Origin of the sequence: Stutzerimonas sp. S1 (genome assembly GCF_025966695.1) — a bacterium.
Lineage (GTDB): Bacteria > Pseudomonadota > Gammaproteobacteria > Pseudomonadales > Pseudomonadaceae > Stutzerimonas.
In genome coordinates this window covers 295,084-350,821 of record NZ_JAOEIY010000004.1, presented here as the reverse complement: position 1 = coordinate 350,821, position 55,738 = coordinate 295,084, and the positions used below count along the sequence as shown (strand labels likewise).

Annotated in this window: 53 protein-coding genes (2 of these 53 running past the window's edge); 40 read left to right on the top strand and 13 right to left on the bottom strand. The window is 61.0% G+C overall.

Translation table 11 applies throughout. From position 1 onward, the window contains the following. The 4 genes from N8H22_RS10895 to N8H22_RS10880 form a co-directional block, all read left to right on the top strand. On the top strand, window positions 1-1,001 hold the 3' portion of the coding sequence (locus N8H22_RS10895) for a glycosyltransferase family 1 protein (protein WP_264590522.1). It extends 115 nt beyond the left edge of the window; only the last 1,001 of its 1,116 coding nucleotides appear in the window; the start codon falls outside the window, past its left edge; its stop codon occupies window positions 999-1,001. Then, complete coding sequence (locus N8H22_RS10890) at window positions 994-1,755, top strand: polysaccharide deacetylase family protein (protein WP_264590521.1); 762 nt, start codon at window positions 994-996, stop codon at window positions 1,753-1,755. Before N8H22_RS10895 ends, N8H22_RS10890 begins: the two co-directional genes overlap by 8 nt. Further along, the gene (locus N8H22_RS10885; protein WP_264590520.1) at window positions 1,752-2,750 is read left to right on the top strand and encodes a lysylphosphatidylglycerol synthase transmembrane domain-containing protein; all 999 of its coding nucleotides are present in this window, start codon (window positions 1,752-1,754) and stop codon (window positions 2,748-2,750) included. The genes N8H22_RS10890 and N8H22_RS10885 overlap by 4 nt, the downstream gene beginning before the upstream one ends. 91 nt (window positions 2,751-2,841) lie before the next feature. After that, on the top strand, window positions 2,842-3,033 hold the full coding sequence (locus tag N8H22_RS10880) for a CsbD family protein (protein ID WP_264590519.1): 192 nt from the start codon (window positions 2,842-2,844) through the stop codon (window positions 3,031-3,033). Between the two features lie 69 nt (window positions 3,034-3,102). Here the strand turns inward: N8H22_RS10880 and fdxA are convergent, their stop codons facing one another. Together fdxA and mutS are read right to left on the bottom strand one after the other, a co-directional pair. After that, window positions 3,103-3,426 (bottom strand): ferredoxin FdxA, encoded by a 324-nt coding sequence (gene fdxA, locus N8H22_RS10875; protein WP_264590518.1) that lies wholly within the window; start codon window positions 3,424-3,426, stop codon window positions 3,103-3,105. Between the two features lie 132 nt (window positions 3,427-3,558). After that, on the bottom strand, window positions 3,559-6,138 hold the full coding sequence (gene mutS / locus N8H22_RS10870) for a DNA mismatch repair protein MutS (RefSeq protein ID WP_264590640.1): 2,580 nt from the start codon (window positions 6,136-6,138) through the stop codon (window positions 3,559-3,561). Between the two features lie 309 nt (window positions 6,139-6,447). Between mutS and N8H22_RS10865 the strand changes: the two genes are divergently transcribed. From N8H22_RS10865 to recX, 3 genes are all read left to right on the top strand, one after another. Further along, complete coding sequence (locus N8H22_RS10865) at window positions 6,448-6,945, top strand: CinA family protein (protein ID WP_264590517.1); 498 nt, start codon at window positions 6,448-6,450, stop codon at window positions 6,943-6,945. Window positions 6,946-7,029: 84 nt separating this feature from the next. Further along, window positions 7,030-8,082 (top strand): recombinase RecA, encoded by a 1,053-nt coding sequence (gene recA / locus N8H22_RS10860; RefSeq protein WP_264590516.1) that lies wholly within the window; start codon window positions 7,030-7,032, stop codon window positions 8,080-8,082. A 5-nt stretch (window positions 8,083-8,087) separates the two neighbouring features. Next, a complete protein-coding gene (gene recX / locus N8H22_RS10855; RefSeq protein WP_264590515.1) occupies window positions 8,088-8,549 on the top strand; it encodes a recombination regulator RecX in 462 nt (153 codons plus the stop codon). Window positions 8,550-8,651: 102 nt separating this feature from the next. Here recX and N8H22_RS10850 read toward each other — a convergent pair whose 3' ends face one another. Beyond that, on the bottom strand, window positions 8,652-9,743 hold the full coding sequence (locus N8H22_RS10850; RefSeq protein WP_264590514.1) for an LOG family protein: 1,092 nt from the start codon (window positions 9,741-9,743) through the stop codon (window positions 8,652-8,654). Between the two features lie 127 nt (window positions 9,744-9,870). After that, complete coding sequence (locus N8H22_RS10845; protein WP_264590513.1) at window positions 9,871-11,280, bottom strand: MBL fold metallo-hydrolase; 1,410 nt, start codon at window positions 11,278-11,280, stop codon at window positions 9,871-9,873. 130 nt (window positions 11,281-11,410) lie between these two features. On the opposite strand from N8H22_RS10845, the gene N8H22_RS10840 reads away from it, so the two are divergent. Continuing rightward, a complete protein-coding gene (locus N8H22_RS10840) occupies window positions 11,411-13,816 on the top strand; it encodes a xylulose 5-phosphate 3-epimerase (protein WP_264590512.1) in 2,406 nt (801 codons plus the stop codon). Window positions 13,817-13,871: 55 nt separating this feature from the next. Here the strand turns inward: N8H22_RS10840 and N8H22_RS10835 are convergent, their stop codons facing one another. Beyond that, on the bottom strand, window positions 13,872-14,270 hold the full coding sequence (locus N8H22_RS10835; protein ID WP_264590511.1) for a quorum-sensing-regulated virulence factor family protein: 399 nt from the start codon (window positions 14,268-14,270) through the stop codon (window positions 13,872-13,874). A 125-nt stretch (window positions 14,271-14,395) separates the two neighbouring features. Between N8H22_RS10835 and N8H22_RS10830 the strand changes: the two genes are divergently transcribed. Next, complete coding sequence (locus N8H22_RS10830; protein WP_264590510.1) at window positions 14,396-15,112, top strand: tRNA-uridine aminocarboxypropyltransferase; 717 nt, start codon at window positions 14,396-14,398, stop codon at window positions 15,110-15,112. Here the strand turns inward: N8H22_RS10830 and N8H22_RS10825 are convergent. Next, window positions 15,109-16,014: a DMT family transporter gene (locus N8H22_RS10825; RefSeq protein ID WP_264590509.1), complete on the bottom strand. Its 906-nt coding sequence runs from the start codon at window positions 16,012-16,014 to the stop codon at window positions 15,109-15,111. The genes N8H22_RS10830 and N8H22_RS10825 overlap by 4 nt on opposite strands. Window positions 16,015-16,260: 246 nt before the next feature. Here N8H22_RS10825 and erdR point away from each other — a divergent pair, with 246 nt between their 5' ends. Continuing rightward, window positions 16,261-16,911, top strand: a complete 651-nt coding sequence (erdR, locus tag N8H22_RS10820) for a response regulator transcription factor ErdR (RefSeq protein WP_264590508.1) — start codon at window positions 16,261-16,263, stop codon at window positions 16,909-16,911. Between the two features lie 27 nt (window positions 16,912-16,938). On the opposite strand, the gene N8H22_RS10815 is transcribed toward erdR, so the two are convergent. After that, complete coding sequence (locus N8H22_RS10815) at window positions 16,939-17,865, bottom strand: LysR family transcriptional regulator (protein WP_264590507.1); 927 nt, start codon at window positions 17,863-17,865, stop codon at window positions 16,939-16,941. Between the two features lie 117 nt (window positions 17,866-17,982). On the opposite strand from N8H22_RS10815, the gene fpr reads away from it, so the two are divergent. Beyond that, on the top strand, window positions 17,983-18,759 hold the full coding sequence (gene fpr / locus N8H22_RS10810) for a ferredoxin-NADP reductase (RefSeq protein WP_264590506.1): 777 nt from the start codon (window positions 17,983-17,985) through the stop codon (window positions 18,757-18,759). Between the two features lie 54 nt (window positions 18,760-18,813). On the opposite strand, the gene N8H22_RS10805 is transcribed toward fpr, so the two are convergent. Both N8H22_RS10805 and N8H22_RS10800 read right to left on the bottom strand, forming a co-directional pair. Then, a complete protein-coding gene (locus N8H22_RS10805; RefSeq protein WP_264590505.1) occupies window positions 18,814-19,302 on the bottom strand; it encodes a YchJ family protein in 489 nt (162 codons plus the stop codon). A 2-nt stretch (window positions 19,303-19,304) separates the two neighbouring features. After that, window positions 19,305-19,796, bottom strand: a complete 492-nt coding sequence (locus N8H22_RS10800; RefSeq protein WP_264590504.1) for a DUF6231 family protein — start codon at window positions 19,794-19,796, stop codon at window positions 19,305-19,307. Between the two features lie 166 nt (window positions 19,797-19,962). Here N8H22_RS10800 and N8H22_RS10795 point away from each other — a divergent pair, with 166 nt between their 5' ends. Next, a complete protein-coding gene (locus N8H22_RS10795; RefSeq protein WP_264590503.1) occupies window positions 19,963-20,553 on the top strand; it encodes an OmpA family protein in 591 nt (196 codons plus the stop codon). A gap of 76 nt (window positions 20,554-20,629) precedes the next feature. Here N8H22_RS10795 and N8H22_RS10790 read toward each other — a convergent pair whose 3' ends face one another. Next, window positions 20,630-21,094: a CopD family protein gene (locus N8H22_RS10790; RefSeq protein ID WP_264590502.1), complete on the bottom strand. Its 465-nt coding sequence runs from the start codon at window positions 21,092-21,094 to the stop codon at window positions 20,630-20,632. 85 nt (window positions 21,095-21,179) lie between these two features. Here N8H22_RS10790 and dinG point away from each other — a divergent pair, with 85 nt between their 5' ends. From dinG to pdxH, 4 genes are all read left to right on the top strand, one after another. After that, the gene (dinG, locus tag N8H22_RS10785) at window positions 21,180-23,324 is read left to right on the top strand and encodes an ATP-dependent DNA helicase DinG (RefSeq protein WP_264590501.1); all 2,145 of its coding nucleotides are present in this window, start codon (window positions 21,180-21,182) and stop codon (window positions 23,322-23,324) included. A gap of 123 nt (window positions 23,325-23,447) precedes the next feature. Continuing rightward, on the top strand, window positions 23,448-24,596 hold the full coding sequence (locus N8H22_RS10780) for a serine hydrolase domain-containing protein (protein WP_264590639.1): 1,149 nt from the start codon (window positions 23,448-23,450) through the stop codon (window positions 24,594-24,596). A gap of 135 nt (window positions 24,597-24,731) precedes the next feature. Next, complete coding sequence (locus tag N8H22_RS10775) at window positions 24,732-25,373, top strand: OmpA family protein (RefSeq protein ID WP_264590500.1); 642 nt, start codon at window positions 24,732-24,734, stop codon at window positions 25,371-25,373. A gap of 205 nt (window positions 25,374-25,578) precedes the next feature. Continuing rightward, complete coding sequence (pdxH, locus tag N8H22_RS10770) at window positions 25,579-26,226, top strand: pyridoxamine 5'-phosphate oxidase (RefSeq protein WP_264590499.1); 648 nt, start codon at window positions 25,579-25,581, stop codon at window positions 26,224-26,226. 33 nt (window positions 26,227-26,259) lie between these two features. On the opposite strand, the gene N8H22_RS10765 is transcribed toward pdxH, so the two are convergent. Further along, on the bottom strand, window positions 26,260-26,514 hold the full coding sequence (locus N8H22_RS10765) for a hypothetical protein (RefSeq protein ID WP_264590498.1): 255 nt from the start codon (window positions 26,512-26,514) through the stop codon (window positions 26,260-26,262). A gap of 167 nt (window positions 26,515-26,681) precedes the next feature. Between N8H22_RS10765 and N8H22_RS10760 the strand changes: the two genes are divergently transcribed. The 7 genes from N8H22_RS10760 to N8H22_RS10730 all read left to right on the top strand — a co-directional run bounded on the left by N8H22_RS10760 (window position 26,682) and on the right by N8H22_RS10730 (window position 33,084). Beyond that, window positions 26,682-27,143: a hypothetical protein gene (locus tag N8H22_RS10760; RefSeq protein ID WP_264590497.1), complete on the top strand. Its 462-nt coding sequence runs from the start codon at window positions 26,682-26,684 to the stop codon at window positions 27,141-27,143. 230 nt (window positions 27,144-27,373) lie between these two features. After that, the gene (locus N8H22_RS10755) at window positions 27,374-30,166 is read left to right on the top strand and encodes a monovalent cation/H+ antiporter subunit A (protein WP_264590496.1); all 2,793 of its coding nucleotides are present in this window, start codon (window positions 27,374-27,376) and stop codon (window positions 30,164-30,166) included. After that, on the top strand, window positions 30,166-30,495 hold the full coding sequence (locus tag N8H22_RS10750; RefSeq protein WP_264590495.1) for a Na+/H+ antiporter subunit C: 330 nt from the start codon (window positions 30,166-30,168) through the stop codon (window positions 30,493-30,495). The genes N8H22_RS10755 and N8H22_RS10750 overlap by 1 nt, the downstream gene beginning before the upstream one ends. Continuing rightward, window positions 30,492-31,994, top strand: a complete 1,503-nt coding sequence (locus N8H22_RS10745) for a monovalent cation/H+ antiporter subunit D (RefSeq protein ID WP_264590494.1) — start codon at window positions 30,492-30,494, stop codon at window positions 31,992-31,994. Before N8H22_RS10750 ends, N8H22_RS10745 begins: the two co-directional genes overlap by 4 nt. Next, a complete protein-coding gene (locus N8H22_RS10740) occupies window positions 31,991-32,491 on the top strand; it encodes a Na+/H+ antiporter subunit E (protein WP_264590493.1) in 501 nt (166 codons plus the stop codon). Before N8H22_RS10745 ends, N8H22_RS10740 begins: the two co-directional genes overlap by 4 nt. Continuing rightward, a complete protein-coding gene (locus N8H22_RS10735) occupies window positions 32,476-32,745 on the top strand; it encodes a K+/H+ antiporter subunit F (protein ID WP_264590492.1) in 270 nt (89 codons plus the stop codon). The genes N8H22_RS10740 and N8H22_RS10735 overlap by 16 nt, the downstream gene beginning before the upstream one ends. Before the next feature lie 9 nt (window positions 32,746-32,754). Continuing rightward, on the top strand, window positions 32,755-33,084 hold the full coding sequence (locus N8H22_RS10730; protein WP_264590491.1) for a Na+/H+ antiporter subunit G: 330 nt from the start codon (window positions 32,755-32,757) through the stop codon (window positions 33,082-33,084). 58 nt (window positions 33,085-33,142) lie between these two features. On the opposite strand, the gene N8H22_RS10725 is transcribed toward N8H22_RS10730, so the two are convergent. Together N8H22_RS10725 and map are read right to left on the bottom strand one after the other, a co-directional pair. After that, window positions 33,143-35,845: a [protein-PII] uridylyltransferase gene (locus tag N8H22_RS10725; RefSeq protein WP_264590490.1), complete on the bottom strand. Its 2,703-nt coding sequence runs from the start codon at window positions 35,843-35,845 to the stop codon at window positions 33,143-33,145. Window positions 35,846-35,884: 39 nt separating this feature from the next. Continuing rightward, window positions 35,885-36,667, bottom strand: coding sequence for a type I methionyl aminopeptidase (map, locus tag N8H22_RS10720; protein ID WP_264590489.1), 783 nt, complete (start codon window positions 36,665-36,667; stop codon window positions 35,885-35,887). A gap of 296 nt (window positions 36,668-36,963) precedes the next feature. Here map and rpsB point away from each other — a divergent pair, with 296 nt between their 5' ends. The 17 genes from rpsB to N8H22_RS10635 all read left to right on the top strand — a co-directional run. Further along, entirely contained in the window at window positions 36,964-37,707 is a 744-nt protein-coding gene (rpsB, locus tag N8H22_RS10715; protein WP_264590488.1) for a 30S ribosomal protein S2, read from the top strand. A gap of 124 nt (window positions 37,708-37,831) precedes the next feature. Next, the gene (tsf, locus tag N8H22_RS10710) at window positions 37,832-38,695 is read left to right on the top strand and encodes a translation elongation factor Ts (RefSeq protein WP_264590487.1); all 864 of its coding nucleotides are present in this window, start codon (window positions 37,832-37,834) and stop codon (window positions 38,693-38,695) included. Window positions 38,696-38,893: 198 nt separating this feature from the next. Then, window positions 38,894-39,637 (top strand): UMP kinase, encoded by a 744-nt coding sequence (gene pyrH / locus N8H22_RS10705; protein ID WP_264590486.1) that lies wholly within the window; start codon window positions 38,894-38,896, stop codon window positions 39,635-39,637. Continuing rightward, on the top strand, window positions 39,634-40,191 hold the full coding sequence (gene frr / locus N8H22_RS10700) for a ribosome recycling factor (protein WP_264590485.1): 558 nt from the start codon (window positions 39,634-39,636) through the stop codon (window positions 40,189-40,191). The genes pyrH and frr overlap by 4 nt, the downstream gene beginning before the upstream one ends. Window positions 40,192-40,341: 150 nt before the next feature. Beyond that, window positions 40,342-41,103 carry a polyprenyl diphosphate synthase gene (uppS, locus tag N8H22_RS10695; RefSeq protein WP_264590484.1) on the top strand — a complete coding sequence of 254 codons (762 nt, stop codon included), beginning with the start codon at window positions 40,342-40,344 and terminating at the stop codon, window positions 41,101-41,103. Next, window positions 41,097-41,912, top strand: coding sequence for a phosphatidate cytidylyltransferase (locus N8H22_RS10690; RefSeq protein ID WP_264590483.1), 816 nt, complete (start codon window positions 41,097-41,099; stop codon window positions 41,910-41,912). The genes uppS and N8H22_RS10690 overlap by 7 nt, the downstream gene beginning before the upstream one ends. After that, window positions 41,909-43,099, top strand: a complete 1,191-nt coding sequence (gene ispC / locus N8H22_RS10685) for a 1-deoxy-D-xylulose-5-phosphate reductoisomerase (protein ID WP_264590482.1) — start codon at window positions 41,909-41,911, stop codon at window positions 43,097-43,099. Before N8H22_RS10690 ends, ispC begins: the two co-directional genes overlap by 4 nt. A gap of 16 nt (window positions 43,100-43,115) precedes the next feature. Further along, window positions 43,116-44,468 carry an RIP metalloprotease RseP gene (gene rseP / locus N8H22_RS10680; protein WP_264590638.1) on the top strand — a complete coding sequence of 451 codons (1,353 nt, stop codon included), beginning with the start codon at window positions 43,116-43,118 and terminating at the stop codon, window positions 44,466-44,468. Between the two features lie 66 nt (window positions 44,469-44,534). After that, window positions 44,535-46,865, top strand: coding sequence for an outer membrane protein assembly factor BamA (gene bamA / locus N8H22_RS10675; protein ID WP_264590481.1), 2,331 nt, complete (start codon window positions 44,535-44,537; stop codon window positions 46,863-46,865). A 48-nt stretch (window positions 46,866-46,913) separates the two neighbouring features. Further along, a complete protein-coding gene (locus N8H22_RS10670) occupies window positions 46,914-47,417 on the top strand; it encodes an OmpH family outer membrane protein (RefSeq protein ID WP_264590480.1) in 504 nt (167 codons plus the stop codon). A gap of 1 nt (window position 47,418) precedes the next feature. Beyond that, a complete protein-coding gene (gene lpxD / locus N8H22_RS10665; protein ID WP_264590479.1) occupies window positions 47,419-48,477 on the top strand; it encodes a UDP-3-O-(3-hydroxymyristoyl)glucosamine N-acyltransferase in 1,059 nt (352 codons plus the stop codon). Between the two features lie 100 nt (window positions 48,478-48,577). Continuing rightward, window positions 48,578-49,018 carry a 3-hydroxyacyl-ACP dehydratase FabZ gene (gene fabZ, locus N8H22_RS10660; RefSeq protein ID WP_264590637.1) on the top strand — a complete coding sequence of 147 codons (441 nt, stop codon included), beginning with the start codon at window positions 48,578-48,580 and terminating at the stop codon, window positions 49,016-49,018. After that, window positions 49,015-49,791, top strand: coding sequence for an acyl-ACP--UDP-N-acetylglucosamine O-acyltransferase (lpxA, locus tag N8H22_RS10655; RefSeq protein WP_264590478.1), 777 nt, complete (start codon window positions 49,015-49,017; stop codon window positions 49,789-49,791). The genes fabZ and lpxA overlap by 4 nt, the downstream gene beginning before the upstream one ends. Window position 49,792: 1 nt before the next feature. Further along, window positions 49,793-50,926, top strand: coding sequence for a lipid-A-disaccharide synthase (gene lpxB / locus N8H22_RS10650; RefSeq protein ID WP_264590477.1), 1,134 nt, complete (start codon window positions 49,793-49,795; stop codon window positions 50,924-50,926). After that, complete coding sequence (gene rnhB, locus N8H22_RS10645; RefSeq protein WP_264590476.1) at window positions 50,926-51,567, top strand: ribonuclease HII; 642 nt, start codon at window positions 50,926-50,928, stop codon at window positions 51,565-51,567. The genes lpxB and rnhB overlap by 1 nt, the downstream gene beginning before the upstream one ends. Before the next feature lie 107 nt (window positions 51,568-51,674). After that, window positions 51,675-55,196, top strand: a complete 3,522-nt coding sequence (gene dnaE, locus N8H22_RS10640) for a DNA polymerase III subunit alpha (protein ID WP_264590475.1) — start codon at window positions 51,675-51,677, stop codon at window positions 55,194-55,196. Window positions 55,197-55,383: 187 nt separating this feature from the next. Next, window positions 55,384-55,738: the 5' end (the start) of an acetyl-CoA carboxylase carboxyltransferase subunit alpha gene (locus N8H22_RS10635; RefSeq protein WP_264590474.1), read on the top strand. 596 nt of this gene lie beyond the right edge of the window; 355 of the gene's 951 nt are visible here — the first part of the coding sequence; the start codon lies at window positions 55,384-55,386; the stop codon falls past the right edge of the window.

Sequence of the window (55,738 nt, the reverse complement as noted above, 5' to 3'; positions counted from 1 at the left end):
TGGTGCCCGGTAGCTGCTACCAGAACAACGCCGGTATCTACGAAGTGCCGGCACCCGCCCTGCCGTTCGGCAAGGGTTATCGCTTTCCCATCCGCCGTGGGCCCTGGCGCAACCTGCTGCGTTCCTTGCGCCCCGACCTGATCGAGGTCGGCGACCCCTACATGACCGCCTGGGCCGCGCTGGATGCCGGGCGCCGGCTGGATATTCCGGTGATCGGTTTCTATCACTCCGATCTGCCGTTGCTGGTCAGCAACCGTATCGGTGGTTGGCTGGGCACCAACATGAACGGCTACGTGTCGCGCCTCTACGGCAGTTTCGACCGGGTGCTGGCGCCCAGCCAGGTGATGGCGGACAAGCTGCTGGCGCTGAAGGTGCGTAATGTTTTCGTGCAACCGCTGGGCGTGGATCTTGAGACGTTCCACCCGACGCGGCGTGACGCAAACCTGCGGCGGGAGCTCGGACTGGCTGACGAAACCCGCCTGCTGATCTTTGCCGGACGTGGTTCGCGGGAGAAGAACCTGCACGTCCTGTTGGACACGGCGCGCATCCTCGGCCGCCCGTATCACCTGCTGCTGGTCGGCTCGAGCATGCCGCACCGGGTACCGGAGAACGTCACGGTGATCGACCGCTTCTGTCGTGCCGATGAAGTGGCGCGACTGCTGGCCAGCAGCGATGTGCTGCTGCACGCGGGCAATCAGGAAACCTTCGGCCTGGTTGCGCTGGAGGCGATGGCCAGCGGCATTCCGGTGGTCGCCGCGCGTGCAGGCGCCTTGCCGGAACTGGTGCCGTTCCATACCGGCCGGCTGTGCAAGCCGCTGGACGCGCGCTCGATGGCGCTGACGGTGCAGGAGCTGTTTGAGGGCGACCCGCACCGGCTTGGTCTGCAGGCACGCCAGCATGTCGAGGCCCATTACGCCTGGGATGCGGTGGTCGCCGGGTTGCTCGCGCATTACCACGCCGTACTCGGCACGGCTGACCTGCCGGTGGCCGTGCATGGCTGAACGGGCGCTGATGCTGGTGCTGCACGACGTCGCGCCGGAAACCTGGCCCGACTATCGCCCCTTCGTCGAGGCGGTAGATGCACTGGGGACAGTCCCGATTACCTGGCTGGTGGTGCCGGACTTTCATCGGCGCAATCCGCTGCAGGCGCATCCGTGGTTTTGTCAGCTGCTGGACACGCGGTTGGCGCGGGGTGATGAGCTGGTGCTGCACGGCTACTGTCACGCCGACGAGGCGCCGCCTCCACGTACGCCGCGGGACTGGTTCATGCGCCGGATCTATACCCACGAAGGGGAGTTCTACGCCCTGGAGGAGGCCGAGGCGCGCCGGCGACTAGCGCAGGGCATGCAGCTGTTCGCGCAACACGGCTGGCCGCTGCACGGTTTCGTCGCGCCGGCCTGGCTGATGAGTGCCGGCACGCGCCGGGCCTTGCGGGATAGCGGACTGACCTACACCAGCGATCCCCGGCAGTTCTATCTGTTGCCGGACTACGCGCCGATCGAGGCGCCTGGCCTGGTCTGGAGCGCGCGCAACGCCTGGCGGCGGGGGCTGTCACGGGTGTTCTGCGAACATCAGCTGCGCCAGCGACGCGAATCGGCGTTGCTGCGCCTGGGCCTGCATCCGGTGGACATGCGTCACGAGTTCTCGCGGCGCTACTGGCTGGAACTGTTGCAGCGCTTGTTGAAAGAGGGGCGACAGCCAGTCAGCAAGATTGAATGGTTGCGGCAGTACCTGTCATCGAGCCGGGCGGCATGAACCGGCGCTGGTGGCTGTTGTTTGGCGCGCTGCTCGCGGCGGCGCTGGTTCCGTTGCTGCTGGGCGGGACCGGGTTGTTCGAGCGCCTGCTGCGCTTCCCGCTGACGCTGCTGCTGGGCATGCTCGGGATGATTCTCGCGGGCTGGTACCTCAATGCCTGGCGCCTGCGCTTGCTGGTGGGGCGGCGCAGGCTAGGACAGCGCCGCGCCTTCGGCATCGTGGTGGCCACCGAATTCGCTATTTGCGCGACGCCGGGAGGGGCGGGTGGACCGCTGACGGCGATGGCGTTGTTGATGCGTCAGGGGGTAACGCCAGCACGGGGCACGGCCACCTATGCGGTGGAGCAGCTCAGCGATCTGCTGTTCTTCGCCTGCGCGCTGGTCGGCGTGCTGATCTATGCCATGACGCACGCGTTGAATGCTTACATCGCCAGCCTGCTGGGCTTCAGCGCGGCGCTGCTGCTGGGCGTGCTGGTGCTGCTGGCGCTGCTCGGACGTTTTCATCGCCAGGTGTTCCGCTTCAATGGCTGGCTGGTCGAGCGGCTGGGCATGAAGGCACGACGCCGACGGCGCTGGGCGCGCAAGGTGCTCGGATTTCGCAATGCGTTGCTCGATTGCTTTCGCCTGCCGCGGCGGGTGCTATTGGGTGTATTCGTGCTGACTACGCTGCATTGGCTGCTGCGCTACAGCGTGCTGTATCTGACGCTGCGCGGACTGGAAAGCGAGATCGCCTGGGCCTGGACCTTCCTGGTGCAGCTGCTGGCGTTGACGGCCGGTCAGCTCAGCCTGCTGCCTGGAGGTGCCGGAAGCGCCGAGCTGGCTTCGGCCGCGCTGTTGACGCCGATGGTGGGCAAGTCCACTACGGCGGCGGCGATTCTCATCTGGCGCTTCGTGACCTACTACTTCTATCTGATCGTCGGTGCGCCGGTGTTCCTGCAACTGGCCGGACGGCCGCTGCTTAATCGGCTGCTGCGTGCACGCAAGGCCACGGCCTGAGCAGTGCCGAGCGTTCCGATGGCCGGGGGAAACTATCGGGATGCCGGTTCAGTCCACTGTTAGCCATTCATGAATCAGAAGAGAGGTCGCCATGAGCAGTGCCGAAGACAAGATCAAAGGCAACACCAACGAAGCCGTCGGCAAGATCAAGCAGGGCATCGGCGAGGCCACCGATAATCCGCGTTTGAAAGACGAAGGGCAGCGTCAGGAGGTGAAAGGCGACGTCCAGCAGGTCAAGGGTGATGTCAAGGATGCGCTGAAGAAGGGCATCGACCGGGCTTGAACTCACGCGTGGGTGTCAGCCCTAATGAAAAATGCCCGCATTCGCGGGCATTTTTCATTGCAGCGCCGATTAGCGCTCGAGGTACTGCAGCTTGTCTTTCACGCCATCCCACTCTTCGGCGTCCGGCAGCGCATCCTTCTTCTCGGTGATGTTCGGCCACACTTCGGCGAGATCGGCGTTCAGCTCAATGTATTCCTGTTGATCCTCGGGCACCTCGTCTTCGGAGAAGATCGCCTGGGCCGGGCACTCTGGCTCGCAGAGGGCGCAATCGATGCACTCATCCGGGTGAATCACCAGGAAATTCGGGCCTTCATAGAAGCAGTCCACCGGGCAGACTTCCACGCAATCGGTGTATTTGCACTTGATGCAGTTGTCGGTGACGACGAAGGTCATTTCTAGCTATCTCCTCAGGCGTATCAGGCTGGCGTTGGCAGACGCCCCTGTGCGGCAGTCAGCTATGGCGGCATCAGGCAAATGCCGTCATATCCAAAAAATTGCGCGCGATTCTATCAGCTTATCCGCGCGTCAGACTCGTGATTTAAGGCTGTATAGCAGTTCGAGCGCCTGCCGCGGTGACAAATCATCGGGATTGATGCGGCCCAATTCCTCGATCACCGGATGCGGCAAACTGGCGAACAGGTCGTTCTGCACCGGCGGTACCGGCTGACCGGGCGTTATTCTCGGTGCTTCGTGGGGCAGGCTGGTGGTTTCCAGCCGCGACAGATGGTCGCGTGCGCGCTGGATGACCTCGCCCGGCACGCCGGCCAGTTGCGCCACCGCCAGGCCGTAGCTCTGGCTCGCCGGCCCGGGCAGCACATGGTGCAGGAAGACGATGCGCTCGTTGTGCTCGGTGGCCGAGAGGTGCACGTTGGCCACCACCGGCTCGCTTTCCGGCAGCACGGTCAGCTCGAAGTAGTGGGTGGCGAACAGGGTGAAGGCGCGCAGCTTGGCGAGGTGCTCGGCTGCCGCCCAGGCCAGCGAGAGACCGTCGAAGGTGCTGGTGCCGCGACCGACCTCGTCCATCAGTACCAAGCTGCGATCACTGGCGTTGTGCAGGATATTCGCGGTTTCGCTCATTTCCACCATGAAGGTGGAACGCCCGCCGGCGAGGTCGTCCGAGGAGCCGATGCGGGTGAAAATGCGGTCGACCAGCGACAGCTCGCAGGCCGCGGCGGGAACGAAGCTGCCGATCTGTGCCAGCAGCACGATCAGCGCGGTCTGGCGCATGTAGGTCGACTTACCGCCCATGTTCGGTCCGGTGATGACCAGCATGCGGGTGGCATCGTCGAGGCCCAGGTCGTTGGCGACGAAGGGCGTCTCCAATACCTGCTCGACCACCGGATGGCGGCCCTGCTCGATGCGCATGCAGGGCTGCTCGACGAAGCGCGGGCGGTTCAGGTCGAGGTTCAGCGCGCGCTCAGCGAGGTTGCTCAGCACGTCCAGCTCGGCCAGCGCGGCGGCGCTTTCCTGCAGCGGTGCGAGATGGCTGATGAGCAGTTCCAGCAGTTCGTCGTAGAGCAGCTTTTCGCGGGCGAGGGCGCGGCTCTTGGCCGACAGCGCCTTGTCCTCGAACTCCTTCAGCTCGGGCGTGATGAAGCGCTCGGCGCCCTTGAGGGTTTGCCGGCGGATGTAGTCGGCCGGCGCGGATTCGGCCTGTTTGCTCGGCAGCTCGATGAAGTAGCCGTGCACGCGGTTGTAGCCGACCTTGAGGTTGGCCAGCCCGGTGCGCGCTTTCTCGCGGGTTTCCAGGTCCATCAGGTACTGGCCGGCGTTTTCGGAGAGCGACTGCAGCTCGTCCAGCTCGGCGTCGTAGCCGGTCTTGAGTACGCCACCGTCGCGGATCACCGCCGGCGGGTTGTCGATGATGGCGCGCGCCAGCAGTTCGGCCAGCTCCGGGTAGGTGCTGATGCTTTTCGCCAGTTCCAGCAGATGCGGTGCCGCCAGGTCCTGCATGCCGGCCTGGAGCTGCGGTAGCGCAGCGAGCGCGTCGCGCAGGCGCGCCAGATCACGCGGACGGGCGTTGCGCAGGCCGATACGGGCGAGGATGCGTTCCAGGTCGCCGATGTCCTTGAGTTGCGGCTGCAGCTGTTCGAAACGGTAATGCTCGAGCAGGCAGGTGATCGAGTCCTGACGCGCCTCGAGAGTCTCGCGGTTGCGCAGCGGGCGATTCAGCCAGCGGGTCAGCAGGCGCGAGCCCATGGCGGTCTGGCAGCGGTCCATCACCGATTGCAGGGTGTTGTCGCGGCCGCCAGCCAGGTTGACGTCCAGCTCCAGGTTGCGCCGGCTGGCACCGTCGAGGATCACCGTGTCGTCGAGGCGCTCGTGACGCAGGCTGCGTAGGTGGGGCAGGGCGGTGCGCTGGGTTTCCTTGGCGTAGGCCAGCAGGCAGCCGGCGGCGCCGATGGCCAGGGTCAGGTTCTCGCAGCCGAAGCCCTTGAGGTCCTGGGTGGAGAATTGCTGGCAGAGGCTCTTGAACGCCGAGTCGCGATCGAAATCCCATGGCGCGCGACGGCGCACACCGCGGCGTTTCTCCAGCGGCAGGCCCTGCGGCCAATCGTCGGGAATCAGCAATTCCGCCGGGCTCAGGCGCTCCAGTTCCGCGAGCAGGGTCTCCCAGCCCTTGAGTTCCTGCACGCTGAAGCGGCCGCTGGCGATGTCCAGCACCGACAGGCCGAACAGCTTCTCGTCGCCGACCACCGCCGCCAGCAGGTTGTCGCGGCGCTCGTCGAGCAGCGCTTCGTCGCTCACCGTGCCGGGCGTGATGATGCGCACCACCTGGCGCTCCACCGGCCCCTTGCTGGTCGCCGGGTCGCCGATCTGCTCACAGATCACCACCGATTCGCCGAGCTTGACCAGCCGCGCCAGGTAGCCCTCGGCAGAGTGGAACGGAATGCCGGCCATGGGGATTGCCGTGCCCGCGGACTGGCCGCGCGCGGTCAGGGTGATGTCGAGCAGGGCGGCGGCCTTCTTGGCGTCGTCGTAGAACAGCTCGTAGAAGTCGCCCATGCGATAGAACATCAGCTGGTCAGGGTGCTCGCGCTTGAGCTTCCAGTACTGCTGCATCATTGGGGTGTGCGCGGAGAGGTCGGAGGTCTGCTTGGTCATCAGCTGATTGAGGCGTGGCTCGTTGAGGATGAGGTCGACGCTGCCCTGCCGGACGCAGAACACCATGTCGGTGCGCAGGCTGGAACCGCGACCTGAAAAGCCGGCAAGGTTAGCACGGGCGGTCGGCGTGCTGCAGGCACCGGTCATGGGGACTTACGGCGACCCTGGGCTGCGTGGTCATCACAGGCACTGCCGGACGTTACGGTTGAGTTGCCCACCATGCGACGGAAATCGGCTGGCGACGGGCTGAATCGCAACACGCAGCTGGTGTAGGGTAGCCATTTCCTTCTACTGCTGCGGGGAAAGCTGATGGATCTGACTGAACTGGCGACGCGTCTGGGCGACGGGCTGCGGCTGCTAGGTGCGCAGGTGACGACTGCCGAATCCTGTACTGGCGGCGGCATCGCGGAGGCCATTACGCGGGTTGCCGGGAGTTCATCTTGGTTCGAGGCGGGATTCGTCACCTATTCCAACGCTCAGAAGAGCCGGCAACTGCAGGTGCCGGCCGAATTGTTCGAGCGCGTAGGCGCGGTCAGCCGTGAGGTGGTGGAGGCCATGGCAGCCGGTGCCCAGCGCGCCAGCGGTGCGCGGTTTGCCGTAGCGGTCAGCGGCGTTGCAGGTCCCGGAGGTGGAACATTGGAAAAGCCGGTGGGTACCGTGTGGATTGCCTGGGCGGATGGGAATCGGCAGTTCGCTCAACGCTACCGGTTCAGCGGTGATCGCCAGGCCGTGCGGGCCCAGACGGTAGAGGCGGCGCTGCTCGGATTGATTCGCCTGGCGGCTGGAGAAAATCCGCTTCGGGGCTAGGCGAGGCATTTTCCCTATGCTCTAATACTGTCTACTTATACAGTTGTCGTGGCCTCTGGCCCTCTTGATCAAGTGAGGATGGTAATGGACGAGAACAAGAAGCGCGCCTTGGCCGCAGCTCTGGGCCAGATCGAAAAGCAGTTCGGCAAGGGCGCGGTGATGCGTATGGGCGATCATGATCGTCAGGCGATTCCGGCGATTTCGACCGGCTCGCTGGGACTGGATATCGCGCTGGGCATCGGTGGCCTGCCGAAGGGGCGTATCGTCGAAATTTATGGTCCCGAATCGTCGGGCAAGACCACTCTGACGCTGTCGGTCATTGCCGAAGCGCAGAAGATGGGCGCCACCTGCGCCTTCGTCGACGCCGAACACGCACTGGACCCGGACTACGCCGGCAAGCTGGGCGTCAACGTCGACGACCTGCTGGTTTCGCAGCCGGATACCGGCGAACAGGCCCTGGAAATCACCGACATGCTGGTGCGTTCCAATGCGGTCGACGTGATCATCGTCGACTCCGTGGCCGCGCTGGTGCCCAAGGCCGAGATCGAAGGCGAGATGGGCGATGCCCACGTCGGCCTGCAGGCCCGCCTGATGTCCCAGGCGCTGCGCAAGATCACCGGTAACATCAAGAACGCCAACTGCCTGGTCATCTTCATCAACCAGATCCGCATGAAGATCGGCGTGATGTTCGGCAGCCCGGAAACCACCACCGGCGGTAACGCGCTGAAGTTCTACGCCTCGGTGCGTCTGGATATCCGTCGTACCGGCGCGGTGAAGGAAGGCGACGAGGTGGTCGGCAGCGAAACCCGCGTCAAGGTGGTGAAGAACAAGGTGGCGCCGCCGTTCCGTCAGGCCGAGTTCCAGATCCTCTATGGCAAGGGCATTTACCGCAACGGCGAGATCATCGACCTCGGTGTACAGCAGGGCCTGGTTGAGAAATCCGGTGCTTGGTATGCCTACAAAGGCAACAAGATCGGCCAAGGCAAGGCCAATGCGGCGAAGTATCTGGAAGACAATCCTGAAATCGCCCGCGAGATCGAACAGCAGATTCGCGAGAAGCTGCTGGTAGTTTCTGCCGGTAGCAAGGCTGCTACCGGCACCGCGGTTAGCGAAGATCTGGTCGACGCTGACTTCTGATCGACATGTCCGTCGTGCTCGATAACCCCGCCGCCGTGCGGCGCGTGGCGATGGACCTGCTGGCGCGCCGTGAACATGGGCGCGTTGAGCTGTCACGCAAGTTGCGCCAGCGCGGCGCCGCTGACGAATTGATCGAGGAAGCCCTGGATCGCTTGAGCTCCGAGGGCTTGCTGTCGGAATCCCGCTATCTCGAAAGCTTTGTTCGAAGCCGGGCGAATGCCGGCTACGGGCCGTTGCGCATCCGCGAGGAGCTGGCTCAGCGCGGGTTGCCTCGCGAGGCGATCGAGCAGGCGATACGCGACAGTGGTTTCGATTGGAACGAGCAGCTGCGTGAGGTCTGGCGACGCAAGTTCGCCGGACAGCTGCCCGGTGATGCCAGCGAGCGGGCCAAGCAGGGGCGCTTCCTCAGCTACCGTGGTTATCCACTGGATCTGATTGGGCGATTGCTACGCGGCGCGCGCGACTGACTTCGTGCCAGTGGTGCTCGGCTGTTTGTGGCAGGTAGGTCGGAAGATATGTGCCAGACCTTGGCTGCGGCACCGCCTGAACCGCGCGGTGCCCGTGGTTGGTCAGTCTTCGCTAGGCAGGGGTGTTGCCCAGTTCGCCGTCTCGTTGATGTAGTCCGTCAGTTCGCGTAGACGGCCATGGTCGCGGCCGTTGAAGGCGAAGCTCAGGCGCGGCAGACGCTGCAGTTCCGGTTCGTCGAGTTCCAGTTCGCAGCATGGTTGTTGTTCATATCCGCCGCTCAGGCACAGATCGGCGAACGTGGCGTTGATGTGCGCCATCGCAGCGTCGCTCAGCGGGTGGTTCATCCGTAGTACGAAGCGATCCTTCAGCCAGCGACTGGAGTGAAAGTTGCGGTAGAAGGTGGCGATTTCCTGGGCGGCTTCCTCGGCGCTATATACCAGGCGCACCAGACGCATGTCGCTGGGCAGGATATAGCGGTTGTCCTCCAGCTGACGGCGCATGAACTGCAGGGCGTCCTTCCAGAACGAACCGCCAGGCTCGTCCAGCAGTACCACCGGGACCAGCGGACTCTTGCCGGTCTGGATCAGCGTCAGCACCTCCAGGGCTTCGTCCAGCGTGCCGAACCCCCCGGGACAAAGCACCAGCGCATCCGCCTCCTTGATAAAAAACAGCTTGCGTACGAAGAAGAAGTGGAACGACAGCAGATTGTCGGTGCCATTCACGGTGGGATTGGCGTGTTGCTCGAAGGGCAGGGTGATGTTCAGGCCCAGGCTGTTGTCCAGCCCTGCGCCTTCGTGCGCGGCGGCCATGATGCCGCCACCTGCGCCGGTAACGACCATCAGATCGTAGCGGGCGAGGGTTTCCCCCAGCTGCCGAGCCAACGCATAAAGCGGATGTTCGATCGGCGTGCGCGCCGAGCCGAATACCGTGACCTTGCGGCGGCGCTTGAACTGGTCGAGGCGGCTAAACGCGTGCTCCATCTCGCGCATCGTCTGTAGAAGAATTTTGGCATCCCAGCGGCTGCGATCGGCCTGCGCCATGCGCATCACGGTGACCAGCATTTCACGGTACAGCGGCAGGTTCGGGCTGGTTTCCGGGACGACCAGGGCAACGAGTTCGTCGATCTTGCTGGCCAGGTCGACGCCGCTGGTTTTGAAGTGCCGAGAAAGATAGTCGTCCGGTTCGAAAGGCATACAACTTCTCCATGTATGGGATGGCGCGATCAGGCTATAAGCGGTGCAACTCGATCTTAAAAGTGCGAAGCGCCACCGGTGCTCATGCACGGCGGCGCGGTCGATGTCGGAGGGGCGCCTTCGCTTTTCAGAGCGCGATTTGGTCGCCGGGTTCCGGAATGCGGGCTTCCCAGTTCAGGCGTTGACGCAACGCTTGCTGCAAGGCTTGCATCTTGTCCAGTTCACCGTGAACCAGATACAGCTCCGGGCGTTTTTTGAAGTGACTGACCCAGTCGATCAGCTGGGACTGGCCGGCATGGGCGGAGAAGCCACCCAGAGTGTGCACCTTGGCGTTCACGGCGATGCGCTGGTGCAGCAGCTTGACGCTCCCGGCCCCATCGACGATCGCGCGTCCGAGCGTACCGCGGGCCTGGAAGCCGGGGATCACCACGTGACATTCCTCGCGCCAGAGGTTGTGCTTGAAGTGATGGAGGATGCGCCCGCCGGTGCACATGCCACTGCCCGCGATGATGATCACGCCGCTTTTGAAGCGGTTGATCGTCATGGACTCTTCCGGAGTCGGCGTGGACTTCAGAATGGGAAGCCAGCGCTCGGCGTAGAGCTTGCTGCCTGCAATGCTTGCCGCCGGCGCGATGCCGTTGAGATCCAGTTGATCCTTGAAGTGTGCATAGATCGCATTGGCGCCGATTGCCATCGGGCTGTCGAGGAATACCGCCTGTTGCGGCAGGCGACCCTCGCGGTAGAAACGACCGAGATAATAGATCAGGTCCTGGGTGCGCCCCACGGCGAACGAGGGCATCAGCACGTTGCCGCCGTCGCGATGAGCCTGTTGCAGAATGTCGGAGAGCTCCTCAAGCGTGGCTTCGTGGTCCCGGTGGTCGCGGTCTCCGTAGGTCGACTCCATCAGTACGACGTCGGCTTCGGTGAGCGTGGTGGGCGGATACATCAACGGCGAGCAGGTGTTGCCGAGGTCACCGGAAAATACCAGCTTGCGAGTCTCGCCGAAATCGGTGACGTCCGCTTGAACGATCGCCGAGCCAAGGATGTGCCCGGCGTCGTGGAAGGTGATTCTCACTCCCGGTGCGACTTCGAACTCCTCGGCGTACTCGTGTGGTTCCCGCTGCGACAGCATGCGTTCGGCGTCCAGCCGCGTATACAGCGGCTGAATCATCGGTTTGCCGATGCGCGCGCGCCACTTGTTCTCCCATTCGGCATCCTTTTCCTGAATCTGGGCCGAATCCAGCAGCATGAGTTCGAGCAGTTCGGCGGTTGCGTCCGTGCAGTGGATGCGACCGCGGTAGCCCTGGGCTACCAGGCGTGGCAACAGGCCGCTGTGGTCGATGTGGGCATGGGACAGCACGACCGCATCTATGCCTGTCGGATCGAAAGGGAAGGGCGCCCGATTGTCATCTTCGTCCTGGCGGCGTCCCTGGTGCATGCCGCAATCGAGGAGAACTCGCGCCCCTGCATGGGTCTCTATCAGATAGCAGGACCCGGTAACTTCCTGAATGGCGCCGAGAAAACTGAGCAAAGCCATAATGCCTTCCTGTCTGTACGATGTGCCCAAAGTGCCCGCTCCACTGCGGGTGGGTCTTGATACATGTCAGAGATAGTGGAGCCAGCGCTGCCTAGACTATCGCACAACCCGCTTTTGACGGAGTAATCCCATGAGTCAGCTTCTGCCCAGCCTTGTCGAGCTGGATCAGCACGCCGATGCGCAGCCGGAGTTCGCCGCCTGGCGCGCCGGTTACGGTCCGCTCGTACACACGCTGGAAACTCAGGCGGCGGTGTTCCGTCTGGCTCACCAGTTGGTCCAGGCTGGGCTCCAGTCCGACCTCGGCGCGGTCTACCGGATGCTGCATGCGCTTGATCGCGTCACCTGTGCGGGTTTGTCGCTGGTGGTGCACATGACGTACGCGCGACGCATCCATCTCGATGGTTCGCCGCTCGATGCCGACGATTTCAAGCGCACCCCCGAAGGTCACACCGGCGGTGCGCTCAATATGGTGCCGGCCTATGCCGGTTACCTGGCGCTCAACGCCCTCACCGGCAGCACGCGCGCATGGCTGATGGGTCAGGGGCACTGCGTCGCGGCCATCGATGCGCTCAATCTGCTGACCGGTAATCTGCATGCGGAGCAGGCGCAGGCGTACGGTGGAGGTGAGAACGGGATCAACCGCCTGCTGGAGGATTTTTACGGCTATCGCCAGGCCAGCGACGGCAGCCCACTCGCGCCGCTGGGTAGTCACGTTAATCCGCATACGGCTGGCGGCATTTCCGAAGGGGGCTATCTCGGCTTCGCCGAACTGCAATACGCACATATGCCGCTGCCGGGTGAAACGCTGGTGGCCTTTCTTTCCGACGGCGCGGCGGAGGAGCAGCGTGGCAGTGACTGGATGCCACGCTGGTGGCGTGCCGAGGATTGTGGTGTGGCGCTGCCGATAATGATCGCCAACGGCCGGCGCATCGAACAACGCACCTTGCTGGGTACTGACGAAGGAATGGTGAGCTTCCGGCAGCATCTGAGCCATTGTGGCTTCGATCCTCTGCCGTTCGATGGGCGCGACCCCGCGGCATTTGTCGCGACGCTCTGGGAAATGGAGCTGCGCCTCGGGCGACGGGTGGAGGAAAAGGATCGGGGCATTCTCCGTTACCCGCTGCCAATTCCGTACGGCATTGCCGAGACCGTCAAGGGCTTTGGTTTCTATGGCGCCGGCAGCAACGCCGCGCACAACCTGCCATTGCCAGGCAATCCTCGACTGGATGCGGAGTCGCGCGAGTTGTTCAACCAGCACGTCGCGCTGCTGTTCGTGCCGGAGGCGCAACTGAGCGCCGCCACAGAGTTGTTTGCGCAGCACCGCCAGGGGCGTCCGCTGGAGCGCGATAACGTGCTGGCGCTTCGCCGCCCGCCGGCGCCGGTCATGCCGAAGCTGCACTACCGCGACGACGCCTGCTCGCCAATGGCGGCGGTGGATCGCTTTTTCGTCGAACTGACGCAGGCCAACCCTGGCTTGCGTCCGCGGGTGGGTAATCCCGATGAGCTGGCAAGCAATCGCCTGGGCGGGGTGCTTAAGGCCCTCAAACATCGCGTCGTCGAGCCGGAGAGCGACCTTGAGGCGATCGACGGCAAGATCATCACCGCATTGAACGAAGAGACGGTGGTTTCGGCCTGCCTGGCCAACCAGGGGGGATTGAATCTGGTTGCCAGCTACGAAGCCTTCTGCGTGAAGATGCTCGGTGCGGTGCGCCAGAGCATTATTTTCGCGCGCCAGCAGAAGGAGGTCGGCCGGCCGGCCGGCTGGCTCGGCTGGCCGCTGATCGCCACCTCACATACCTGGGAGAACGGCAAGAACCAGCAGTCGCATCAGGACACCACGTTCTGCGAGGCACTGCTGGGCGAGATGAGCGACATGGTGCGCGTGCTATTTCCGGCGGACCACAACAGTGCGCTGGCGCTGCTACCTGGCATCTACCAGGCGCGTGGCGAACTCGCCTGCATGGTGATGCCCAAACGTGAGCGCCCGCGTTATTTCGATCAGGTCCAGGCAGAACAGCTGGCACGTGACGGCGCCATCGTCGTCGACGAGTACCGCGGTGAGGAGCCATTGCTGCTGATCGCCAACGGCAGCTACCAGCTGGGTCAGATGCTTCGCGCGTCCGAGCGGCTCAAGCAGGCCGATTGTGCCTATCGGCTGGTGTATTTGCAGGAGCCCGGGCGTTTCCGCGCGCCGCGTGATCATTGGGAAGTTGAGGCGCACGGCGCCGATGGGCTGGCGGTACGTCTGTTCCCCGATAGCATGGAAATGCGCGTGCTGCTGACGCACATGCGTCCGGAAGTGGCCCGCGGACACCTGTGGCCGATTCTGCCGGACGCTCGCAAGAGTTCGGTGCTGGGGTATCGCAATCGCGGCGGTACGCTGGACGAGGTCGGTATGCAATTCGCCAATCGGGCCTGTTGGGCGAATGTCTTGGCCGCCTGTGCACGGCTGCGCAGCGTCCCGCGCACGGCGTTGCTCACCCGCGAGGAAGCGGCTGCGGTGGCGGGCAAGGGCGACCCCGACGTCTTGCGCTGACTAGCGGTCGGGGCAACGGAAGTGATGGGTTCGCTTCCGTCGCGCCCACCCCGTCTCAGATCCCGCAGTCGGCCGCGTTGTAACGCTCGGTCGTGATCGGCTTGTTGCTCTTGTACTCGCTGAACTCATATCGCAGCACAGCCCCCTTGCTCAGCAGGGTACGCAGGCCCTGGTTGCCGCAGACGCTCGTTTGCAACTGGCTGCGCACCTGAGCAGGATTGTCGCGCATCTGCGCGGCGTGCCGGGGTTGTACGCTGAGATGATTGACCAGCTCGTTATTGTCGACGGTGTAGCCCTGATCGAGGATGTCTTCGTTGATGGCGCGCGGGGTGCCAACGCTGCTTTGCTGTGCGACCTGATTGAGGAGTTGGTCCAGTTGCGGGTCCTGCAGCGATGCGGCATGAGCAGTGGGCAGCGCGAGGCTGAGTAACAGCAGGGGTGTCAGACGGTGCATAGCGATCTCCTTGTGACTGCGCTCGTTCGACCGGCAGCGGACGGTGCGGTTCAGTCGTCGGGCGTCGCAGCACCGTGGGTGCGCTGTTAAACTGCCGCCCCTTTGTCCTCTTGCTGAGCCGTTTCATGCCTCACGCCGTAGCCCGTCTGCGCGACGAACGCCTAGCGCGGAGTCTAAAGCCGTTCGTCGCCCGGGGCTCACGCTCGGAACGTTGTCCTCGCTGCCGGGTAGCCATCAGCCATTGCCTGTGCCGCTGGCAGCCCAGAGTGCCGTCGCACTGCGGAGTGTGCCTACTGATGCACGATATCGAGCCGCTGAAGCCGAGCAATACCGGCTGGCTGATTGCCGACGTGGTGACCGATACCTATGCGTTCACCTGGCAGCGGACCGGTGTCGACCTGCGGCTTCTCGAACTGCTCGCCGATCCGCAATGGCAGCCGTTCGTGGTCTTTCCTGGAGAGTACGCGGCGCCGTCGCGAGTCGTAGAGCGCGTCGAGACAGCGCCGGGCAAGCGCCCGTTGTTCATTCTGCTCGATGCGACGTGGACCGAGGCGCGCAAGATGTTTCGCAAGAGTCCCTATCTGGATGCCCTGCCAGTGCTGAGCCTGCGGCCGGAGGCGCTGTCACGCTATCGTCTGCGGCGCTCGACGCGCGGCGAGCATCTGTGTACGGCCGAGGTCGCGGCGCTTTGTCTCGAACTCGCTAGCGACGTGCAGGCGGCGCAAGCGCTGGACGCTTGGCTGGATGCGTTTACCGAACATTATCTGGGCGCGAAGCATCACCGGCTGGCTGATCTGGATAATGCAGCGCATCGCGCGCTCGCGGTTTTCGCCAAGACCTAGCTGGGCTGTTCAGACTTTTGCCGGTTCCGCTTTGCGGGCCATAGCTGGGCCGTGAGCATGCCGATGAACATCAACACGCAGCCAAGATAACCGCGCATGCTCAGACTCTCGTCGAGAAACAGCGCGCCGGCGATCGCCGCGAACACTGCTTCCAGCGAAAGAATGATCGCCGCGTGCGAGGCGATGGCGTGCTTCTGTGCGACGACCTGCAGGGTGTAGCCAACGCCCACTGCAAACAGGCCACCGTAGATCAGTGCGGGGGCCGCGAGGCGGATGTCGGCAAGGTTCGCTTCCTCGAATATCGCCGCCAGGATCAGGCTCACCACGGCGCAGGTGGCGAACTGCAGGAAGGCCAGACGGATAGCGTCGTGGCGACTGACGAAAAAGCTCACCAGCAGGACGTGTACGCCCCAGACGAACGCGCCGGCCAGCTGGATCCAGTCACCGGAAGCAACCTGGAAATTCTCCCCGATGCTCAGCAGCGCCATGCCGCCCACCGCCAGCAGTGCGCCGAGCCAAGTGCCGAAACCGGTCCGGTTGCCGAAGGCCAGACCTAGCAGCGGGACAACGATCACGTAGAGCCCGGTGATGAATCCCGAATTGGTGACGCTGGTGAACAACAGACCGACCTGCTGCAGATTGATGCCGATTGTCAGTGCCAGCCCCATCGCCAGCCCGCCCAGCAACAGGCCGCGCTGCATGAAGGGTTCGTGGCGCGCTGCATGTCGGCCTTGATGCAGCAGAAGGGGCAGGAGTGCCAGAGCGCCGAGGGCGAAGCGAAGGCCGGTGAAAAGGAAAGGGCCTATATTGTCCATGCCGATGCGTTGTGCCACGAAGGCGGTACCCCAGATCATGGCGGTGATCAGCATCAGAAAATCGGCGCGGAGAGCTTGGCTACGCATGTTTCGACTCGTTGGAGAAAAGGCGCAAACTTTGCAACAAAAGCATCGTGCTTGACCACTTATTCCGCGGTCGGCATGCTTGCGCCGCTTGATCTGTTGTAGGAGGGCGGTTGATTGGTCCAAATGCCGCCCCGAAATGTTTACATCGGTCCGTTCCTGAAATCGGTTTTCGGGGTTTGTCGGCTACTCGCCGGCATCGACTGAACAAGTCGATGAAAAGCGCCAATAAAAAATACAGGTCTGCCAATGGCTGCTTACGAAATAATCATTGCCGATGATCACCCTCTGTTTCGCAGCGCTCTGCAACAGGCGCTGACGATGGGGCTGGGCGACAACGTTCATCTGGTTGAGGCGGCGAGCATCGCCGAGCTGGAGGCATTCCTCAATCAAGGCGCCGAATGGGATCTGGTGCTTCTGGATTTGAATATGCCGGGTGCCTACGGCTTCTCCGGTCTGGTCCTGTTGCGCGGACAATATCCGCAACTGCCCGTGGTGATGATATCTGCGCAGGAAGACGCCGCGGTGGTTGCTCGTTCACGCGAGTTTGGCGCCAGCGGGTTCATCCCCAAATCCAGTTCACTGGAAACGATTCAGGAGGCGGTCCGCGCCGTGCTCGACGGTGACGTCTGGTGGCCGAGCAATATCCAGGACGTCGGGCATGTGAGTGCTGAGGCCAAGGCAGCCAGCGCCGGACTGGCCAGTCTGACCCCACAGCAGTTCCGCGTGCTGACCATGGTGTGCGATGGGCTGCTGAACAAGCAGATCGCCTATGAGCTGAATGTATCGGAAGCGACCATCAAGGCGCATGTCACCGCCATCTTCCGTAAGCTCGGCGTCCGTACGCGCACCCAGGCCGCATTGCTGCTGCAGCAGATGGGCTCGATTCCCACCGCCTGATCGCTGAGGACTGCGGCCGGGCCGCCTTCAGGCGATCGGCGGCAGAACGATTTCATCGCTGCGGCGCACACCGTGGGTCAGTGCCTGGCACTGATCGACAAATTCGCGCATGGCTGCCGTCTGGTATTTGTGTGAATGCCAGATGAAATAGAACTGACGACTCAGATCCAGTTGCGGTGTTGCCAGTGGCACCAGGCTGCCGCGGCGAAAGGCATCACGCAGCGCGAGACGTGAGATGCAGCCGATCCCCAGGCCGGATTCGACGGCACGCTTGATCGCCTCAGTATGCTCCAGCTCCAGCCGTACGTTGAGCCGCCCCGGTCGATGGCGCATGGCTTGGTCGAAAGTCAGACGCGTTCCCGAACCCTGCTCGCGGAGGATCCAGGCTTCGCGCGACAGTTCATCCAAGTCGATCGCGCCGCGATTGGCCAATGGATGCTGCGGGGCGCAGAACACCACCAGTTCATCTTCCACCCACGGCTCGACGACCAGGTCAGGGTGCTGGCACGCGCCTTCGATCAAACCCAGATCAAGTTCATGGTGGGCGATCTGTTGCACGATATGCGCGGTGTTATGCACATGCAATTTCACGCGACATTCCGGATGGCGTTGCATGAAACCGCCGATCAGTAGCGTGGCGAGGTAATTGCCGATGGTCAGCGTGGCGCCGACCGCAAGCGAGCCGAAGCCGCTCTTGCCGTTGAGCAGATCCTCGATGGCTCGCGCCTGATCGAGCAGAGCGACGGCCTGTGGCAAGAGCTGCTGGCCAAGTGCGTTGAGCACCAGGCGCTTGCCTACGCGGTCGAACAGTTGGCAATCGGACTGTCGCTCCAGTTCGGCTAGCGAGGTGCTGGTGGCCGACTGCGACAGCGAGAGGCTTTCGGCGGCACGGGAAACGCTTTCCTGTCGAGCGACGGCAGAAAAGACCTCAAGTTGTCTGAGCGTGAAATGCATATCGATATAACCGATAACCTATATCTTTAATATTTAATTAACGGATAAGCATCCTGTCTATAGACTGCCGAGCAATTCGCGCCGAGTCGCCTGTCCGTGGAATGAGGAATTCGCAGCATGAGCAACCTGAACGTAGAGCGTGTCCTCAGTGTGCATCACTGGAACGATACGTTGTTCAGCTTCAAGACCACTCGTAACCCTGGCCTGCGTTTCGAGAACGGGCAGTTCGTCATGATCGGACTGGAAGTGGGCGGGCGTCCGCTGATGCGCGCATACAGCATCGCCAGCCCGAACTACGAGGAGCACCTGGAGTTCTTTAGCATCAAGGTGCCGGATGGCCCGCTAACTTCGCGTCTGCAGCACCTGCAGGAAGGCGATCAGTTGATGGTCAGTCGCAAGCCTACCGGAACGCTGGTTCTCGATGATCTGCTGCCCGGCAAGCACCTTTACCTCTTAAGCACCGGTACGGGGCTCGCGCCGTTCATGAGTGTCATCCAGGATCCCGAAACCTACGAGCGCTTCGAGAAGGTAATCCTGGTTCACGGGGTGCGCTATGTAAACGAAGTGGCTTACCGCGAATTCATCACCGAACACCTGCCGCAGAACGAGTTCTTTGGTGAGGCAGTGAAAGAGAAGCTGATCTACTACCCGACCGTGACTCGGGAGCCCTTCGAAAACCAGGGGCGGCTAACCGATCTGATGCGTAGCGGCAAGTTGTTCCGCGACATCGGCCTGCCGCCGATCAACCCGCAAGACGACCGTGCGATGATCTGCGGCAGTCCGAGCATGCTCGATGAAACCAGTCAGGTGCTCGACAGTTTCGGTCTGAAGGTTTCGCCTCGCATGGGCGATCCGGGTGACTATCTGATCGAGCGCGCGTTCGTCGAGAAGTAGCCTGAACACTGACATGGCCAGCACGAGGATGCCCCGCTGGCCACGTCCTGACGGCTACATGTAGGCCGCACAGCACTTCTTGAATTTCTGGCCACTGCCGCAAGGGCAGGCGTCGTTGCGGCCGACCTTCAGCGTCACGGTCGGATCGATGAAGTACCAGCAGCCTTCCCGTTGGACGAAGGCTGAACGCTCGTGGTGACTATGTTCGCCGCTCTGATCGTGCCAGCGTGCGGTGAAGCTTACCAAGGCATGTTCTGGTTGCCCGCCCAACACAATGCTTTGCCCGACCTCCAGCCCGAGCCAGGTGCTTTCCGCACTCCAGTGGCGTATCGCGTCCAGGTCCAGCGCTGCCTGTTGTGCGGGTAGCGTGGTTGCTTTCAGATAGTCGATCAGGCCGAGCACGTATGCACTGTAGCGTGATCGCATCAGCAGTTCGGCGCTGGGCGCGGGCGCGCCGGCATGATAACGGCCGCAGCAGTCAACTAACGGATCCCCGCTGCCGCATGGGCATTGGCTGCCCGTCTGGGTTACTTGCGCGTTCATCATCACCACCAATACTTGCCGAACATCTGCGGATTCGCCCAGAACTTGGCGTTCAGCCAGTCCGGAACCTGCTTGTATTCCAGTAAGTCATAAGTGAAGAGCGTCAGAGTCTGGGCCTCGCGTTGGAAACGGTCGCTGATCTGCAGGCCGAGCGAAAAGAAATCAGTGGCCTGCCAGTCGCTGGCCGCGAGGTCGATCAGCACGGCCATGCGGCTGGCATTGAGATTGCGAATGCCACCGAGCAGTTCCAGTCCGTTGCGTTTGGGCAGATGTTCCAGGCAATCCACGACCAGCGCGAGATCGTAGCGTCGCTGGGCGATGCTCTGCTCGAGAGGTGCGGCGACCGCATGATCGACCTGGCTGCCAGGATGGCTCTGTGCGAAGGCGTCCAGCGCTGGCTGTAGGCTCTGACCGACATGCAGAACGCGATCAGGCTGGTAATGATCAAGCAGCGCGGCGAGCGCTCGTTGCGGTGTGTGTGAATGGGCAATCAAGCAAATAATCCTCAACAGGAGTCTCAAGACTAGCGTGGTCGCCGATGGCGGCCTAGTCTGAAAGTAACCGGAGCCGCCTGTAATCAGGCAGGTAGCGGTTCTGGAAGAACCCACAGCGGAGGTTTTATCGATGAGTACCCTACGGACAGCAGTACCCGTGATTGTGATGACCACGTTCCTGGCCGGTTGCGCGGGCGTGCAGAAGCAGGATTGGCCAACCTGTGCCGCCGTCGGCGGTGTTACCGGCGCGGCCCTTGGCGCAATCGAGAGTTCCACCTATGCCGGTTGGGGTGCCCTGATCGGTGGCGGCGTGGCGGCGGCCTATTGCTGGGCGAACGGCACCGAAGAGCAGACCGTCGCAGTGGTCGAAACTGTCGAGCCGATGCCCGAGCCGGAACCTGCGGCTGAACCGGTACGCGTCGAGCTGGACGTGAAGTTCGATTTTGATCGCGATGTAGTCAAGCCGGACAGCTACGGTGATATCCAGAACCTTGCCGACTTCATGAAGGAGTACGGCCAGACCACCACTGTGTTGGAAGGTCACACCGATTCGGTGGGCACCGATGCTTACAACCAGCGTCTCTCCGAGCGTCGAGCTAATGCGGTGCGCGAAGTGTTGGTCAACCAGTACGGCGTGGAAGGTGGTCGGGTGAACGCGGTTGGCTATGGTGAATCTCGTCCGGTTGCAGACAATGGCACCGATGCCGGTCGTGCGATCAACCGTCGGGTGGAGGCCGAGGTCGAAGCCCGTCCTTGATATGGGCCGAAGCTGCATCCGAGCCGGGCCACGCGCCCGGCTTTTTTGTCGGAGTTACTTTGGCAGCGGGTGGATTTCAGAACAGCGGGCGAGCGCTGGCGAGTGCAACCACCGACAGACCTAGCAGCAGATTCAGCCCGACCAGTTTCCGAATCTTCCCTAGCATGGCGCCACCAGCTGGCCAGTCCTGAACCTCGATCGCTCGCTTGAGTGCGGGCAGTTGCAGCAGTTGTAGACGCAGGAACAACGCCAGCATGACCAGATAAAGACCGGTCATGACATGCACATAGCGGGGGGCGCCTTGCAGCGCACCGAAACTCAGGTGCCACATACCGATTCCGCTGAGCGGTAGCGCCACGACCGCTGTCCATACCCACTGAAAGAACCGGCGAAATACCTCCGCCCAGAGCCGTAAGCGCTCCGGTGCCTGAAGGGTCGCGACAGCCGCCGGGCGCAGCACCATCCAGGCGAAGAACATGCCGCCCACCCAGACCACGGCGGCAAGCACGTGCAGAGCATAGAGCGGGGCGAATAGGGTCATGGCAAATCTCCGGTGGCGATCGGGGCAACGCGCGTTATCATAGCCGCCCCATTGAAACACTGAAAATATATACAGCCTCGCGCCCATGCTCAGTTCCGAACTCAAGTCCCAGATCCAGGGCGCCTACTCTCGTTTCCTGGAGGCCAAGAGCCTGAAGCCGCGTTATGGTCAGCGGTTGATGATTGCCGAGGTGACCAAGGTACTTGGCGCCATCAAGGCCGACGACGAAGGTCGCCGTGACGGCGAACCAGCAGTGGTGGCAGTGGAGGCTGGTACGGGCACTGGCAAGACGGTTGCCTACAGCATCGCGGCAATTCCCACGGCGAAGGCGGCCGGCAAGCGGCTGGTCATCGCCACGGCTACCGTCGCGTTGCAGGAACAGATCGTCAACAAGGACCTGCCCGACCTGATGCGCAACAGCGGGCTGAACTTCAGTTTCGCCTTGGCAAAAGGACGGGGACGTTATCTGTGCCTGTCGAAACTGGATCTGTTGTTACAGGAAGGGCAGGCACAGACGGCCACCGCACAGTTGTTCGAGGAAGAGGGCTTTCGCATCGATGTCGACGAGCGAAGCCAGAAACTGTTTACCGGCATGATCGAGAAGCTCGCCGGTAATCGTTGGGATGGCGATCGCGATAGCTGGCCCGAAGAGCTGGACGATGCGGATTGGGCGCGGCTCACCACTGACCACAGTCAGTGCACCGGCCGGCATTGCCCCAATTTTCAGCAATGTGCGTTCTACAAGGCACGAGAGGGCATGACAAAGGTCGACGTCATCGTCACCAATCACGACATGGTTCTGGCCGACTTGGCGCTCGGTGGCGGCGCGGTGCTGCCGGACCCGCGCGACACGCTCTACGTCTTCGACGAAGGCCATCATCTGCCGGACAAGGCGATCGGCCATTTTGCGCACTACACCCGTCTGCGTTCCACGGCCGACTGGCTGGGGCAGGTGGAAAAGAATCTGACCAAGCTGCTCGCCCAGCATCCTCTGCCGGGTGAGCTCGGCAGGCTGGTCGAAGGTGTGCCGGAGCTCGCGCGCGAACTGCGCACGCAGCAGCAATTCATGTTCAGCGCGTGCGAGCAACTGGCGGATTTCAAGGCCGGCGAAGATATGGAGGGTCGCGAGCGGCCACGTCACCGTTTTGTAGGTGGTGTGGTGCCCGACCATCTGGTCGAGCTGGGAGTCGAGCTGAAGAAGGGCTTTTCCAAGCTAACCGATTTGTTCACCCGGATCGCCGAGCTGCTCAAGGACGCGATGGATGGTGAAGCCGGGGGAGGAATTGCCAGTCATCAAGCCGAGGAATGGTATCCACTGTTCGGCGGTCTGCTGACCCGAGCCCAGGGCAACTGGGAATTGTGGACGGCATTCACCGTCGAGGATCCACAAGACAGCCCGCCGATGGCACGCTGGCTGACGCTCGCGGAGGGTGGCGCGCTGTTCGATATCGAGGTCAACGCCAGCCCGATCCTCGCGGCTGAGACGCTACGTCGCAATCTGTGGAATGTCGCCTACGGTGCGCTGGTGACCTCTGCCACCCTAACGGCCCTGAACAGCTTTGATCGATATCGCATGCGTGCAGGCTTGCCCAGGTCTGCGGTTACTGCTGTGGTGCCCAGTCCGTTTCATCATGCGGATGCCGGCGTGCTCAGAGTGCCCGATCTGAAGGCCGATCCGCGTGATGCGGCGGCGCATACCGCTGCGATCATCCGGGAGCTGCCACGGTTGGTGGAGCAGTCGCGCGGTACGCTGGTGCTGTTCTCTTCGCGACGACAGATGCAGGACGTCTTCGATGGCCTAGAACGGGACTGGCGCCGAAGGGTGCTCATCCAGGGCAATCTGTCCAAGCAGGAAACGCTGAACAAGCATAAGAAGCGAGTCGACGATGGCGACCCAAGCGTGCTGTTCGGGCTGGCCAGTTTCGCCGAAGGAGTCGATTTGCCGGGAGCTTATTGCGAGCACGTGGTGATCGCCAAGATTCCCTTCGCGGTGCCGGATGATCCGGTCGAAGCGGCGCTGGCCGAATGGATCGAGGCCCGAGGGGGCAATCCGTTCATGGAGATCGCGGTGCCGGATGCCTCGCTGCGGCTGGTACAGGCGTGCGGTCGTCTGCTGCGCACCGAAGCCGACCGCGGCAGCATTACGTTGCTTGACCGCCGAGTGGTGACCCAGCGCTACGGCAAGGCCATTCTCAACGCTTTACCACCGTTCCGACGAGAGATCGAATAAGCCGGCACGACGCGGCCACGCTGCAGGCCGTGCCCGCGGGTAGGTGCGGTCGCGGAGGACGGTTTTCTTGTGGCAGTGCCGCTGGAACAATGCCGCAATATCATTCAGGACACAGGTGACAGCGTGCAGCTACAGGGCTATTTCGACCTTCGTTTCGAGGCGGTGAAAGACTGCTTCGGTGAGCTTTTTGAACAGACTCAGACGCGCGGAGCGGCCGTCTGCGTGCAGGTAGGTGGCGAAACGGTGGTCGACCTCTGGGCCGGCGTAGCCGATAACGCCGGTGAGCAGCCCTGGCATGGCGATACGCTGGTCAATCTCTTCTCGTGTACCAAAACCTTCACCGCCGTCGCGGCGCTGCAGCTGGTTGCCGAAGGGCGACTGGAACTCGATGAGCCGGTTGCGCGGATCTGGCCTGAGTTTGCTGCCAACGGCAAGGCGCACATTACCCTGCGACAGCTACTTACCCATCAGGCCGGGCTGCCGGCATTGCGGCAGCCTCTACCGCCCGAGGCACTGTACGACTGGACGGCCATGACCTCGGCGCTGGCGGCGGAGCAGCCCTGGTGGGCGCCCGGTGATGGACATGGTTATGCCGCAATCACATACGGCTGGTTGGTAGGCGAGTTGCTGCGCCGCATCGATGGAAAGGATCCTGGCGCTGCGATCGTGGCTCGCACCGCTGCGCCGTGGGGACTGGATTTCCATATCGGCCTGGCAGACGAGGAGTTCCACCGAGTCGCCTACCTGACCCGAGCCAAAAACGAATTTGGGGATGCGGCGGCACAACGTCTGTTCAAGGTGATGATGAGCGAGCCGGGTTCGCTGAGCGCTCGGGCATTCAATAACCCACCCTCGATAATGAACAGTGGCAACAAGCCCGAATGGCGCCGCATGGCCCAGCCTGCGGCAAATGGGCACGGCAATGCGCGATCACTGGCGGGGTTCTATACCGGGTTGTTGCAGGGGCGGTTGCTGGACGATGCGGTGTTGAAGGAGATGGTGCGTGAGCATTGCTTAGGCGAAGACCGCACTCTGTTGACGGCAACCCGGTTCGGGCTCGGGTGCTGGCTGGATCAGTCGGCAGCAGCCAACGCGACTTTCGCGATGGGGCCAAGGTCTTTCGGCCATCCGGGTGCCGGCGGTAGTATCGGTTTCGCCGATCCTGAGCGAGAGGTAGCGTTCGGATTCGTCACCAACACGTTAGGGCCATATGTGCTAATGGATCCCCGTGCGCAGGCTCTAGCGCGTAGTGTCATGCACTGCATTGGTTAACCACTCGTCAGTTCTGAAGAGCTAGGCTTTGCAGGGCAGATACTTGCAGCCACAATTTGATCATTCGCTTCAATTTCCGCCGGCTGGTTTGTCCGGTGGGGCAATTTGCACTCGTCCGGCCGATGGAACCTGCACATGAACCTGCTGAAAAGCGTTTCCCTGATTCTCTGCCTCATGATCGTCGGCTGCAGCTCGCAGGATGAAAAGCCTGCCGATACAGCAGCGGTCGTTCCGGCTGCGGCAAAAATCGATAAGGCCTGGCTCGATGAGTACGAGCCGCGACTGCGTGAGGCACTCAAGGACAGCCGTTTCGAACTGGAGCGTCGTGACCACCTGTTGGTCATCACTGCGCCGGTGGATTCGTCTTTCAATCCAGATCGGCCAGGGATGTTGCTCCCGGTCACGCTAGGCCCGATCACCCGTGTTGCCAAGCTGGTGGAAAAGGACAACAAGACGGCTGTGATCGTGCTGGGTCATGCCGACAGTACTGGCTCCGACAAGATCAACCGCACCATCAGCCGCGAACGCGCAGGCGCAGTGGCGGCCATATTTCGCCTCAGCGGATTGAAGCATGATCGCCTGCGCATTCGTGGTCTCGGCGCAGATAAGCCGCGAGCTGCCAACGATAGCAAGGAAGGACGCGCGCTAAACCGGCGCGTCGAGATGCTGCTCACTCCGCAAAGCACTTTGCTGGCGACGGTTGCCGAATACAATGATCCGACAGTCGAGACTACGCAGGTGGCGGTTGCCAAAGTCAGCGAGACCGAAAAGAAATAGAACTGTCTCGTCATAGGTTTACAGCAAACGGGCCCAATCGGGCCCGTTTGCTTTTGCGTTGCGTCAAGAGGGGCTTTCGGCGTTCGAGATAAGCTAGTCTTCGTTGGATCGTCGGGAAAGGTATACCGTCTGCCCCGGCGCGCCGTGGTGGCAAGGTAACCGCCGCCATCTCTGACCCGGCCCGTTTTGAAGAAGGAACCTGTGAATGATCCAGTCCCTGGCTGACATGCGCCGCGACTACACCCGTGAAGGGCTCAGCGAGCTGAACGCCCCGGAAGACCCGTTCAGCCTGTTCCGTCAGTGGTTCAGTGAGGCGATGAAGACCGAGCAGGCGCCGGTTGAGCCCAATGCCATGTCGCTGGCAACGGTAGACGAGGAGGCGCGGCCTCATTGCCGGATTCTGTTGCTCAAGGCGCTAGACGAACGCGGCTTCACCTTCTTTACCAACTACGACAGCGACAAGGGGCAGCAACTGAGCCGCCAGCCGTTCGCCGCGATGACGTTCTTCTGGCCTACGCTGGAGCGCCAGGTCCGTATCGAGGGTCGAGTGGAGAAAGTCAGCACAGAGGAATCGGACGCCTATTATCACGTTCGCCCCCTAGGCAGTCGCCTGGGGGCCTGGGCCTCGCCACAGAGTCGGGTGATCCGCGATCGTGCGGAGTTGGAACGACTTCTGGCGGAAACCGAACAGCGCTTCCTCGATCAGGCGCCACACTGTCCGCCGCATTGGGGCGGTTATCGACTGGTCCCGGACCGTCTCGAGTTCTGGCAGGGTCGTCCCAGTCGTCTGCACGATCGGCTCGATTATCGCTACGTCGCCAATGGCTGGGAACGTCGGCGGTTGGCGCCCTGAAGAGCTTGAGTTCAACCGTTGTCGCTTGGCCTGTTACTGATCGTTGCGTGGCTCGGATTCGGGATATTGCAATGCTTCGTGCTCCAGCCACGCCTGCAATTCGCTGCGCTTGATCTTCCGCGCTTTGGCCTCGCCTAGGCGCGCCAACAGCCAGGCGCGTTTGTCCGGATCGCTGCCGGCGATCGACAAGGCCAGATCGCGTTCGGCCCAGCGGCGGAAGCGAAAGAAGAGCCAGGCATGGAAAGCCAGGCCGGCGACGGTAGTGATGGCTATGATGAAGTAATCCACGGACATTCTCGTTCTTAGGGGTGAGCGCGATCCAATAGCTCGCGTTATAGCGTTCCGAGCGGCGAGAATGCTGCGACAGAGCTGATTGGTTGCCAAGTGATTTCCTTGCCCGAGCCGCTTGAATCAATCTGCTGGCGTGGATCCGTTCGTTTTTCAGGAGAAAACCAATGCGCAAGTCTATTTGCATCGCTTCACTCACTGCCATCGCGCTTGCGGTCGGCGGCTGTGCCTCGAGTCTCACTGGCGATACCTATTCACGCGACGAGGCTCGTGCTGTTCAGACTGTGCGTTACGGAACGATCGAATCACTGCGGCCGGTCAAGATCGAGGGTACGAAGACTCCGATCGGCTCTGGTGCCGGCGCTATCGTAGGTGGGGTCGCAGGCAGCGGAGTCGGAGGGGGGCGTGGCAGTGCCGTTGCAGCCGTCATCGGTGCTGTCGCTGGAGGCATGCTCGGCGCGGCTGCGGAGGAGGGGATCACCCGCACACAGGGTGTCGAAATCACCGTGCGCGAAGACGATGGCAACATCCGGGCTTACGTGCAGGAGGTTGAACCCAATCAGGTCTTCAGGGTCGGCCAGCGGGTCCGCATTTTGAGTGTCAGCGGAACCAGTCGCGTCACGCCTTGACAGGCGCGGCACTCCCGCAGCCGAACTTTGATAGCCATATTAGGGTGCCGGTTTCGCTCTCATGCTGAGACGAAGCGGCGCCTTTTTGTTTTTCGTAATACATGTGTCCATGACGTTCGCCCCGTCGATATGGATAATCGAGCGCGTCTATGCGTGTGCTCGGGCTGATAGTCGGCCCGCTCAGGATAAAAAAGATGCCGCCAACACGGACGGCTTAAGGGGTTCATTTCATGGCGCTTGCGCTGATCATTGCCCTGCCATTTCTGGGGATTTTTCTGCCCGTATTGCTGGAGCGTGCTGGCCGTTCGGCCTGCGCGCTGGGCGCCGGCATCGCTCCGCTGGCTGCGCTGATCCTGCTGCTGTCCAAACGCTCCGCTGTGTTCGCTGGCGAGACCCAGGTCGTGCATGTGCCCTGGTTGCCGGAGTTGGGGCTTAATCTCAGCTTGCGTCTGGATGGCCTTGGTTTTCTGTTTGCATTGCTGATTCTCGGTATCGGCCTGCTGGTCATCCTGTACGCCCGCTATTACCTGGCGAAAAGCGACCCGATGGGGCGCTTTTTCGGGTTCTTCCTGCTGTTCATGGGCGCGATGCTGGGGGTCGTGCTATCGGAAAACCTCCTGCTGATGCTGATGTTCTGGGAACTAACGAGCCTGTCGTCGTTCCTGCTGATCGGATACTGGAATCACCGTGCCGATGCTCGGCAGGGCGCGCGCATGGCTCTGGCGATCACCGGCGGCGGCGGTTTAGCGTTGCTGGCTGGGATCCTCCTGATAGGCCATGTCGTCGGCAGTTTCGAGCTCAGTACCGTGCTCGACGCTGGCGACACGATCCGCAGTCATTCGCTCTATCCGCTGATCCTTATTCTGGTCCTGCTCGGAATCTTCACCAAGTCGGCGCAGTTTCCATTCCATTTTTGGCTACCACAGGCGATGGCGGCACCGACGCCGGTGTCGGCGTTTCTGCATTCGGCGACCATGGTCAAGGCCGGGGTGTTCCTGCTCGCGCGGTTGTATCCAGCGCTAGCCGATTCGGAGTTGTGGTTCTATCTAGTGAGTATGACCGGTCTGGCGACGCTGTTGCTGGGCGCGGTGATGGCGCTGTTCCAGCACGACCTGAAAGGCCTGCTGGCTTACTCAACCATTAGTCATCTGGGCTTGATCACGCTGCTGTTCGGCCTCGATTCGCGGCTAGCGGCGGTGGCGGCGATCTTCCACATCATCAATCACGCAACCTTCAAGGCCTCGCTGTTCATGGCCGCGGGCATCATTGACCATGAGACCGGCACGCGCGACATGCGGCGCATCAATGGAATGTGGAAGTACATGCCGCATACCGCCGCGCTGGCGATGGTCGCCTCCCTGGCGATGGCGGGAGTGCCGTTGCTCAACGGCTTCCTGAGCAAGGAGATGTTCTTTGCCGAGACACTGGATCAGCATCTGCTGGGCAGCTTCTACTGGACGATCCCTGCGTTGGCGACGCTCGCCAGTGCTTTCTCGGTGGCTTACTCGTTGCGCTTCATTCATGACGTGTTCTTCAACGGCGAGCCGATCGACCTGCCGAAATACCCGCCTCACGAGCCAGCACGTTACATGAAGATTCCGGTGGAGGTGCTGGTGCTGCTCTGCCTGTTGGTGGGCATGCTGCCTGCCTACACGGTGGCGCCATTGTTGGCCGCCGCTGTGGCCGCAAGTCTGAACGGCGACGTGCCGCAGTACAGCTTGGCCATCTGGCATGGCTTCAATCTGCCGCTGGCCATGAGTTTCATCGCTCTGGCTGGCGGCGTTTTGATCTATTCGCTGCGTCAGTGGGCGTTCCGTTGGTACGCAGGGCTTCCTGCAGTCGACTCCCTCGAAGTCTTCGAACGTGTCATTGGCGGCTTGGTGCTGGCGGCACGCAAGGTTACTGAACTACTCGACAATAGCTCACTGCAGCGCTATCTGGCGCTGATGCTGATCAGTGCGCTCGCGCTGGTTATCGTCGCACTGTCGCCGCTGGACTCTTTTCACGGGCCAGTGGCGATGACACCGCTGGATGGTGTGACGGTGTTGGGAATGGCGATCCTGGCATTGACGTCACTGCTGACGGTGCTCTTCCATCGACGTCGGCTGGTCGCCCTGATGGCGCTCAGCGTGGTCGGACTGATGGTGGCGCTGGCGTTTGCCCGCTATTCGGCGCCCGATCTGGCGTTGACCCAGCTGTCGGTGGAGGTGGTGTCGATCATCCTGCTGATCTTGACGCTGTTTTTCATGCCCGACCGCACGCCGGTCGAATCCAGCAGTCTGCGTAGTTTCCGCGATCTACTGCTCGCAGGCAGCGTCGGTACGATGGTCGCGCTGCTGGCTTATGCAGTGCTCACTCGGCCCTATGAGAGTATCGCCGGGTTCTTCTTGGAGAACAGCCTGTCTGGCGGAGGTGGCACCAACGTCGTCAACGTGATCCTGGTGGATTTCCGCGGTTTCGATACGCTCGGTGAAATCAGCGTCCTGGCGATCGCCGGTGTGGCTATCTACGGCATGCTGCAGGGCCTGCACCTGCCGCATTCGATTCGTGACTATGGTGGCCGGCTCTGGTCTGTCGATAGTCATCCGATGATTCTCGATACTTTGGCACGCGCATTGTTGCCGATGGCTCTGCTGATCTCGGTGTTCATCTTTCTACGTGGTCACAACCTGCCGGGCGGTGGCTTCATCGCCGGCCTGATCACCGCGGTGGCGCTGATTCTGCAGTACATCTCCCACGGCGTTGTCTGGGCGCAGCAGCGACAACCGTTCAGCTATCACTCGGTTATCGGCGCCGGCTTGCTCACCGCCGGGCTTACCGGGCTTGGCAGCTGGCTGTTCGGCTATCCGTTCCTTACTTCGGCGTTCGGCCATTTCAACCTGCCGCTGGTTGGGGAATTCGAGCTGGCGACGGCAATGCTGTTCGATCTGGGGGTGTACCTGGTGGTAGTTGGCGCGACGTTGATAATTCTGTCCAACATCGGTCATGTCAGTCAGGACGAATCCAGCAAGGAGGTGCTGTGATGGAAGCGTTGTTTGCCATCACCCTGGGGGTAATGACTGCTAGCGGCGTGTATCTGCTGTTGCGCGCGCGGATCTTTCCGGTGGTCATGGGGCTGACGCTGATTTCCTATGCGGTGAATCTGTTCATCTTTTCCATGGGTCGGTTGGCGACTGGCGCACCGGCAGTGCTCGGCAAGAGCGCGGAGTATGGTGATCCGTTACCGCAAGCCCTGGTCCTGACGGCTATCGTCATCGGTTTTGCCATGACAGCGTTCGTGGTGGTATTGGCACTGCGCGGCATCGGTGAGCTGCGCACCGACCACGTGGATGGCCGGGAGCCGCGCGAATGAAGCATGTACTGATCCTGCCTATCCTGTTGCCGCTGTTCATGGGGGCTGTGCTCCTGCTAGGCCATCGCCTGGGGCCTTCGAGCAAGCGCCTGCTGTCACTGATGGCGACTTGGGCGTTGGTGCCGCTTTCGGTCTGGTTGCTGCTGCTTGCCGGCGACGATCAGCTGCGCATCTATGCACTGGGAAACTGGCAGCCGCCGTTCGGTATCGTGTTGCTGCTGGATCGCCTGAGTGCGTTGATGCTGCTGGTCACCGCAGTGCTGGCTGGCTTTGCGTTGCTTTATGCCAGTCGTGGCGACGACGAGCGCGGGCCGAATTTCCACGCGCTGTTCCAGTTTCAGCTGCTGGGCATCAACGGGGCCTTTCTCACCGGCGATCTGTTCAACCTGTTCGTTTTCTTCGAGATCCTGCTCATTTCCTCCTACGCCCTGTTGCTACATGGCCACGGTCCCCAGCGAGTGCGGTCGGGTGTGCATTACGTTGTTTTGAATCTGCTCGGCTCGTCGTTCTTCTTGCTTGGCGTGAGCATGCTCTACGGCCTGCTGGGAACGCTGAACATGGCCGACCTGGCGTGGCGTGTCGGGCAGCTCGATCCGGCTGAGGCGCCCTTAGTAGCAGCCGCGGGCTTCCTGTTGCTGGTGGTTTTCGCACTCAAGGCTGCGATCCTTCCTCTGTTCTTCTGGTTGCCGCGCGCCTACGCGGCTGCGACAGCGCCTGTGGCTGCGCTGTTCGCGATCATGACTAAAGTGGGGCTGTACGCGATTCTGCGGGTGTTCACCTTGATTTACGGCAGCGAGGCGGGCGAGCTTGCCAACATGGCGCAGGAGTGGCTCTGGCCGCTATCGCTGCTCACGCTGGCGGCCGGCGTGACCGGCGCACTGGCGGCACGCAACCTGCAAATCCTGCTGGCCTACCTGGTGGTGGTATCGGTCGGCACGTTGTTGGCAGGCATCGCCCTCGCTACGGCGCAGGGGCTTTCTGCTGCGCTGTATTACCTGCTGCATAGCACTTTGATCGCCGGGGCGCTGTTCTTGCTGGCCGATCTGATCGGCCGGCAGCGGGGCGAGCATGGTACCGATCTGGTATCCGCACCGGCATTACATCAGCCGCTGCTGCTGGGCATGTTGTTTTTCGCAGGTGCGATCTCCGTGGCAGGGTTGCCGCCATTTTCTGGCTTCCTTGGCAAGGTGATGCTGTTGCGCGCAGTTGAGCTGGATACTCAGGCTGCATGGCTGTGGTCAGTGATACTGGTTGGCGGTTTCGGCATGCTGATTGCTCTGAGTCGCGCTGGAAGCCTAGTGTTCTGGCGGACCAATGCGGAGATTCCAATCAGCGTAAGCGCCGATCCTGTACGGTTGCTGGCCGCCGCAGGGCTGTTGTCAGCCAGCTTGTTGCTGGTCGTCGTGGCGCAACCGCTGCAGGTCTATCTGCAGGCAACGGCGAGCCAGTTACTGGACCTGCAACCCTATTTGCAGACGATTCAGGGAGGTGGGGCATGAGGGCTCGCTGGTTACCCCGTCCTGCGTTGAGCGTACTGCTCATGCTGCTCTGGCTGATGTTGAACAACACGCTGAGCGTGGGTCATTTGGTGCTCGGCGCATTTCTTGGCTGGGCGCTGCCGCTACTGGTGCGCAACTTTCTGGTTGACGTGCCGAAGGTACGCAAGCCATTGCTGCTGTGTCGCTTTATTGCTCTGGTTTTTTACGACATCGTGGTCGCGAACCTGCATGTCGCCAGGCTGGTGCTCGGCCCGAAGAGTCGGCTCAGCCCGGCCTTCATCGAGGTGCCAATGGAGATCGAGAGCGATTTCGTGCTCGCGGTACTGACCAGCATCATCTCGCTGACGCCGGGTACGGTGTCGGCCGGCTTGAGCCCGGACCACAAAACCTTGTTGCTGCACGCACTGGACGCGCCGGATGTCGGTGCGCTGGCGCATGAAGTAAAAGCGCGCTACGAGGCGCCGCTGCTGGAGATTTTCGAATGCTCGCGTACGTGATACCCATCTGTCTGGCGATCATCTCGTTGGCGACGGTGCTCAATGTGGTACGCCTGATCCAGGGGCCGGACATGCCGGATCGCGTCCTGGCGCTGGATACGCTGTATATCAACGCACTGGCGATGATCGTGCTGTTCGGCATCTGGCTGGCGTCGGATCTGTTCTTCGAGGCGGCCTTGCTCATTGCGGTGATGGGTTTCGTCAGTACGGTCGCCGTCGGCAAGCATCTGCTTCATGGCGACATCATTGACTGAGGAGTGCAAATGCCTTTCTGGATCGAGTTGCTGGTAAGCATTTTTCTGATAGTAGGCAGTCTCTTTGCGCTGGTCGGCGCGATCGGTCTATACCGCTTGCCCGATTTCTTCACGCGCCTGCACGGGCCAACCAAGGCGACAACACTGGGTGTCGGCGGTATCGTCATCGCATCGATGATCTTCTTTGGCAGCCGGACCGAGGGGTTGAGCACGCACGAGCTGCTAATCACTCTGTTCCTTTTCCTTACTGCGCCGGTGAGTGCGCACATCCTGGCCAAGGCGGCCATGCAGCAGAAGCTGCCCTGCATCGATAAGACCCGCGGCAAGCCCTGGGAGTAAGGGTGGCGAAGGTAGTTGACGCGCTGCCGCACAGGTTCACTCGTGCGCGACTTGCTGATCAGATGATGAAGCTGCTCGGTGATGGCTGATGCTCGTTTTCCTGCTGCAGCTGAGCAATCAGCGCTTGTTGCAGCTGGGTGCAGAACTGCGGGTCGGATAGCGGCTGGTTATCGGCGTTGGTGACGAAGAACACGTCCTCCACCCGTTCGCCCAGCGTGGCGATCTTGGCATTTTGCACCGACAGGTCGAAGTCGAGGAACAGTTGTCCCACACGTGCCAGCAGGCCTGGTCGATCCGGTGCGATGATCTCGATGATGGTTTGGGGGCGCTGGGTATCGTTGTGAATGGTGACCTGCGGCGGAAAGGCGAAGTGCTTTAGCTGGCGCGGCACCCGCCGCTGGATGATTGTCAGGTATTCGTCGGGGTTGCGCAGCGCGTCAATCAGCCCCTGGCGTATCTCCTCGATGCGCTCGGGATTGTCGCCGATCGGGGTGCCATCGGCATCGAGCACGATGTAGGTATCGAGGGTGAACTGGCTGCTCGAGGTGATGATGCGCGCGTCATGGATGTTCAAGTTGAGCTGATCCATAGCCGCCACCGTCACAGCAAAGAAGTCGTGTTGGTCGGGCGCGTAAATGAAGATCTGCGTACCACCCTCGAATTCCCGCTGGGTAGTTTCCTTGATCAGCACCAGTGGGCCGCCGTCGTTCGCATGCTCGATGATTGCTTCGGTATGCCAGGCCACGTCGCTGGCCGTATGGCGCATGAAGTAATCGTCGCCCAGCTGTGCCCAGAGCTGCTCCGCATCGTCTGGATCCGTGCCGTTGCGCACGAGATCGTCGAGCGCCGCACGCTGAGTCTGGCGGATCTGCTCTTCGCGTCCGAGCGGATTTTCCAGCCCACGTTTGAGCGCGCGCTTGGTTTCGGTATACAGCTGCCGTAGCAGGCTGGCCCGCCAAGAGTTCCATAGCGTTGGGTTTGTCGCGTTGATGTCCGCCACGGTCAGCACGTACAGATAATCCAGATGTGTTTCGTCGCCCACTTGTTGAGCGAAGTCGTTGATCACCTGCGGGTCGGAGAGGTCCTTGCGCTGCGCTGTGGTGGACATCACCAGGTGATTCTGCACCAGCCAGACGACCAGCTGGGTATCCCAGGCGGGCAGCTTGTGGCGCTCGCAGAACTGCTCGGCATCGACGGCTCCAAGCTCGGAATGGTCGCCGCCGCGGCCCTTGGCGATGTCATGGTAGAGGCCCGCGATATAGATCAGCTCTGGTTTGGGCAGACGCTCGACCAGCTTGCTGGCCAGTGGGTACTTCTCGGCAACGCCCGGCTTGCTGAGCTTGCGCAGATACTTGATGACATTGAGCGTATGGGCGTCGACGGTATAAATGTGGAACAGGTCGTGCTGCATCTGTCCGACGATGTGGCCGAATTCCGGGAGATAGCGGCCGAGGATTCCGTAACGGTTCATCCGGCGCAGATTGCGGTGGATGCCTTCCTTGCACTTGAACAGTTCGATGAACAGGCTGGTATTGCGGAGATCGCCGCGAAAGTCGTCGTCGATCAGGTAGCGGTGATCTCGTAACAGGCGGATCGTGTTGGCGCGCACGCCCTGTATTTCTGAATGCTGGGCCAGAAGCACGAAGGTTTCCAAGATGGCAAACGGCGTGCGTTTGAAAATCGATGGATTGCTGACTTCGAGAAAGCCGTCGCGTACCAGGAAACGGCTGTTGAGCGGGGTGCTCGGGCTGGAATCGCCCTCCCAGAGAATGACCTCTGCGAAGTGCTGACCGACCAGGTCGCTCAGCTCGGCGATGCTCATCACCACGCGGTAGTACTTCTGCATGAAGCGTTCGATGGCCAGCTTGGCATCGCTGTCCTCATAGCCGAGCAAGGCGGCCAGCGTACGTTGGTGATCGAACAGCAGACGGTCCTCGGCTCGCCCGGCGAGCATGTGCAGGCCATAGCGAACCTTCCACAGAAACGCCTGGGCGGCGGTCAGAAGACTGTGCTCGCCCTCGGTGAGGAAACCCTGGTCGACCATTGCCTGCAGGTTGAGCGTGCCGAACTGCCGCCGGGCGATCCAGAGAATAGTCTGTATATCGCGCAGGCCGCCGGGCGAGCGCTTCACGTTGGGCTCCAGGTTGTACTCGGTGTTGTTGTACTTGGAGTGGCGCAGGCGCTGCTCGGTGCGTTTAGCCAGGAAGAAATCCTTGCTCGGCCACATCTGCTCGGGGCTGGTGACTTCCAGCATCTTCTTGCGCAGACGTTCCGGGCCGGCAATGGTCCGGCTTTCCATCAGGTTCGTAATGACGGTGAGGTCGGCGCGAGCTTCTTCGGCGCATTCGGCGACCGACCGCACGCTTTGCCCTACTTCCAGGCCGATATCCCAGAGCAGGGTAAGAAAACCTTCGATCGAAACGCGAAACATCTCATGGTCGCTGTCGTCGAGTAGGATCAGCAGATCGATGTCGGAGTAGGGGTGTAGCTCGCCGCGGCCATAACCGCCTACCGCAACTAGGGCGATATCCGCGCCTTTGTCCCAGTCGAACCGGGACCAGGCGGCGCGCAGGATCTGATCGGTGAACCAGGCTCGATCCTCGATCAGCCGGCGAATGTCTCGTCCGGCTTTGAAGCGGCTGTCGAGCACCTCGCGGGCCTGGCGGATCGCCTTCTTGAATGCGGCAATAGGGCTGGCCTTGAGCGCCAGTTCGGCCTGGAACTGGCTGCGATCGAACAGCTCTGGATCAACCTGAGGCATGCGAAATCCCCTTGATGCCGCGAATCGAGTGGTAGAGGGTCAGGCGGAGGTGCGTGCGATGGTGTCGTCGCGGCGTAGGGTGAAGATCTCGTAGCCGGTAGCGGTCACCAGAATGGTGTGCTCCCATTGCGCGGAGAGCTTGCGGTCCTTGGTGATTGCCGTCCAGCCGTCACCGAGCAGGCGGGTATCCGCACGTCCCTGGTTGATCATCGGCTCGATGGTGAAGGTCATGCCTTCCTTGAGTTCCAGGCCAGTGCCGGCGCGGCCGTAGTGCAGCACCTGCGGCTCCTCATGAAAGACCTTGCCGATGCCATGGCCGCAGTACTCGCGCACTACGGAGAAGCCGTTCTTCTCGGCGTGTTTCTGAATTGCTTCGCCGATATCGCCCAGGCGCGTACCAGGGCGGACCATCTCGATACCTTTATATAGGCACTCCTGGGTGACCTTGCACAGTCGCTCGGCCCACTCGGGTACTTGGCCGACGACAAACATCTTGCTGGTGTCGCCGTGGTAGCCGTCCTTGATCACGGTGATGTCGATGTTGAGGATGTCGCCATCCTTTAGCGGCTTGTCGTTGGGAATGCCGTGGCAGACGACATGGTTCAGCGACGTGCAGATCGACTTGGGGAAACCTTTGTAGTTGAGCGGTGCCGGGATCGCCTGCTGCACGTTGACGATATAGTCGTGGCAGATGCGATCCAGTTCATCAGTGGTGACGCCCGCTTTCACGTGTTCTTCGATCATTTCCAGCACTTCGGCGGCAAGCCGGCCGGCGATGCGCATTTTTTCGATGTCTTCGGGCGTCTTGAGAGTAACGGTCATGCAAACCTCTTGGCGCCACCGGCGCAAGGCAAAATCGGAAGGCGCGATGATAAACCAAAGCCCGCCAGGCTGCAGACTGCCTCCCGATCGTCGCGGGAAAAGTCTGTGGCGGGCGGTGACTGAACAGCGATCGGCTATAGCTTGGTGCGGGCTTCTATGCTATAAAACGCGCCGCTCAACGGGGACGCTCTGTTGCGCTTAACTCACACACGCGTCGGCACGGTATCCTGGGTGCTCGAAAGAGTTGGATATCCGGGACGCGTGGAGGCCTAACCCGACTTATTCGAGGACGTATCATGTCTCAAGTCACCATGCGCGATATGCTGAAGGCCGGTGTGCACTTCGGCCACCAGACCCGTTACTGGAACCCGAAAATGGATAAGTACATTTTCGGCGCGCGCAACAAGATTCATATCATCAACCTGGAAAAAACCCTGCCGATGTTCAACGACGCCCTGCGTTTCGTTGAAAAGCTGGCCGCTGGCAAGAACAAGATCCTGTTCGTCGGCACCAAGCGTTCCGCGGGCAAGATCGTTCGCGAAGAAGCCGCTCGTTGCGGTTCTCCGTATGTCGATCACCGTTGGTTGGGCGGCATGCTGACCAACTACAAGACCATTCGCGCTTCGATCAAGCGTCTGCGTGAGCTGGAAGGCCAGTCTCAGGACGGTACCTTCGACAAGCTGACCAAGAAAGAAGCTCTGATGCGCACTCGCGATCTCGAGAAGCTTGAGCGCAGTCTGGGCGGTATCAAGGATATGGGCGGTCTGCCGGACGCCATGTTCGTCATCGACGTTGATCATGAGCGCATCGCCATTTCCGAAGCCAACAAGCTGGGCATCCCGGTTATCGGCATCGTCGATACCAACAGCAGCCCGGAAGGTGTTGATTACATCATCCCCGGTAATGATGACGCCATCCGCGCCGTGCAACTCTACTTGGGCTCGATGGCTGACGCTGTCCTGCGCGGTCGCCAGAATGCTGGTGTCGGCGGCGCCGATGAGTTCGTCGAGGAAGTCGCTTCCGAAGCCGCTCAAGGCTGAGTACGGCGCCCTAGCGTGATACCCGATGGACAAAAAGGGGGCTAGGCCCCCTTTTTGCCACTTCCGAATTGATCGTCCGTGCTGTCGGGCGAGTGGTTAGAAACCAATCGAGAGGATTCCTAACATGGCAGAAATCACTGCAGCGCTGGTCAAAGAACTGCGCGAGCGTACCGGTCAGGGCATGATGGAGTGCAAGAAAGCACTGGTTGCTGCTGGTGGCGACATTGAAAAGGCCATCGACGACATGCGCGCCTCCGGCGCCATCAAGGCTGCCAAGAAGTCCGGCAACATTGCGGCGGAAGGATCCATCGCCGTTCGTGTCGAGGGTGGTCGTGGCATGATCATCGAAGTTAACTCGCAGACCGACTTCCTCGCTCTGCAGGACGACTTCAAGGCGTTCGTCAAGGACAGCCTGGATGAAGCCTTCGAGCAGAAGCTGACTGATGTCGCTCCGCTGATCGCATCCCGTGAATCCGCACGCGAAGCCCTGGTCGCCAAGTGCGGTGAGAACGTCAATATTCGTCGTCTGACCTCGGTCGAGGGCGATGTGGTCGGCGCCTACCTGCACGGCAACCGCATTGGCGTACTGGTTACCCTGAAGGGTGGCGACGCAGAGCTGGCCAAGGACATCGCCATGCACGTGGCTGCCAGCAATCCCGCTGTGCTCAGTCCGGCGGACGTTTCTGACGAGCTGGTCGCCAAGGAAAAGGAAATTTTCCTGCAGCTGAATGCCGATAAGATCGCCGGCAAGCCGGAAAACATTGTCGAGAACATGATCAAGGGGCGCATCAACAAGTTCCTGGCCGAGGCCAGCCTGGTTGAGCAGCCGTTCGTCAAGGATCCGGAAGTCAAGGTCGGTGACCTGGCCAAGAAAGCCGGCGCCGAGATCGTGTCCTTTATCCGCTACGAAGTGGGTGAGGGTATCGAGAAGGCCGAGGTTGACTTTGCTGCCGAAGTGGCTGCGCAGGTTGCGGCTAGCAAGCAGTAACTCGGTTTCGCTGTCCCCAAAAGAGGCTGCCCGCTCACGCGCGCGGCCTCTTTGTCAGAATGGGCACGCGAATTGTTTTTTTTGTCACGCTATAGTCATCGCCGGGCACCAAACGACATTTGCAGTGTCCTAGCGCAGATTATTTTTTTGTCTGGCCAATCAATTTAGTCATTTGAACGCCGCAGGAGACACATGCCAATGGCTCAGCAGATGAGTGCACGCAATCCTCGCTATAAACGCATTCTGCTCAAACTGAGTGGCGAAGCTCTGATGGGCTCCGAGGACTTCGGCATCGATCCCAAGGTGTTGGATCGTATGGCGCTGGAAGTCGGCCAGTTGGTCGGCATCGGCGTGGAGGTTGGCTTGGTTATCGGTGGCGGGAACCTGTTCCGGGGTGCCGCACTTTCCGCCGCCGGCATGGATCGCGTTACCGGCGACCACATGGGTATGCTGGCGACAGTTATGAACGCCCTGGCCATGCGCGATGCGCTGGAGCGCTCGAATATCCCAGCGCTGGTGATGTCCGCCATCTCGATGGTCGGTGTGACCGATCATTACGATCGCCGCAAGGCCATGCGCCACCTCAAGTCCGGTGAAGTGGTGATTTTCTCCGCTGGGACCGGCAATCCGTTCTTCACAACCGATTCGGCTGCCTGCTTGCGCGCCATCGAAATCCAGGCGGATGTGGTGCTCAAGGCGACCAAGGTGGACGGCGTCTACACGGCCGACCCTTTCAAGGATCCAAACGCCGAGAAGTTCGCGGAGTTGACTTATGATGACGTGCTCGACCGCAAGTTGGGCGTCATGGACCTTACCGCGATTTGTCTGTGTCGCGACCACAACATGCCACTGCGCGTCTTCAATATGAATAAACCTGGTGCCCTGCTGAACATCGTGCTTGGGGGCGCCGAGGGAACACTGATCGAGGAATCGAACGAATGATCAATGAGATCAAGCAAGACGCGCAGGAGCGCATGAAGAAGACCTTGGAGGCGCTGGATCATGCGTTCGCCAAAATTCGCACCGGTCGTGCTCACCCGAGCATCCTCGATAGCGTGATGGTGTCTTATTACGGTGCCGATACACCGCTGCGGCAGGTCGCCAACGTGGTCGCCGAGGATTCTCGTACCCTCGCCTTGACCGTGTTCGACAAAAGCATGATCCAGGCGGTCGAGAAGGCGATCATGACCTCCGATCTCGGGCTGAATCCCGCGACTGCGGGAACCACTATCCGGGTCCCCATGCCGGCGCTGACTGAAGAAACTCGCAAGGGCTACACCAAGCAGGCGCGTGCCGAGGCGGAAAACGCCCGGGTGGCAGTGCGCAATATCCGTCGTGATGCGATCGCGCAGCTCAAGGATCTGGTGAAGGAAAAGGAGATCAGCGAGGACGAGGAGCGTCGCGGGCAGGACGATGTGCAGAAACTGACCGACAAGTTTGTCGCGGAAATCGACAAGGCGTTGGAAGCTAAGGAAAGCGACCTGATGGCGGTGTAATCCGCCTTCAGCGCGTGCAGATGAGGCAGTGCTCGGCAAGGTTGAACGAAACCGCAGCCGGGCACCGCAGTCAAACCGATGCATTCGGCCGGTGTTTCGCCGCGCCCTCTCATCGTTCGAAGCGTGTTTCAGCGCAAGTAGAGTTGTTTGATGGAAAAGGTCAGGCAGATTGCCGGGCGGAATATCCCCCGTCACGTGGCGATCATCATGGATGGCAATAACCGCTGGGCAAAGAGACGCTTGTTGCCCGGTGTGGCTGGACACAAGGCCGGTGTCGACGCGGTGCGTGCCGTCATTGAGGTGTGTGCCGAATCTGGTGTGGAGGTACTGACCCTGTTCGCCTTCTCCAGTGAGAACTGGCAGCGCCCCGCTGATGAGGTCGGGGCGCTGATGGAGCTGTTTCTCATGGCTCTGCGACGTGAAGCGCGGAAGCTGAACGAGAATGGCATCAGTTTGCGTATCATCGGCGATCGCTCACGCTTTCATCCCGAACTGCAGGCCGCCATGCGCGAAGTTGAGACGATGACCGCTCATAATCAGCGTTTCGTTCTGCAGGTGGCGGCCAACTACGGTGGGCAGTGGGACATACTCCAGGCGACCCGGCGGATGGTTCAGGAGGCGCAGGCCGGTCGGTTGAGCCCTGACGAGATCACTCCAGCTCTGTTCCAGAGTTATCTTGCCACCGGTGATATGCCGCTTCCCGATCTGTGTATCCGTACTGGCGGCGAGCGACGTATCAGCAACTTTCTATTGTGGCAGCTGGCTTATGCTGAGCTGTATTTCTCCGACCTCTTTTGGCCCGACTTCAAGCATCAGGCGATGCGTCGCGCCCTGGTCGACTTTGCTTCGCGCCAGCGTCGTTTTGGCAAGACCGGCGAGCAGGTGGAAAGCGAGGTCAAGGCTGAATGCTGAAGCAGCGAATCATCACGGCGGCCATTTTGCTGCCCACTGCGATTGTCGGGTTCTTCCTGCTCGACGGCATTGCTTTTGCCCTGTTCATCGGTCTGGTCGTCACGCTGGGCGCTTGGGAATGGGCCCGGTTGGCTGGCTTCAGTGATCAGTCGGTACGAGTGGCATATGCCGCGTTCGTTGCGTTGCTACTGGTTGTGCTTTACCGACTTCCGGGGTTGGCACCGTGGTTGCTGACTGCGGCGGTGTTTTGGTGGATGGCCGCGACCGCGCTGGTGCTCGGCTATCCCGCGAGCAGCCGCTTCTGGGGTGGCGCGTATGGAAGTTTGTTGATCGGGCTGCTAATTCTGCTGCCGGCTTGGCAGGCGCTGGTGATCCTAAAGCAGTGGCCCTCCGGCAACTGGCTCATCCTTGGCGTGATGGTGCTGGTGTGGGCGGCCGACATCGGTGCCTATTTTTCCGGCAAGTCGTTCGGTCGGCGCAAGTTGGCACCGGCGGTCAGTCCGGGCAAAAGCTGGGAGGGGCTTGTCGGCGGTTTGTTGACCAGTCTGGCCCTTACCTTGGCGGTCGGTCTCTATCGAGGCTGGAGCTCCCGGGAACTGGTGCTGGCCCTGCTTGGGGCGGCGCTGGTGGTGCTGGTCTCCGTGATCGGGGATTTGACCGAAAGCATGTTCAAGCGCAATGCCGGAATCAAGGACAGTAGCCAGCTGCTGCCCGGTCACGGTGGGGTGATGGACCGCATCGATAGCCTCACCGCCGCGATTCCGCTGTTCGCCGTATTGCTGTGGCTTGCCGGATGGGGTGTCTGGTGAGTCGGCCCCTGCAGATAACCGTGCTGGGTGCCACCGGCTCGATCGGCTTGAGTACCCTCGATGTGGTGGCTCGCCACCCTCGGCGTTACCAGGTTTTCGCCGTGACCGCGTTCTCGCGCGTCGCTGAGTTGTACAAGGTGTGTCTGGCGCATCGGCCGCGCTATGCCGTCGTTGCCGATGAGGTGCAGGCTCGTTCGCTGCAGGCGCAATTGTCCCTCGATGGTCTGACTACACAGGTCCTCGCTGGCGAAGGCGGCTTATGCGAGGTTGCTGCGCATCCCGAGGCGGATGTGGTAATGGCGGCTATTGTTGGGGCTGCGGGGCTGCGACCGACGCTGTCTGCCGTGCAGGCTGGCAAGCGGGTCCTGCTTGCCAACAAGGAAGCGCTGGTGATGTCTGGCGGGCTTTTCATGCAGGCGCTGCGCGACAGTGATGCAGTGCTGCTGCCGATCGACAGCGAGCACAATGCGATTTTCCAGTGCCTGCCGAGCGATTATGCGCGCGGGATGGCGGAGGTAGGCGTCCGCCGCATTCTGCTGACAGCTTCCGGTGGGCCGTTCCGCGAGCTGCCGCTGGTTGATCTTGAAAGTGTCACGCCTGAACAAGCCTGTGCACATCCGAACTGGTCGATGGGGCGTAAGATTTCGGTCGACTCTGCCAGCATGATGAACAAGGGGCTGGAGTTGATCGAGGCGTGCTGGTTGTTCGATGCCAAGCCCGAACAGGTTGAGGTGGTGGTGCATCCCCAGAGCGTGATTCATTCCATGGTCGACTACGTGGATGGTTCGGTGCTTGCGCAGTTGGGTAATCCGGATATGCGCACGCCTATTGCTCATGCACTGGCCTGGCCGGAGCGAATCGAATCCGGTGTTTCGGCGCTCGACCTGCTGCGCGTCGGTCGACTTGATTTTCAGGCACCTGACGAGGAGCGTTTTCCTTGCCTGCGTTTGGCGCGCCAAGCGGCAGAGGTGGGAGGGACCAGTCCAGCCATGCTCAACGCGGCGAACGAGGTTGCCGTCGAGGCGTTTCTCGAGCGGCGCATCCGCTTCACCGAGATCGCGAGTATCATCGGCGATGTGTTGAATTGCGAGGCGTCGGTTCCGGCTCGCTGTCTTGAAGATGTGCTGACGGCGGATCGGCGGGCTCGGGTTCTGGCCGACTCCTGGCTCGATCGCCACGGGCGTTAGCCTGGAGGGCTCTATGATGAGCGCGCTTTACATGATAGTTGGCACCTTGGTCGCGCTTGGGGTGCTGGTCACGTTCCACGAGTTCGGCCATTTCTGGGTGGCGCGACGTTGTGGCGTCAAAGTCCTGCGCTTCTCGGTTGGTTTCGGTAGTCCGCTGTTGCGTTGGTCCGATCGCCAGGGTACGGAATTCGTGATAGCCGCCATTCCTCTGGGTGGTTACGTCAAGATGCTCGACGAGCGGGAAGGCGACGTGCCGGAGTCATTGCTCGACAATGCGTTCAATCGCAAGTCGGTACGTCAGCGTTTCGCGATCGTTTCCGCCGGACCTCTCGCCAACTTCATGCTTGCCCTGCTGTTCTTCTGGTTGCTCGCGATGCTTGGTAGCGAGCAGGTGCGGCCGGTGATCGGTGCCGTCGAGCGCGGTAGTCTTGCGGCACAGGCCGGGCTGGTAGCGGATCAGGAAATTGTCGCCGTTAATGGCAAGCCGGTTGCGGGTTGGGGTGAAGTCAATCTCCAGTTGGTCCGACGCCTTGGCGAAAGTGGTCATCTGGATCTGACGGTGCGCGAGTTGGGTTCTTCCCAGGATCTGCATCGGCAGATTGCATTGCGTGAGTGGTTGAGGGGTGTCGAGGAGCCGGATCCGATCGGTGCGTTGGGCATTCGTCCCTGGCGTCCGCAGGTGGCCCCGATCATTGCGCAGCTCGATCCAGACGGTCCGGCACAGGCTGCCGGTATTCGTTTGGGTGATCGTCTACTGAGTCTAAATCAGCGTCCCTTGGGCGACTGGCAACAGGTCATCGAAGAGGTCCAGCGGCTACCGGGCGCGGCGGTCGTGCTGACTGTCGAGCGATCCGGCCAGCAGCGCGAGGTTGCAGTTACTTTGGCTGAACGAGGGGAGGGCGCAGGTGCTCGTGGTTACCTCGGCGCCGGCGTCGCGGCAGGTGACTGGCCTGTCGAAATGTTACGCGAAGTAAGCTTCGGGCCTGTCGAGGCGGTGGGCGAGGGTCTCAAGCGAACCTGGGCAATGAGTCTGCTGACTCTGGATTCGTTAAAGAAAATGCTCTTCGGGGAGCTGTCGGTAAAAAACTTGAGTGGCCCGATAACCATTGCTAAAGTGGCCGGCGCTTCTGCTCAGTCGGGATTGGGCGATTTTCTGAATTTCCTCGCCTACCTGAGCATTAGTCTGGGGGTTCTCAATCTTCTGCCTATTCCAGTGCTCGATGGGGGGCACTTGCTCTTCTATTTGATCGAGTGGGCCCGAGGGCGACCCTTGTCGGAAAGGGTTCAAGGGTGGGGGGTTCAGATCGGCATCAGTCTGGTTGTCGGGGTGATGCTGCTGGCGCTGGTCAACGATATTGGCCGTTTGTAACGCCGAATTCCGTAATCGCCGCGCCAAGCGCGAGTTCATTTATCAGGTTGAATAAGAAAGGACTTCATGAAACGTCTGCTGCTACCTGCGGTAATTTCCGCGTTGATGATTGCCGAAGTTCACGCTGAGTCCTTCACTATCTCCGACATCCGGGTCAATGGCTTGCAGCGGGTTTCCGCCGGTAGCGTGTTCGGCGCCTTGCCTTTGAACGTCGGCGACGCTGCAGACGACAGTCGCCTGGTAGAAGCAACCCGCGCACTGTTCAAGACCGGTTTCTTCCAAGACATCCAGCTCGGTCGTGAGGGTAACGTGCTGGTTGTCAGTGTCGTCGAGCGTCCGTCGATTTCCGGCATCGAGATCGAGGGTAACAAGGCAATCAAAACCGAGGACCTGCTCTCCGGCCTACAGCAGTCAGGTCTTGCCGAGGGCGAAATCTTCCAGCGGGCCACGCTGGAGGGCGTACGCAACGAACTGCAGCGCCAGTACGTTGCGCAAGGCCGGTACTCGGCAACTATCGATACGGAAGTGGTCGCTCAGCCCCGTAATCGCGTGGCGCTGAAGATCAAGATCAACGAAGGTTCAGTCGCTGCAATCAAACACATCAACGTGGTTGGCAACACGGTTTTCCCCGATGAGGACCTGATCGACCTGTTCGAGCTGAAGACAACCAACTGGTTGTCGTTTTTCAGGAACGACGACAAATATGCTCGGGAAAAACTGTCCGGCGATCTGGAGCGGTTACGTTCCTATTACTTGGATCGTGGCTACATCAATATGGACATCACCTCCACGCAGGTGTCCATTACTCCGGATAAGAAGGATGTCTATGTCACGGTGAATATCGCCGAGGGTGAGCGGTATACCGTGCGTGACGTCAAGCTCAGCGGTGATTTAAAGGTGCCGCAGCAAGACATCGAGGCGCTGTTGCTGGCCAAGGAAGGGCAGGTCTTTTCCCGCAAGGTGATGACCACTACCTCCGAGCTGATCACGCGGCGGCTGGGGAACGAGGGCTATACCTTCGCCAACGTCAACGGTGTGCCGGAAGCGCACGATGAGGACAACACCGTTTCGATAACTTTCGTAGTCGATCCGGGCAATCGCGCGTACGTCAATCGCATCAATTTTCGCGGCAACACCAAGACCGAAGACGAGGTGTTACGTCGCGAAATGCGCCAGATGGAAGGTGGCTGGGCCTCAACCTATCTGATCGATCAGTCGAAGACTCGGCTCGAACGGTTGGGCTTCTTCAAAGAGGTCAATGTCGAGACGCCTCAGGTGCCGGGAACCGATGATCAGATCGACGTGAACTACAGCGTCGAGGAGCAACCCTCCGGTTCGATCATGGCGAGCGTTGGCTTCGCCCAGAATGCCGGTTTGATCCTTGGTGGTTCGATCAGCCAGAACAACTTTCTCGGCACCGGCAACCGCGTGTCGCTTGGTCTGACTCGCAGCGAGTATCAGTCGCGCTATAACTTTGGCTTCGTTGATCCCTACTGGACTGAAGATGGCGTCAGCCTGGGCTACAACGCCTTCTACCGCACCACCGATTACGATGAACTGGATTACGACATCTCGAGCTATTCGGTCGATAGCCTGGGTGGTGGTGTCAATATCGGTTATCCGATCAGTGAGACGTCGCGTCTCTCGTTTGGCTTGTCGGTACAACAGGATAGCGTCGATACCGGGACCTACACGGTCCAAGAGATCTACGACTTCATCGACGAAGAGGGGGATGACTATCTGAACTTCAAGGCGTCGGTGGGTTGGTCCGAGTCGACGCTGAACCGTGGCGTGCTGGCCACGCGTGGTCATTCACAGAGCCTGGTCTTCGAAAGCACCATCCCGGGCAGCGATCTGTCGTTCTACAAGCTCGACTATAACGGCCAGTTGTTTGTACCGATGAGCAAGGACTACACCTTGCGTATGCATACGCGTCTTGGCTATGGCGATGCCTATGGTTCGACTTCGCGCCTGCCGTTCTACGAGCATTATTACGCCGGTGGGTTCAATTCCGTTCGTGGTTTCGAGGACAGCAGCCTGGGCCCCCGCAGCACCCCCAATCCGGCTGACCCGGATCAGGATGAGCTCCCTTTCGGTGGTAACGTGCTGATGCAGGGTGGTCTGGAGGTGTTGTTCCCGATGCCCTTCGTCAAGGACCAGCGCTCGCTGCGGACTTCCTTGTTCTGGGATGTTGGTAACGTATTCGATACCAACTGTCCGACTGAGGCCGATAATTGCAGCGACATCGATTTCGGCGACATGGCCAGCTCGGTAGGTGTCGGCCTGACTTGGATCACTGCCATGGGCCCGCTGAGTTTCAGCCTGGCAATGCCGGTGGTTAAACCGGACGAAGCTGATACTCAGGTCTTTCAGTTCTCGTTGGGACAAACGTTCTAACGCTGCAGCGCCATGCTTCGGTGCTTTCTTTCAGGAGTGGTGTATACCGTGCGTAAGTTGACTCAACTGTTCCTCGTCGTTGCCGCACTGGTGGCGACTCCCGCGTTCGCCGAGATGAAGATCGCGGTTATGAACTACCAGATGGCCCTGCTCGAATCCGATGCCGCAAAGCGTTACGCGGTGGATGCCGAGAAGAAGTTCGGCCCCCAGCTGAGCAAGCTGAAGACGCTGGAGAGCGAAGCCAAGCGCATCCAAGATCGTCTGGTCAAGGATGGCGACAAAATGCAGCAGGCCGAGCGCGAGCGTCTCGAACTGGAATTCAAGCAAAAGGCGCGTGACTTCCAGTTCCAATCCAAGGAGCTCAACGAAGCGAAGGCCGTAGCTGACCGTGACATGCTCAAGCAGCTCAAACCCAAGCTTGATCAGGCGGTTGAGGAAGTCATCAAGAAGGGCAACTACGACCTGGTGTTCGAGCGCGGGGCGGTGGTCGATGTGAAGCCGCAGTTCGATATCACCCGCCAGGTTATCGAGCGCATGAACCAGCTGCGCTGATATGTCGTCGAACGTCTATACGCTCGGCCAGTTGGCCGAGCTGCTGGGAGCTTCGCTGCGCGGGGACTCCGATCAGTCGATTTCCGGTCTCGCAACTTTGCAGGACGCGGATGTGCATCAGTTGTCTTTCCTGGCCAATGCCCAGTATCGAAAATTCCTCGATGCAACGCGTGCGGGCGCGGTACTGCTGACCCCGGCTGACGCTGAAGGCTTTGCCGGGGCCGCGCTGATCATCGATAACCCATATCTGGCCTATGCTCGGGCGTCGCATCTGTTTGAGACGCGGCCAGCCGAGCCGGTCGGCATCCATCCTACTGCGATCATTGCCGCAGATGCGCAGGTCGACCCATCGGCATCCATCGGCGCCTACGCCGTCATCGAGACGGGGGCATGGGTTGGGCCGGACGTCGTGATCGGTGCGCAGTGTTTCATTGGTGCACGGAGCCGTATAGGGGAAGGTGGGCGGCTGGCGCCGAGGGTCACGCTGTACCACGACGTACAGATCGGCAAGCGCGTTGTCATACAGGCCGGTGCCGTAATTGGCGGCGAGGGCTTCGGTTTCGCCAACGAGAAAGGTAGCTGGCAGAAGATTGCGCAGATCGGTGGCGTGCGTATCGGTGATGACGTCGAAATCGGCTCCAACACTACAATCGACCGCGGCGCGCTTTCCGACACGGTGATCGGCAATGGGGTGAAGCTGGACAACCAGATCATGATCGCGCACAACGTGCAGGTTGGTGACAATACGGCGATGGCTGGGTGTGCCGGCATTTCCGGTAGTACCAAGATCGGTCGCAACTGCATGATTGCCGGCGGCGTGGGGATGGTTGGTCATATTGAGGTCTGCGACAACGTATTCGTGACCGGGATGACTATGGTGACGCGTTCGATCACCGAGCCCGGCAGCTATTCGTCGGGTACAGCCATGCAGACAGCCGCCGATTGGCGCAAGAGTGCCGCGCGCATTCGCCAGCTGGATGAGATGGCGCGTCGCCTGCAGCTACTGGAAAAACGCCTTGCTGCCGTGACCCAGAGCGGGGATGCGGCTTCTGATGCCTGAGCTATCTATCTGATCGCTGTTTTTCAGGGGTGAGAGCTTGTCTGCGCCGGTGGCGCGGACATCGGTGGCCCCCATACTTATTTACAGGCTCTTTCCTGACATGATGGACATCAACGAGATTCGCGAATACCTGCCTCACCGCTACCCGTTCCTGCTGGTCGATCGGGTCGTCGAGCTGGACACGGACGCCAAGCGCATTCGCGCCTACAAGAACGTAACCATCAATGAGCCGTTCTTCAATGGTCATTTCCCGCAGCATCCGATTATGCCTGGGGTGCTGATCATCGAAGCGATGGCTCAGGCTGCCGGTTTGCTCGGATTCAAGATGATGGGGGCAAAGCCCTCCGATGGCACGCTGTACTACTTCGTTGGTTCCGACAAACTGCGTTTTCGCCAGCCTGTTCTGCCGGGTGATCAGCTGGTGCTCGAAGCCGGATTCATCAGCGTAAAACGCGGTATCTGGAAGTTCGAATGCCAGGCGAGTGTCGATGGCAAGCCGGTTTGCTCGGCTGAAATCATCTGTGCGGAACGCAAACTATGAGTTTGATCGACCCTCGCGCCATCGTTGATCCAGGGGCAAGACTGGCGGATGACGTCCAGATCGGGCCATGGTCAATCATCGGGCCGGATGTCGAAATAGGTGAGGGTACGGTGGTCGCGTCCCACGTGATCATCAAGGGGCCGACCCGAATCGGCCGACACAACCGGATCTACCAGTTTGCGTCGGTTGGCGAGGATACGCCGGATCTCAAGTACAAGGGCGAGCCAACGCGGCTGGTGATCGGCGACCACAACGTGATCCGCGAAGGCGTTACGATTCATCGTGGCACCGTGCAGGATCGTTCCGAGACGACCATAGGCCATCACAATCTGATCATGGCCTATGCGCACATCGGGCATGACAGTGTGATCGGCGATCACTGCATTCTGGTCAACAACACAGCGCTGGCTGGCCATGTGCACGTGGGCGATTGGGCGATCCTGTCCGGCTACACGCTGGTACACCAGTTCTGTCATATCGGAGCACACAGTTTCTCCGGTATGGGAACAGCCATCGGCAAAGACGTTCCGGCGTTCGTTACGGTATTCGGCAATCCGGCCGAGGCCCGTAGCATGAATTTCGAGGGTATGCGTCGTCGCGGTTTCAGTGACGAGACGATCCATGCGTTGCGCAGTGCCTACAAGGTCGTCTATCGCAAGGGGTTGACCGTCGAGGCCGCGCTCGCCGAGCTGGCGGAGGCTGCCAGGACGTTCGCTGAGGTGGCGATGTTCCGTGACTCGATCCAGGCCTCCACTCGCGGCATTACCCGCTGACATGCGTCGGCCGTTGAAAATTGCCTTGGTTGCCGGAGAGTCGTCCGGCGATATCCTCGGCGCTGGACTGATGCAGGCGCTTAAGATCCGATATCCGGATATCGAGTTCATCGGCGTCGGCGGGCCGAGGATGGAGGCTGAAGGGCTGACGTCGTATTTTCCGCTTGAACGCCTTGCTGTGATGGGTTTAGTGGAAGTCCTGGGCCGTTTGCCGGAATTGCTGGCGCGGCGCAGACGTCTGGTCGACAGCCTGCTCGAGGCGCGCCCGGATGCGTTTGTCGGCATCGATGCCCCGGATTTCAATCTTGGACTCGAGCTCAAGCTGCGCCGGGCTGGCATCAAGACCGTGCATTATGTTAGCCCTTCAGTGTGGGCGTGGCGGCAGAAGCGTGTGCTCAAGATCCGTGAGGCCTGTGATCTGATGCTGACGCTGTTTCCCTTCGAGGCGCAGTTCTATGACGAGCATCGGGTGCCGGTGCGTTTCGTAGGGCACCCACTGGCCGATACGATTCCGCTGCAGGCTGATCGTGCAGCGGCGCGCGCCGCGCTGGGATTGCCCGGCGAATGCCAGGTTGTTGCCTTGATGCCGGGTAGTCGCGGTGGCGAAGTGGCGCGACTGGGTGAACTGTTTCTGGCAGCCGCCGAGCGCTTGCGCGCGGTGCGTCCGGGGATTCGCTTCGTGTTGCCATGCGCCAGTCCCGAGCGCCGGGCGCAGCTGGAAAGCATGTTGGCCGGTCGGGATTTGCCGCTGACCCTCCTCGATGGGCGCTCCCATGAAGCGTTGGCTGCCTGCAATGCGGTACTGATCGCGTCGGGTACGGCTACGCTGGAAGCGCTCTTGTTCAAGCGCCCCATGGTGGTTGCTTACAGCGTGGCGCCACTGACTTTCCGCATCCTCAAACGATTGGTGAAGAGTCCCTACGTCGCCTTGCCCAACCTGTTGGCGCAGCGTTTGCTGGTGCCTGAGTTGCTGCAGGAGGCCGCGACGCCGGACGCCCTGGCGCAGGCGCTGTCACCGCTGCTCGATAATGGTGATGTACAGACCGAGGGCTTCGACCTGATTCATCGAACCCTGCGCTGCAATGCCTCCGAGCAGGCGGCCGAGGCAGTGCTCGGCTTGGTCGGGCAAGCCTGATGCAGCTCGGCCTCGACTTCAATCTGGTCGAAGAACTCGTTGCAGGGGTCGACGAGGTCGGCCGCGGTCCGCTGTGCGGTCCAGTGGTCACGGCGGCGGTGATCCTGGATCCGGCGCGGCCGATCCAGGGCCTCAATGATTCAAAGAAGCTCAGCGAGGCGCGCCGCGAAGCGCTGTTCGATGAGATTCGCGAGAAGGCGCTGGCATGGTGTGTGGCGCGCGCCGATGTGGCGGAAATCGATCAGCTGAATATTCTTCATGCAACCATGCTGGCCATGCAGCGTGCGGTCGAAGGGCTGAGTGTGACGCCGCGACTGGCATTGATCGATGGCAACCGCTGCCCACAGCTTGCCGTGCCCTGTGCCCCGGTCATTCAGGGCGACGGGCGCGTGCCGGCGATCGCGGCGGCTTCGATCCTGGCCAAGGTCACGCGTGATCGGGAAATGCACGCCTTCGATCTTTGTTATCCGGGCTACGGGCTTGCCGGGCATAAGGGCTATCCGACTCCTAGCCATCTCGAGGCCCTGCGGCGTCTCGGGCCGACGCCTATCCACCGACGTTCCTTCGCGCCGGTCCGGGCGCTACTTGAACAGGCCGTCGTCACCGAAGCCGGTCTGTCGGCGAGCGTCCTGCTCGGTTAGCGACATTGCAGCGCCTTCTGTCGCGATAGGTGGCGCGCAAGCCTCGGTCCGCTGGTTGGCTTTCCGGTACAATCGCTCGCTTGTTGTCGCCAGTCCTGGGTTCGTACATGTCCGTTTCGTTCGTCCATCTTCGCCTGCATACCGAGTTCTCCCTGGTCGATGGCCTGGTGCGCGTCAAGCCGCTGATCAAGGCGGTTGCCGGCGCTGGAATGCCTGCCGTGGCGGTGACCGATCAGAGCAATATGTGCTCGTTGGTCAAGTTCTATAAGGCGGCACAAGGGGGAGGGGTGAAGCCGATCTGTGGCGCCGACATCTGGCTGGCAAGTCGCGAAGAGGATGGGCCGCTCAGTCGTTTGACGCTGCTGGCGATGAATCCGAAGGGGTATCGCAACCTCACCGAGCTGGTTTCGCGTGGCTGGACGGAGGGGCAGCGTAACGATCTGGTCATCATCGAACGTGAGTGGGTCAAAGGCGCGGCTGAAGGCGTGATCGCTCTGTCCGGCGCCAAGGAAGGCGAGATCGGTCACGCCTTGCTCAATGGCGATGAAGGATTAGCTGACTTGCTGCTGGACGAATGGCGCGAGGTGTTTCCCGGGCGCTTCTATCTGGAGGTGCAGCGTACCAACCGGGTGAACGACGAGGAGTACTTGCACGCTGCGGTGGCGCTGGCCGAACGCACTGGCGCGCCACTGGTGGCGACCAACGACGTACGCTTTCTCAAGCAGGAGGATTTCGAGGCTCATGAGACGCGAGTTTGCATCGGCGAGGGGCGTACCCTGGATGACCCCCGACGACCGCGTAACTATTCGGATCAGCAATACCTGAAGTCCCCTGAGGAAATGTGGGAGCTGTTCTCCGACTTGCCGGAAGCGCTGGAGAACACGGTCGAGATCGCCAAACGCTGCAACATCGAAGTCCAGCTGGGTACCTACTTCCTCCCAAATTTCCCAGTGCCGGAAGGCATGACCATCGACGACTACCTACGTCAAGTCTCGTTCGATGGTCTGGAAGAGCGCCTGGAAGTCCTGCTGCCCAAGGACACCCCGGACTACGCGGCGAAGAAGCAGGTCTACGTCGACCGCCTCGAGTTCGAGCTGGGCACCATCATCCAGATGGGTTTCCCCGGCTACTTCCTGATCGTTATGGACTTCATCAAGTGGGCCAAGAACAACGGCGTGCCGGTCGGCCCCGGCCGGGGCTCGGGTGCCGGGTCGCTGGTCGCCTACGTGCTGAAGATCACCGACCTCGATCCTCTGGCCTACGATCTGTTGTTCGAGCGCTTCCTCAACCCGGAACGGATTTCCATGCCCGACTTCGACGTCGACTTCTGCATGGATGGCCGTGACCGGGTTATCGACTACGTGGCCGAGGCTTACGGGCGCAACGCGGTGAGCCAGATCATCACCTTCGGCACCATGGCGGCAAAAGCGGTGGTGCGCGATGTGGCGCGTGTGCAGGGCAAGTCCTACGGACTGGCTGACCGTCTGTCGAAGATGATCCCCTTCGAAGTCGGTATGACCCTGGAAAAGGCCTACGAGATGGAGGAGCCGCTGCGCGAGTTCCTCACCATCGACGAGGATGCAAAAGAAATCTGGGACATGGCCCTCAAGCTCGAAGGCATCACCCGCGGCACTGGCAAGCACGCCGGCGGCGTGGTGATCGCGCCAACCAAGCTCACCGACTTCGCGCCGATCGCTTGCGACGAAGAGGGCGGCGGCCTGGTGACTCAGTTTGACAAGGACGACGTCGAGCAGGCCGGTCTGGTGAAGTTCGACTTCCTCGGCCTGCGCACGCTGACGATCATCAAATGGGCCCTGGAGACCATCAACCGGGAACAGGCCAAGAAGGGCCTGGAGCCGATCAACATCGACTTCATCCCGCTGGATGACAAGCCGACCTACCAGTTGCTGCAGAAGGCCGAGACCACCGCGGTATTCCAGCTCGAATCCCGCGGCATGAAGGAGCTGATCAAAAAGCTTAAGCCGGACTGCTTGGAAGACCTCATCGCACTGGTGGCACTGTTCCGTCCCGGCCCTTTGCAGTCGGGCATGGTTGACGATTTCATCAACCGCAAGCACGGGCGTGCCGAGGTCTCTTATCCGCACCCGGACTATCAGTACGCGGGGCTCGAGCCGGTACTCAAGCCTACCTACGGCATCATTCTGTATCAGGAACAGGTGATGCAGATCGCGCAGGTGATGGCCGGCTACACCCTCGGCGGCGCCGACATGCTGCGTCGCGCGATGGGTAAGAAGAAACCCGAGGAAATGGCCAAGCAGCGTGGTGGCTTCATCGAAGGTTGCGCGAATAACGGCATCGACGGTGAGCTGGCGGGCAACATCTTCGACCTCGTAGAAAAATTCGCAGGTTACGGGTTCAATAAATCTCACTCGGCCGCCTATGGTCTGGTTTCTTACCAGACCGCCTGGCTCAAGGCACATCATCCGTCGCCGTTCATGGCGGCCGTGCTCTCTGCGGATATGCACAACACCGACAAGGTGGTGATCCTCATTGAGGAGTGCCGCAGCATGAAGCTGCGCATCGATCCGCCGGACGTGAATGTTTCCGAGTTCAAGTTCACCGTCAACGACGATGGCCGCATCGTCTACGGTCTGGGTGCGGTCAAGGGTGTCGGTGAGGGGCCGGTGGAGGCGATCGCGGAATGCCGTGCCGAGGGCGGGCCGTTCAAGGATCTGTTCGACTTCTGCAGTCGGGTCGATCTCAAGCGCATCAACAAGCGGACTCTTGAAGCTTTGATTCGCTCCGGTGCGCTGGATCGCCTAGGGCCCTACTTCCATGAAGAAGCCAAGGCCTATCAGGCAAACATCGATCGCAACCGCGCGGTGTTGTTGGCGGCGATGGAAGAGGCAGTGCAGGCGGCTGAACAGACTGCTCGCAGTCTGGACAGTGGCCACATGGATCTGTTCGGTGGCCTGTTTGCCGAGCCGGAGGCAGATGTCTACGCCAATCACCGCAAGGCACGTGAACTGTCGCTCAAGGAGCGCCTGAAGGGGGAGAAGGACACTCTTGGGCTTTATCTCACTGGTCACCCAATTGATGAGTATGAAGGGGAGGTGCGCCGCTTCGCACGCCAGCGCATCGTCGATCTGCGTCCGGCACGGGGCGACCAGACCATCGCCGGACTGATCGTCAACCTGCGGGTGATGAAGAACAAGAAGGGCGACAAGATGGGCTTCATTACCCTTGATGACCGCTCGGGCCGGATCGAGGCTTCACTGTTCGCCGAGGCGTTCAACAGCGCCCAGGCACTGCTGCAGACCGACGCGCTGGTGGTGGTCGAGGGGGAGGTTAGCAACGATGATTTCTCCGGTGGTCTACGCTTGCGCGCCAAGCGGGTGATGAGTCTGGAGGAGGCACGCACCGGTCTGGCCGAGAGTCTGCGCGTGAAGGTGGCAAGTGAGGCGCTCAAGGGCGATCGGGTGCGCTGGCTTGCCGATGTGTGCGGCCGGCATCGCGGTGCCTGTCCGATCACTCTGGAATACACCGGGCGCGATGCGCGCGCGCTGCTGCAATTTGGCGAGGACTGGCGGATCGATCCGGCAGACAACTTGATTCAGGCATTGCGTGACCAGTTCGGGCGCGACAACGTCTTCCTGCAATACCGATGACGGGTGGTCGTTGCCGAGCACCCCGATCCATTGACGTCGCCTGGGTGACGTCAGAACGACCCGGTCATGATCGGGTCATGGTTCCGAACAATTTTTGTTCGACCTCGATGCGCCGGTCCCGTAAGGTATGGCGCAAAAAACGGAACAGCCTCCCGGCCGCCTGGCCGTCGACGCATGACGGATGCCTATGAACCCGAATTTTCTCGATTTCGAACAGCCGATTGCCGACCTGCAAGCCAAGATCGAAGAGTTGCGCCTGGTTGGTAACGACAACTCGCTGAACATCGGCGACGAGATTGCCCGCCTGCAGGACAAGAGCGAATCGCTCACCGAAAGTATTTTCGGCAATCTCACCAGCTGGCAGATCGCTCGCCTGGCGCGCCATCCGCAGCGGCCCTATACCCTCGACTACATCAACCACCTGTTCACCGAGTTCGAAGAGCTGCACGGTGATCGGCACTTTTCCGACGACGCTGCCATCGTCGGTGGCACGGCCCGCCTGAACGGGCAGCCGGTGATGGTTATCGGTCATCAGAAAGGCC

What these genes read in the sequence shown, in the direction of transcription:
- N8H22_RS10890 (WP_264590521.1), top strand. Translation starts at nt 994, where the DNA reads ATGGCTGAACGGGCGCTGATGCTGGTGCTGCACGACGTCGCGCCGGAA.
- N8H22_RS10885 (WP_264590520.1), top strand. Translation starts at nt 1,752, where the DNA reads ATGAACCGGCGCTGGTGGCTGTTGTTTGGCGCGCTGCTCGCGGCGGCG.
- N8H22_RS10880 (WP_264590519.1), top strand. Translation starts at nt 2,842, where the DNA reads ATGAGCAGTGCCGAAGACAAGATCAAAGGCAACACCAACGAAGCCGTC.
- fdxA (WP_264590518.1), bottom strand. Translation starts at nt 3,426, where the DNA reads ATGACCTTCGTCGTCACCGACAACTGCATCAAGTGCAAATACACCGAT.
- mutS (WP_264590640.1), bottom strand. Translation starts at nt 6,138, where the DNA reads ATGACCAAGCAGACCTCCGACCTCTCCGCGCACACCCCAATGATGCAG.
- N8H22_RS10865 (WP_264590517.1), top strand. Translation starts at nt 6,448, where the DNA reads ATGGATCTGACTGAACTGGCGACGCGTCTGGGCGACGGGCTGCGGCTG.
- recA (WP_264590516.1), top strand. Translation starts at nt 7,030, where the DNA reads ATGGACGAGAACAAGAAGCGCGCCTTGGCCGCAGCTCTGGGCCAGATC.
- recX (WP_264590515.1), top strand. Translation starts at nt 8,088, where the DNA reads ATGTCCGTCGTGCTCGATAACCCCGCCGCCGTGCGGCGCGTGGCGATG.
- N8H22_RS10850 (WP_264590514.1), bottom strand. Translation starts at nt 9,743, where the DNA reads ATGCCTTTCGAACCGGACGACTATCTTTCTCGGCACTTCAAAACCAGC.
- N8H22_RS10845 (WP_264590513.1), bottom strand. Translation starts at nt 11,280, where the DNA reads ATGGCTTTGCTCAGTTTTCTCGGCGCCATTCAGGAAGTTACCGGGTCC.
- N8H22_RS10840 (WP_264590512.1), top strand. Translation starts at nt 11,411, where the DNA reads ATGAGTCAGCTTCTGCCCAGCCTTGTCGAGCTGGATCAGCACGCCGAT.
- N8H22_RS10835 (WP_264590511.1), bottom strand. Translation starts at nt 14,270, where the DNA reads ATGCACCGTCTGACACCCCTGCTGTTACTCAGCCTCGCGCTGCCCACT.
- N8H22_RS10830 (WP_264590510.1), top strand. Translation starts at nt 14,396, where the DNA reads ATGCCTCACGCCGTAGCCCGTCTGCGCGACGAACGCCTAGCGCGGAGT.
- N8H22_RS10825 (WP_264590509.1), bottom strand. Translation starts at nt 16,014, where the DNA reads ATGCGTAGCCAAGCTCTCCGCGCCGATTTTCTGATGCTGATCACCGCC.
- erdR (WP_264590508.1), top strand. Translation starts at nt 16,261, where the DNA reads ATGGCTGCTTACGAAATAATCATTGCCGATGATCACCCTCTGTTTCGC.
- N8H22_RS10815 (WP_264590507.1), bottom strand. Translation starts at nt 17,865, where the DNA reads ATGCATTTCACGCTCAGACAACTTGAGGTCTTTTCTGCCGTCGCTCGA.
- fpr (WP_264590506.1), top strand. Translation starts at nt 17,983, where the DNA reads ATGAGCAACCTGAACGTAGAGCGTGTCCTCAGTGTGCATCACTGGAAC.
- N8H22_RS10805 (WP_264590505.1), bottom strand. Translation starts at nt 19,302, where the DNA reads ATGAACGCGCAAGTAACCCAGACGGGCAGCCAATGCCCATGCGGCAGC.
- N8H22_RS10795 (WP_264590503.1), top strand. Translation starts at nt 19,963, where the DNA reads ATGACCACGTTCCTGGCCGGTTGCGCGGGCGTGCAGAAGCAGGATTGG.
- N8H22_RS10790 (WP_264590502.1), bottom strand. Translation starts at nt 21,094, where the DNA reads ATGACCCTATTCGCCCCGCTCTATGCTCTGCACGTGCTTGCCGCCGTG.
- dinG (WP_264590501.1), top strand. Translation starts at nt 21,180, where the DNA reads ATGCTCAGTTCCGAACTCAAGTCCCAGATCCAGGGCGCCTACTCTCGT.
- N8H22_RS10775 (WP_264590500.1), top strand. Translation starts at nt 24,732, where the DNA reads ATGAACCTGCTGAAAAGCGTTTCCCTGATTCTCTGCCTCATGATCGTC.
- pdxH (WP_264590499.1), top strand. Translation starts at nt 25,579, where the DNA reads ATGATCCAGTCCCTGGCTGACATGCGCCGCGACTACACCCGTGAAGGG.
- N8H22_RS10760 (WP_264590497.1), top strand. Translation starts at nt 26,682, where the DNA reads ATGCGCAAGTCTATTTGCATCGCTTCACTCACTGCCATCGCGCTTGCG.
- N8H22_RS10755 (WP_264590496.1), top strand. Translation starts at nt 27,374, where the DNA reads ATGGCGCTTGCGCTGATCATTGCCCTGCCATTTCTGGGGATTTTTCTG.
- N8H22_RS10750 (WP_264590495.1), top strand. Translation starts at nt 30,166, where the DNA reads ATGGAAGCGTTGTTTGCCATCACCCTGGGGGTAATGACTGCTAGCGGC.
- N8H22_RS10745 (WP_264590494.1), top strand. Translation starts at nt 30,492, where the DNA reads ATGAAGCATGTACTGATCCTGCCTATCCTGTTGCCGCTGTTCATGGGG.
- N8H22_RS10740 (WP_264590493.1), top strand. Translation starts at nt 31,991, where the DNA reads ATGAGGGCTCGCTGGTTACCCCGTCCTGCGTTGAGCGTACTGCTCATG.
- N8H22_RS10735 (WP_264590492.1), top strand. Translation starts at nt 32,476, where the DNA reads ATGCTCGCGTACGTGATACCCATCTGTCTGGCGATCATCTCGTTGGCG.
- N8H22_RS10730 (WP_264590491.1), top strand. Translation starts at nt 32,755, where the DNA reads ATGCCTTTCTGGATCGAGTTGCTGGTAAGCATTTTTCTGATAGTAGGC.
- N8H22_RS10725 (WP_264590490.1), bottom strand. Translation starts at nt 35,845, where the DNA reads ATGCCTCAGGTTGATCCAGAGCTGTTCGATCGCAGCCAGTTCCAGGCC.
- map (WP_264590489.1), bottom strand. Translation starts at nt 36,667, where the DNA reads ATGACCGTTACTCTCAAGACGCCCGAAGACATCGAAAAAATGCGCATC.
- rpsB (WP_264590488.1), top strand. Translation starts at nt 36,964, where the DNA reads ATGTCTCAAGTCACCATGCGCGATATGCTGAAGGCCGGTGTGCACTTC.
- tsf (WP_264590487.1), top strand. Translation starts at nt 37,832, where the DNA reads ATGGCAGAAATCACTGCAGCGCTGGTCAAAGAACTGCGCGAGCGTACC.
- pyrH (WP_264590486.1), top strand. Translation starts at nt 38,894, where the DNA reads ATGGCTCAGCAGATGAGTGCACGCAATCCTCGCTATAAACGCATTCTG.
- frr (WP_264590485.1), top strand. Translation starts at nt 39,634, where the DNA reads ATGATCAATGAGATCAAGCAAGACGCGCAGGAGCGCATGAAGAAGACC.
- uppS (WP_264590484.1), top strand. Translation starts at nt 40,342, where the DNA reads ATGGAAAAGGTCAGGCAGATTGCCGGGCGGAATATCCCCCGTCACGTG.
- N8H22_RS10690 (WP_264590483.1), top strand. Translation starts at nt 41,097, where the DNA reads ATGCTGAAGCAGCGAATCATCACGGCGGCCATTTTGCTGCCCACTGCG.
- rseP (WP_264590638.1), top strand. Translation starts at nt 43,116, where the DNA reads ATGAGCGCGCTTTACATGATAGTTGGCACCTTGGTCGCGCTTGGGGTG.
- bamA (WP_264590481.1), top strand. Translation starts at nt 44,535, where the DNA reads ATGAAACGTCTGCTGCTACCTGCGGTAATTTCCGCGTTGATGATTGCC.
- lpxD (WP_264590479.1), top strand. Translation starts at nt 47,419, where the DNA reads ATGTCGTCGAACGTCTATACGCTCGGCCAGTTGGCCGAGCTGCTGGGA.
- fabZ (WP_264590637.1), top strand. Translation starts at nt 48,578, where the DNA reads ATGATGGACATCAACGAGATTCGCGAATACCTGCCTCACCGCTACCCG.
- lpxA (WP_264590478.1), top strand. Translation starts at nt 49,015, where the DNA reads ATGAGTTTGATCGACCCTCGCGCCATCGTTGATCCAGGGGCAAGACTG.
- lpxB (WP_264590477.1), top strand. Translation starts at nt 49,793, where the DNA reads ATGCGTCGGCCGTTGAAAATTGCCTTGGTTGCCGGAGAGTCGTCCGGC.
- rnhB (WP_264590476.1), top strand. Translation starts at nt 50,926, where the DNA reads ATGCAGCTCGGCCTCGACTTCAATCTGGTCGAAGAACTCGTTGCAGGG.
- dnaE (WP_264590475.1), top strand. Translation starts at nt 51,675, where the DNA reads ATGTCCGTTTCGTTCGTCCATCTTCGCCTGCATACCGAGTTCTCCCTG.